The organism is Actinoalloteichus caeruleus DSM 43889 (assembly GCF_000429185.2).
GTDB classification, from domain to species: domain Bacteria; phylum Actinomycetota; class Actinomycetes; order Mycobacteriales; family Pseudonocardiaceae; genus Actinoalloteichus_B; species Actinoalloteichus_B caeruleus.
The window spans coordinates 4,202,801-4,260,471 of the sequence record NZ_AUBJ02000001.1 but is presented as its reverse complement, the minus strand read 5'-3'; the positions used below and the strand labels follow the sequence as shown (position 1 = coordinate 4,260,471).

General features: G+C 72.2%; 51 protein-coding genes and 1 pseudogene (1 of these 52 cut by a window edge). 31 read left to right on the top strand and 21 right to left on the bottom strand.

Annotated features, from left to right (window positions below):
* The 5 genes from G443_RS16865 to G443_RS25885 all read left to right on the top strand — a co-directional run.
* Positions 1-318, top strand: partial view of a TetR/AcrR family transcriptional regulator gene (locus G443_RS16865; protein ID WP_026066119.1) — the 3' portion only. The gene continues 276 nt to the left of window position 1, outside the view; 318 of the gene's 594 nt are visible here — the last part of the coding sequence; its start codon lies off the left edge, out of view; its stop codon occupies positions 316-318.
* A gap of 326 nt (positions 319-644) precedes the next feature.
* A complete protein-coding gene (locus tag G443_RS16860; protein ID WP_026419217.1) occupies positions 645-3,092 on the top strand; it encodes an AAA family ATPase in 2,448 nt (815 codons plus the stop codon).
* Positions 3,089-3,694 carry a hypothetical protein gene (locus G443_RS16855; RefSeq protein ID WP_253860231.1) on the top strand — a complete coding sequence of 202 codons (606 nt, stop codon included), beginning with the start codon at positions 3,089-3,091 and terminating at the stop codon, positions 3,692-3,694. The genes G443_RS16860 and G443_RS16855 overlap by 4 nt, the downstream gene beginning before the upstream one ends.
* A gap of 602 nt (positions 3,695-4,296) precedes the next feature.
* Positions 4,297-6,498 (top strand): RNA polymerase recycling motor ATPase HelR, encoded by a 2,202-nt coding sequence (gene helR / locus G443_RS16850; RefSeq protein ID WP_211237549.1) that lies wholly within the window; start codon positions 4,297-4,299, stop codon positions 6,496-6,498.
* A gap of 235 nt (positions 6,499-6,733) precedes the next feature.
* A complete protein-coding gene (locus tag G443_RS25885) occupies positions 6,734-6,886 on the top strand; it encodes a lasso RiPP family leader peptide-containing protein (protein ID WP_155886172.1) in 153 nt (50 codons plus the stop codon).
* An 86-nt stretch (positions 6,887-6,972) separates the two neighbouring features.
* Here the strand turns inward: G443_RS25885 and G443_RS16845 are convergent, their stop codons facing one another.
* Positions 6,973-7,305, bottom strand: a complete 333-nt coding sequence (locus G443_RS16845; protein ID WP_245533633.1) for a hypothetical protein — start codon at positions 7,303-7,305, stop codon at positions 6,973-6,975.
* Here G443_RS16845 and G443_RS16840 point away from each other — a divergent pair.
* The 4 genes from G443_RS16840 to G443_RS16835 are packed head-to-tail and all read left to right on the top strand — an operon-like array spanning position 7,225 to position 10,551.
* The gene (locus tag G443_RS16840) at positions 7,225-8,742 is read left to right on the top strand and encodes an asparagine synthase-related protein (RefSeq protein ID WP_308208891.1); all 1,518 of its coding nucleotides are present in this window, start codon (positions 7,225-7,227) and stop codon (positions 8,740-8,742) included. The two genes, G443_RS16845 and G443_RS16840, sit on opposite strands and share 81 nt — an antisense overlap.
* Positions 8,729-9,001, top strand: coding sequence for a PqqD family peptide modification chaperone (locus G443_RS25880; RefSeq protein WP_081715507.1), 273 nt, complete (start codon positions 8,729-8,731; stop codon positions 8,999-9,001). Before G443_RS16840 ends, G443_RS25880 begins: the two co-directional genes overlap by 14 nt.
* Positions 8,998-9,417 (top strand): lasso peptide biosynthesis B2 protein, encoded by a 420-nt coding sequence (locus G443_RS25875; RefSeq protein ID WP_372492984.1) that lies wholly within the window; start codon positions 8,998-9,000, stop codon positions 9,415-9,417. Before G443_RS25880 ends, G443_RS25875 begins: the two co-directional genes overlap by 4 nt.
* A gap of 15 nt (positions 9,418-9,432) precedes the next feature.
* On the top strand, positions 9,433-10,551 hold the full coding sequence (locus G443_RS16835; RefSeq protein WP_162147316.1) for a protein-L-isoaspartate O-methyltransferase family protein: 1,119 nt from the start codon (positions 9,433-9,435) through the stop codon (positions 10,549-10,551).
* A 63-nt stretch (positions 10,552-10,614) separates the two neighbouring features.
* Here G443_RS16835 and G443_RS16830 read toward each other — a convergent pair whose 3' ends face one another.
* Both G443_RS16830 and G443_RS16825 read right to left on the bottom strand, forming a co-directional pair.
* A complete protein-coding gene (locus G443_RS16830) occupies positions 10,615-11,193 on the bottom strand; it encodes a hypothetical protein (protein WP_253860230.1) in 579 nt (192 codons plus the stop codon).
* A 5-nt stretch (positions 11,194-11,198) separates the two neighbouring features.
* Positions 11,199-11,390 carry a hypothetical protein gene (locus G443_RS16825; RefSeq protein WP_035292350.1) on the bottom strand — a complete coding sequence of 64 codons (192 nt, stop codon included), beginning with the start codon at positions 11,388-11,390 and terminating at the stop codon, positions 11,199-11,201.
* Positions 11,391-11,465: 75 nt separating this feature from the next.
* Here G443_RS16825 and G443_RS16820 point away from each other — a divergent pair, with 75 nt between their 5' ends.
* The 6 genes from G443_RS16820 to G443_RS16795 all read left to right on the top strand — a co-directional run bounded on the left by G443_RS16820 (position 11,466) and on the right by G443_RS16795 (position 15,357).
* Entirely contained in the window at positions 11,466-11,711 is a 246-nt protein-coding gene (locus G443_RS16820; protein ID WP_245588719.1) for a Scr1 family TA system antitoxin-like transcriptional regulator, read from the top strand.
* Between the two features lie 3 nt (positions 11,712-11,714).
* On the top strand, positions 11,715-11,924 hold the full coding sequence (locus tag G443_RS16815) for a DUF397 domain-containing protein (RefSeq protein ID WP_016701422.1): 210 nt from the start codon (positions 11,715-11,717) through the stop codon (positions 11,922-11,924).
* Positions 11,925-12,095: 171 nt separating this feature from the next.
* Positions 12,096-12,635: a cysteine hydrolase family protein gene (locus G443_RS16810; RefSeq protein WP_026417927.1), complete on the top strand. Its 540-nt coding sequence runs from the start codon at positions 12,096-12,098 to the stop codon at positions 12,633-12,635.
* A 448-nt stretch (positions 12,636-13,083) separates the two neighbouring features.
* The gene (locus G443_RS16805) at positions 13,084-13,281 is read left to right on the top strand and encodes a DUF397 domain-containing protein (protein WP_016701424.1); all 198 of its coding nucleotides are present in this window, start codon (positions 13,084-13,086) and stop codon (positions 13,279-13,281) included.
* Between the two features lie 247 nt (positions 13,282-13,528).
* Positions 13,529-14,227, top strand: a complete 699-nt coding sequence (locus G443_RS16800) for a MerR family transcriptional regulator (protein WP_026417926.1) — start codon at positions 13,529-13,531, stop codon at positions 14,225-14,227.
* A 545-nt stretch (positions 14,228-14,772) separates the two neighbouring features.
* The gene (locus G443_RS16795; protein WP_016700002.1) at positions 14,773-15,357 is read left to right on the top strand and encodes a putative immunity protein; all 585 of its coding nucleotides are present in this window, start codon (positions 14,773-14,775) and stop codon (positions 15,355-15,357) included.
* A gap of 493 nt (positions 15,358-15,850) precedes the next feature.
* On the opposite strand, the gene G443_RS16790 is transcribed toward G443_RS16795, so the two are convergent.
* Positions 15,851-16,261, bottom strand: a complete 411-nt coding sequence (locus tag G443_RS16790; RefSeq protein ID WP_016700003.1) for a RidA family protein — start codon at positions 16,259-16,261, stop codon at positions 15,851-15,853.
* 94 nt (positions 16,262-16,355) lie between these two features.
* Here G443_RS16790 and G443_RS16785 point away from each other — a divergent pair, with 94 nt between their 5' ends.
* The 3 genes from G443_RS16785 to G443_RS16775 all read left to right on the top strand — a co-directional run bounded on the left by G443_RS16785 (position 16,356) and on the right by G443_RS16775 (position 19,802).
* The gene (locus G443_RS16785) at positions 16,356-16,745 is read left to right on the top strand and encodes a winged helix-turn-helix transcriptional regulator (RefSeq protein ID WP_016700004.1); all 390 of its coding nucleotides are present in this window, start codon (positions 16,356-16,358) and stop codon (positions 16,743-16,745) included.
* A 441-nt stretch (positions 16,746-17,186) separates the two neighbouring features.
* Positions 17,187-18,005: an LLM class F420-dependent oxidoreductase gene (locus G443_RS16780; RefSeq protein WP_026417925.1), complete on the top strand. Its 819-nt coding sequence runs from the start codon at positions 17,187-17,189 to the stop codon at positions 18,003-18,005.
* An 834-nt stretch (positions 18,006-18,839) separates the two neighbouring features.
* Positions 18,840-19,802, top strand: a complete 963-nt coding sequence (locus G443_RS16775) for a TetR/AcrR family transcriptional regulator (protein ID WP_051313592.1) — start codon at positions 18,840-18,842, stop codon at positions 19,800-19,802.
* A 125-nt stretch (positions 19,803-19,927) separates the two neighbouring features.
* Here G443_RS16775 and G443_RS16770 read toward each other — a convergent pair whose 3' ends face one another.
* Together G443_RS16770 and G443_RS16765 are read right to left on the bottom strand one after the other, a co-directional pair.
* Positions 19,928-20,509, bottom strand: coding sequence for a TetR/AcrR family transcriptional regulator (locus G443_RS16770; RefSeq protein ID WP_016700007.1), 582 nt, complete (start codon positions 20,507-20,509; stop codon positions 19,928-19,930).
* Positions 20,506-20,910: a DMT family transporter gene (locus G443_RS16765; protein ID WP_026417924.1), complete on the bottom strand. Its 405-nt coding sequence runs from the start codon at positions 20,908-20,910 to the stop codon at positions 20,506-20,508. The genes G443_RS16770 and G443_RS16765 overlap by 4 nt, the downstream gene beginning before the upstream one ends.
* Before the next feature lie 157 nt (positions 20,911-21,067).
* Here G443_RS16765 and G443_RS16760 point away from each other — a divergent pair, with 157 nt between their 5' ends.
* The gene (locus tag G443_RS16760) at positions 21,068-23,380 is read left to right on the top strand and encodes a (Fe-S)-binding protein (RefSeq protein ID WP_026417923.1); all 2,313 of its coding nucleotides are present in this window, start codon (positions 21,068-21,070) and stop codon (positions 23,378-23,380) included.
* 76 nt (positions 23,381-23,456) lie between these two features.
* Here G443_RS16760 and G443_RS16755 read toward each other — a convergent pair whose 3' ends face one another.
* The 3 genes from G443_RS16755 to G443_RS25540 form a co-directional block, all read right to left on the bottom strand.
* On the bottom strand, positions 23,457-26,195 hold the full coding sequence (locus tag G443_RS16755; RefSeq protein ID WP_051313590.1) for a MinD/ParA family ATP-binding protein: 2,739 nt from the start codon (positions 26,193-26,195) through the stop codon (positions 23,457-23,459).
* 543 nt (positions 26,196-26,738) lie between these two features.
* Entirely contained in the window at positions 26,739-27,392 is a 654-nt protein-coding gene (locus tag G443_RS16750; RefSeq protein WP_016700599.1) for a response regulator, read from the bottom strand.
* A gap of 65 nt (positions 27,393-27,457) precedes the next feature.
* Positions 27,458-28,699: a sensor histidine kinase gene (locus G443_RS25540; RefSeq protein WP_051313587.1), complete on the bottom strand. Its 1,242-nt coding sequence runs from the start codon at positions 28,697-28,699 to the stop codon at positions 27,458-27,460.
* Positions 28,700-28,892: 193 nt separating this feature from the next.
* Here G443_RS25540 and G443_RS16740 point away from each other — a divergent pair, with 193 nt between their 5' ends.
* Positions 28,893-29,609, top strand: coding sequence for an ABC transporter ATP-binding protein (locus G443_RS16740; RefSeq protein ID WP_051313585.1), 717 nt, complete (start codon positions 28,893-28,895; stop codon positions 29,607-29,609).
* On the top strand, positions 29,600-31,858 hold the full coding sequence (locus G443_RS25125) for an FtsX-like permease family protein (RefSeq protein ID WP_051313583.1): 2,259 nt from the start codon (positions 29,600-29,602) through the stop codon (positions 31,856-31,858). The genes G443_RS16740 and G443_RS25125 overlap by 10 nt, the downstream gene beginning before the upstream one ends.
* A gap of 78 nt (positions 31,859-31,936) precedes the next feature.
* Here the strand turns inward: G443_RS25125 and G443_RS16730 are convergent, their stop codons facing one another.
* A complete protein-coding gene (locus tag G443_RS16730; protein ID WP_035275363.1) occupies positions 31,937-32,131 on the bottom strand; it encodes a hypothetical protein in 195 nt (64 codons plus the stop codon).
* 558 nt (positions 32,132-32,689) lie between these two features.
* On the opposite strand from G443_RS16730, the gene G443_RS16725 reads away from it, so the two are divergent.
* Positions 32,690-32,911 (top strand): hypothetical protein, encoded by a 222-nt coding sequence (locus tag G443_RS16725; protein WP_026417920.1) that lies wholly within the window; start codon positions 32,690-32,692, stop codon positions 32,909-32,911.
* Positions 32,912-32,975: 64 nt separating this feature from the next.
* On the opposite strand, the gene G443_RS16720 is transcribed toward G443_RS16725, so the two are convergent.
* From G443_RS16720 to G443_RS16685, 9 genes and pseudogenes are all read right to left on the bottom strand, one after another.
* Complete coding sequence (locus G443_RS16720; protein ID WP_308208859.1) at positions 32,976-33,863, bottom strand: nitric oxide synthase oxygenase; 888 nt, start codon at positions 33,861-33,863, stop codon at positions 32,976-32,978.
* 20 nt (positions 33,864-33,883) lie between these two features.
* Positions 33,884-34,051, bottom strand: a pseudogene (locus G443_RS25870) (nitric oxide synthase oxygenase); the annotation flags it as partial.
* Positions 34,052-34,437: 386 nt separating this feature from the next.
* Positions 34,438-35,148: a tRNA (guanosine(46)-N7)-methyltransferase TrmB gene (gene trmB / locus G443_RS16715; protein WP_030106427.1), complete on the bottom strand. Its 711-nt coding sequence runs from the start codon at positions 35,146-35,148 to the stop codon at positions 34,438-34,440.
* Positions 35,149-35,220: 72 nt separating this feature from the next.
* Positions 35,221-37,374, bottom strand: a complete 2,154-nt coding sequence (locus tag G443_RS16710) for an Hsp70 family protein (RefSeq protein WP_051313579.1) — start codon at positions 37,372-37,374, stop codon at positions 35,221-35,223.
* 1,613 nt (positions 37,375-38,987) lie between these two features.
* Positions 38,988-39,665 (bottom strand): hypothetical protein, encoded by a 678-nt coding sequence (locus tag G443_RS16705; protein WP_245588718.1) that lies wholly within the window; start codon positions 39,663-39,665, stop codon positions 38,988-38,990.
* 367 nt (positions 39,666-40,032) lie between these two features.
* Positions 40,033-40,794, bottom strand: a complete 762-nt coding sequence (locus G443_RS16700; protein ID WP_026417917.1) for an ABC transporter permease — start codon at positions 40,792-40,794, stop codon at positions 40,033-40,035.
* Positions 40,791-41,738: an ABC transporter ATP-binding protein gene (locus G443_RS16695; RefSeq protein ID WP_026417916.1), complete on the bottom strand. Its 948-nt coding sequence runs from the start codon at positions 41,736-41,738 to the stop codon at positions 40,791-40,793. Before G443_RS16695 ends, G443_RS16700 begins: the two co-directional genes overlap by 4 nt.
* A 238-nt stretch (positions 41,739-41,976) precedes the next feature.
* Positions 41,977-42,711 carry an ABC transporter permease gene (locus tag G443_RS16690; RefSeq protein WP_026417915.1) on the bottom strand — a complete coding sequence of 245 codons (735 nt, stop codon included), beginning with the start codon at positions 42,709-42,711 and terminating at the stop codon, positions 41,977-41,979.
* A 5-nt stretch (positions 42,712-42,716) separates the two neighbouring features.
* Positions 42,717-43,658, bottom strand: coding sequence for an ABC transporter ATP-binding protein (locus G443_RS16685; protein ID WP_026417914.1), 942 nt, complete (start codon positions 43,656-43,658; stop codon positions 42,717-42,719).
* 219 nt (positions 43,659-43,877) lie between these two features.
* Here G443_RS16685 and G443_RS16680 point away from each other — a divergent pair, with 219 nt between their 5' ends.
* Positions 43,878-44,471: a TetR/AcrR family transcriptional regulator gene (locus G443_RS16680; RefSeq protein WP_026417913.1), complete on the top strand. Its 594-nt coding sequence runs from the start codon at positions 43,878-43,880 to the stop codon at positions 44,469-44,471.
* Positions 44,472-44,523: 52 nt separating this feature from the next.
* On the top strand, positions 44,524-45,444 hold the full coding sequence (locus tag G443_RS16675) for an SDR family oxidoreductase (RefSeq protein WP_026417912.1): 921 nt from the start codon (positions 44,524-44,526) through the stop codon (positions 45,442-45,444).
* A gap of 98 nt (positions 45,445-45,542) precedes the next feature.
* Here the strand turns inward: G443_RS16675 and G443_RS16670 are convergent, their stop codons facing one another.
* Entirely contained in the window at positions 45,543-47,327 is a 1,785-nt protein-coding gene (locus G443_RS16670) for an MFS transporter (RefSeq protein WP_245588717.1), read from the bottom strand.
* 141 nt (positions 47,328-47,468) lie between these two features.
* Here G443_RS16670 and G443_RS16665 point away from each other — a divergent pair, with 141 nt between their 5' ends.
* From G443_RS16665 to G443_RS16635, 7 genes are all read left to right on the top strand, one after another.
* Positions 47,469-48,122 (top strand): TetR family transcriptional regulator, encoded by a 654-nt coding sequence (locus G443_RS16665; RefSeq protein WP_035275360.1) that lies wholly within the window; start codon positions 47,469-47,471, stop codon positions 48,120-48,122.
* 143 nt (positions 48,123-48,265) lie between these two features.
* Entirely contained in the window at positions 48,266-49,807 is a 1,542-nt protein-coding gene (locus G443_RS16660) for a dynamin family protein (RefSeq protein WP_026417911.1), read from the top strand.
* Between the two features lie 215 nt (positions 49,808-50,022).
* Positions 50,023-50,526, top strand: coding sequence for a nucleotide exchange factor GrpE (locus G443_RS16655; protein WP_372493018.1), 504 nt, complete (start codon positions 50,023-50,025; stop codon positions 50,524-50,526).
* Positions 50,523-52,466 carry a dynamin family protein gene (locus G443_RS16650; protein WP_245588716.1) on the top strand — a complete coding sequence of 648 codons (1,944 nt, stop codon included), beginning with the start codon at positions 50,523-50,525 and terminating at the stop codon, positions 52,464-52,466. Before G443_RS16655 ends, G443_RS16650 begins: the two co-directional genes overlap by 4 nt.
* Positions 52,467-52,555: 89 nt before the next feature.
* Positions 52,556-53,380, top strand: a complete 825-nt coding sequence (locus G443_RS16645; RefSeq protein ID WP_051313577.1) for a DUF6802 family protein — start codon at positions 52,556-52,558, stop codon at positions 53,378-53,380.
* 825 nt (positions 53,381-54,205) lie between these two features.
* Positions 54,206-56,026: a phosphoenolpyruvate carboxykinase (GTP) gene (locus G443_RS16640; protein ID WP_026417910.1), complete on the top strand. Its 1,821-nt coding sequence runs from the start codon at positions 54,206-54,208 to the stop codon at positions 56,024-56,026.
* 75 nt (positions 56,027-56,101) lie between these two features.
* Complete coding sequence (locus G443_RS16635; protein WP_026417909.1) at positions 56,102-56,479, top strand: DoxX family protein; 378 nt, start codon at positions 56,102-56,104, stop codon at positions 56,477-56,479.
* 208 nt (positions 56,480-56,687) lie between these two features.
* Here G443_RS16635 and G443_RS16630 read toward each other — a convergent pair whose 3' ends face one another.
* On the bottom strand, positions 56,688-57,605 hold the full coding sequence (locus G443_RS16630; RefSeq protein ID WP_162183679.1) for a septum formation family protein: 918 nt from the start codon (positions 57,603-57,605) through the stop codon (positions 56,688-56,690).
* Positions 57,606-57,671: the final 66 nt, after the last annotated feature.

Sequence of the window (57,671 nt, the reverse complement as noted above, 5' to 3'; positions counted from 1 at the left end):
GTGGAGCTGCTGCTGGACCTGCTGCTCGGCACCCCGGCCGGCGACCGCGAACTGGAGTCGATCCTGGTCCGGTACGAACGGTTCGTCACCACCCCCCGCCGGCCCTACCTCGCCCCCCTGATGCGGGCCATGAGCGCCGAGCTGGAGGACCTGATCGCCGAGACCCTGCGACTGGCCGGCGCCCCCTCGGACCGGGACCGGGTCCGGCACCTGATCGCCCTGGTGGACGGTCGGGTCGTCAACGCCCTGATCGAGAGCGAGCCGGACCCACGCGCACAGGCGAGGCAGCCGCTCCGCGAGCTGCTGCGGGACGGCTGACGGAGGCGCGAGCGCCAACCGCCACGATTCCTCGCGTCGGCCGCCTCGATCGACGCGCCGGCCGTCGCCCCACGGCTTCGGCGGATCATCTCCGTGCCGCCGGCAGACCATTCCGACGGCCGAGGCGCGAATTCCGCGACGGTGTTTCTCGCCGGGACCGGCCGGTGCTCCGTTCGGGTTGACCCCGATCACGAGCCTGTTTCACCTGGTGGCCGAGCTTTCCTCACTTTCGGGTGGAACGCGGGTGAAATCCTCGTGTTCTCCCCGGCTCCACACTCCAATAGGGCACCGCCGACCCGATCACCCGGTGGAAAGGTACGTGCCCGATGGTTGACTCCTCCCTCGTCACTCAGCTGGCCGCCCGCGCCACCGAGGACGACTCGTTGGGAGACCGCGCGAAGGAACTGGTCCTGGCGGCCTTGGAGAGCCCCGACGAGCTGGCCGACCTGCTCTCCACCATCGGTGGAGAGCGGGGCAGCGCGGGCGAGGACACGGTGCGGCCGGTGACGGCCTACCTCCGGGAAATCCGGGTCGAGGGGTTCCGGGGCATCGGATCGGCCACCACGCTCAGCCTGCACCCCGGGCCAGGGCTGACCATCGTGACCGGGCGCAACGGCTCCGGGAAGTCCAGCTTCGCCGAGGGCCTGGAGACCGCGCTCACCGGCGGCACCTTCCGCTGGGGCGGCGAGCCGGAGCGCTCCAAGCAGTCGCCCTGGGCCACCCAGTGGCGGAACCTGCACCACCGGGGCCGCTGTTCGGTGGCCGTCGAGCTGGCCGTCGACGGCGCGGCGGAGAACGTCCTGGTCGGGATCGACTGGGACCGCGACGCCGACTACACCGACCAGCAGCCCTGGACCCAGCCGCGCACCGGGACAGTGCTGGGGAGACGGGTCCCCGGCCGGGACCCGCTCGGGTGGGCGGAGGCCCTGCGCAACTACCGGCCGATCATGTCCTACCAGGAGATGAACGCCCTGCTCCACGCCACCTCGATGAAGCTCCACGAGGCGATCGCCCGGATCCTCGGCCTCGACCGGCTCACCTCGGCCATCAACCACCTCAAGGAAAGCCGCAAGGCGCCGAAGGACGAGGTGGAGCACGCCGACAAGCTGTCTCGGGAGCTGAGGAAGACGCTGGCGGACGTCCCGGACGACCGCGCCCAGCGCGCACGCACCGCGCTGGGGAGGAAACGTGACCTCGAACTGCTCACCTCGCTCGCCACCGGCACCGACGCACGCCAGCAGGAGACCACCCGGTCGCTGCGCATCCTCTCCACCCTCACCGCCCCCGCCGAGGACGAGGTGCGGGACGCGGCCGACACCCTCCGGGCGGCGCACACGGCCGAACAGGAACTCACGGCCCACCGGGCCCGGACCGAGGCCCGGCGTCTCGACCTGCTGCGACAGGCCCTGGAACTGCACGCCGAGCAGGGGGAACGGGACTGCCCGGTGTGCGGGACGGGCCGCCTCGACGGGGAGTGGCGGCGCAAGGCCGAGGACACCCTCCAGGAACACCACCTCGACGCGGAACGGCAGCGGCGGGTCGCGGAGCGGACCGCCGAGGCCCGCCGGCAGGCGCGGGCGCTGCTGGAATCGGTGCCCACGCCCCCGGCGACCGAGGAGCCCCTCGCCCTCCCGGCCCTGCCCGCCCTCACCGCCGCGACGAACCGCTGGTTCGACGCCCCGACCGAGCTGCCCGCGCTGGCCGACCATCTCCTCGCCCGCCGGCCCGAGCTGGCCGCCGCGATGGCCGAAGTCCGCGAGCAGGCCGCCGCCCACCTCGACGAACGCGAGGAACGCTGGGCACCCGTCGCCCTCGAACTGTCCCGCTGGCTGGACGCCAACAAACGCGCGGAACCCCACAGGGAGGTGGTGCGCGCCGCCGACCAGGCCGTGAAGTGGCTGGAGAGGAACGAGACCACGATCCGGGACGAGCGGGTCGCCGAGCTGTCGGGCGAGATCCAGGAGGTCTGGGCGAGCCTCCGGCAGGAGAGCAACGTCAGCCTGGGCAACCTGACCCTGGAGGGCCGGCACACCCGCCGCACCGTTCGGTTCACCGCAGGCGTGGACGGTGAGGAGGGCTCCGCGCTCGGCCTGACGAGCCAGGGCGAGTCCCACGCCCTCAGCCTCTCGCTGTTCCTCCCCCGCGCCACCGCGCCGTCCAGCCCGTTCCGGTTCGTCGTGCTCGACGACCCGATCCAGGCCTTCGACCTGTCCAAGATCGACGGGTTCGTGCGGGTGCTGGAGCGGATCGCCCAGGACCGCCAGGTGGTGGTCTTCACCCACGACGACCGCCTCCCCCAGGCCGTGCGGACCCTGGGAGTGAAGGCCCGCGTCATCGAGGTCACCCGGGGCATGAACTCGGCGGTCAAGGTGCGGCCTTGCCCGAGCCCGGCGTTCCGGCACGTCGAGGACGCCCGGGCGTTGGTGAAGGACCCGGCCCTGCCCGTCGAGGCGCTCCACCTCGCACTACCGGGGATCTGCCGGTTGGCGGTGGAGTCGGCCGCCAAGGACCTCCACGACCGCCACCAGTCCAGGCAGGGCATGTCCCGCGAGGAGCGGGAACGGCGTTGGGAGGAAGCCAGGTTGACCCGGGAGCGGGTGACGCTGGCTCTCGGCGGGCAGGACGAACTCAACGACTGGTGCGGTCGTTCCCCCTCGCGGAACCAGACACTGGCCCTCTGCAACGGACAGGTGCACAAGGGCCTCTCCCTCGGCCCGGAGGCCGCGGTCAAGGGTCTGGAGGAGTTCGTGGCGGCCCTGGGGAAGCTGGCGTGAGCGACACGGAGGACGTGCCCGCCGGGAGGGCACTCGGGCTGGCGCGGGCTCTCGCGGCGGGTCGGTTCGGACTCGGGCCGGGCGTCGCGCTGCGGGGCTCCGCGTTCCTCGGCCGCTACGCGCTGGAACAGGTCCTGAACCAGCTCTGGGTGCGGGCCGACCTGCCCCTGCGCACTGACGGGAGACCCACGACGCGGTCGAGGCTCCTCGTGCTCGGCGAGCTCCACCCCGAGATCGCCACGCCGATGAACCGGGCGTGGCAGGGGCTCTCCCGCGCCTGCCACCTGCACGCCTACGAGCTGACGCCGACCGTCGGGGAGATCCGGTACCTGCTCGGCCTCGTCGAGGAGGTGCTGGTCTCCACGCGGATGCCCTCGGCTCACGACAAGCCCGGTCGCGAGGTGCCCGGAACCGGGGAGGCCGTCCCGCGCGTGGCCGTGGCCGCGCGGCGGGGGAGCGGACCGCCTGAGGCCGAGCCGCGCCGGCACCGGCGGTCCGAGGACCCGACGTCCGGCCCGCGATCTCGGCACGCTCGCCCACACCTCGACGTCGGTCAGATTCGTTGGTGCGCGTTCCCCCGTCGTCGCCACGCACGCCGCTGACCTGCTGCCGAGCCAGACACGTGCGCCGGGGGCCGCTCAGCCGCCGCGCGGTGCGCGCGCACGGGCGGCGCGAGCGACAGCGCGGATGTGGGCGGGGCAGCACGACCTCAGGGCGCCCGAACGGTCGTGCCAGGCGGACCAGGGAGAACGAGCGCGAACGCGACGAAGCGGCGGGCGGAGTCACCACGAGGAATGGACGCGGGCGGCGCGAACACACCAGCTGCACACCGGGAACACGGCTCCGCTCCCCGCCAAGTTCAACATATAGCGCACCCGGGGTCTTGCGGCAAGACCCCGGTGATGCTCCAGAATCGCCCGGCCGAAGCCAGCAGCCGTGGACACTGGCGGGGAGGCGTGGCCGTGCCGCCGTCGACGGACGGACGCACGGCGACGCCGAACCCCGAGTGCCACCCACCGGGAGCGGACGGCACGACGAGGCGGATCCGTGGCCGCGACCAGACGCGTCACCTCGGGAAACGCCTCCTCGTGCCCCTGCGGGTGGGATCGGCGCGGGGCGAACGGGCAGGGGGAACCGGCGGCTCCTCCGGGCACGCGAGGAAACCGCCGAGGCTCACACCATCTCCAGGCACTGTGAGGGGAACGTGTCAGTTCAGGGGTACGAGGACGAACTGCGATCAGAGCGGGCGTACGTGGCGGGGCTGTACGCGCGGCTCGACGAGGAACGGGAACGGGCGACCGCCGAACACCAGGCGGCGTTGGCCGGCGACGGGGGATCGCCGATGGAGCGTGACGTGCGGGTGCGCGCCGCCGGCCGGGAGATCCGGCGGTTGGCGGTGGCCGACGGCGGGCTGTGCTTCGGCCGGTTGGACGCCGTGACCGGCGAGCGCACCTACATCGGGCGCATCGGGATCCTCGACAGGGACGACGACTACACGCCGCTGCTGCTGGACTGGCGGGCACCCGCGTCCCGCGCGTTCTACGTGGCCACCGCCGCGAACCCGGAGAACATGCGCCGGCGCCGGCAGTTCCACTCGCGCGGACGCCACCTGGTCGGCTTCACCGACGAGGTGCTCGGCCGACCGGGTGGGGACGAACGGGGGGACGCGGCACTGCTCGCCGCCGTGAACGCCCCGCGCGGCGAGGGCATGCGCGACATCGTGGCGACCATCCAGGCCGAGCAGGACGAGATCATCCGGCTGGACCACCCCGGGGTCCTGGTGATCGAGGGCGGCCCGGGAACCGGGAAGACCGTGGTGGCCCTGCACCGCGTCGCGTACCTCCTCTACACGCGACGGGACCGGATGGAACGCCACGGCGTGCTCGTCGTGGGCCCCAACCCGGCGTTCCTGAACCACATCAGCCGGGTGCTGCCGTCGCTGGGCGAGTCGAACGTGGTGTTCACGACTCCCGGCGGCCTCGTGCCCGGTCTCCGGGTGGCCGCCGAGGACACTCCTGAGGTCGCGCGGCTGAAGGGTTCACTCCGGATCCTGGACGTGTTGGCGGCCGCGGTCGCCGATCGGCAACGGCTTCCCGAGCGGCCGCTGCCGATCGAGCTGGAGGACGTCACGGTGCGGATCGACGCCGAGACGGCGGAGTGGGCCCGCCAGGAGGCGCGGGCCAGCGGCCTCCCGCACAACGAGGCCCGCGCGGTGTTCGTGGAGATCGTCACCTACGTGCTCACCGAACGGGCGATCGCCCGGATCGGGAAGGGCTGGCTGACCAGGGACGACAAGGAGGCGTGGGAGGACATGCGGGCGGACCTGCTCACCGAACTCGCCGAGCACGCGGGTTTCACCGCCGCCGTCGACGAACTGTGGCCGGTGTTGACCCCGGAGACCCTGCTCACGCCGCTGTACACGTCGCCGGAACGGCTGCGGGCGGCCGGCGCGGACCCGGCGCTGCTGCGCTCCGACGGGGAGGCGTGGACGGTGTCGGACGTGCCGCTCCTCGACGAACTGGTCGACCTGCTGGGCCGGGACCCGGCGGCGGCGCGGGCCGAGCGGGCGGCGGACCGGGAGCAGCGGGCGGAGGCCGAGTACGCGGCCGGCGTGTTGGAGATCCTCCAGACCGAACGCCACGACCTGATGGACGACGAGGACCACCTGCTCGCCCAGGACCTCCTGTACGCGGAGGACCTGGCGGACCGCTTCGTCGAGGGCGACACCCGGGATGTCGCCGAGCGGGCGGCGGCCGACCGGAACTGGACCTACCGGCACGTCGTGGTCGACGAGGCCCAGGAACTGTCCGAGATGGACTGGCGGGTGTTGATGCGGCGCTGCCCCAGCAGGTCGTTCACCGTGGTCGGTGACCTGGCGCAACGCCGGTCGGCGGCCGGGGCGACCTCGTGGGAGGCGGTGTTGGAGCCGTACGTGCCGGGCCGGTGGGCGTACCGGCCGCTGGCGGTGAACTACCGGACCCCGGCCGAGATCATGTCCGTCGCGGCGGCGCTGCTCGCCGAGTTCGCCCCCGGGGTCCAGCCACCGGAGTCGGTGCGCGCCTGCGGTGTCCGCCCCTGGTCCAGGCGGATCTCCGAGGCCGAACTGCCGGCAGCGGTCGAGGAGTTCGTCCGGGACGAGGCGGCCCGGGAGGGCACGAGTGTGGTGATCGGGCCGCCGGGCGTTCCCGGCGCGGTGCCCGCGTCGGAGACGAAGGGGCTGGAGTTCGACGCCGTCCTGATCGTGGAGCCGGGGCGGATCCTCGCCGACGGCCCGCGTGGAGCGGCGGAACTGTACGTCGCGCTCACCCGCGCCACCCAGCGCCTCGGCGTGCTGCACCAGGGCCCGCTGCCCACCGTGCTCGGTGACCTCGTGGAGGTCGAGGCCCAGACCCCGGCCAGGGGGTGAGCCCACGCGCCACCGGGGTGGGTCGGCGCGTTGGGCTCCTGGGCGCCAGATGCTCCAGACCGGATGCCACTGGGCGTACCAGCTACACGGACCGGCGGAGGAGGAACCAGAGGCAGGGGCGATCCCTCAAAGAACCAGGCAGACTACTGTCACAGTACGCGTATAGTAGGTTACTATGAGTATTGCGCAGGGTCGCGCCACGTCGGGACATGTTCGATCGTGACAGGGGCTGCTGATGACCAACGATGAATCGTCCGATACCGCTGGTCTGGAGCCGTACGAGCCACCAGAGTTGACGGTGGTTGGTGATTTCGGGTGTGTAACAAGGGGTAACTACAGCAGGCCACACTCAGACGACGGTGATGCTGGTGGCTACTGGTCGCCATGACCGCGACGAGGGAACGAGGTAGTGCAGGTCGGGTTCGTTGGTGGTGCGCGTTGCCCGACTTGGATCACTGCGAACCAGTCGCACGATCACTGTTGGCCGAAGCCGGCCCTGCGGCGGCACACGCTTCTGGTCGACCGTGGTTGATGGTGAACCACAGGAATGGAGACGATCTCCGCACGGTTTTCTTCGGCGCGATACGTGTGGCGGTAATCGGCAGCTGCCTGGTTGATTCGGCGTAGCTGCGAAAGAATGTTGAACGTTCGGCCCGACGGGGTGACTTCGATGCGTTGACATCCATGCGTGGCAGCTACCACCTCGTCATCAGCGGTCCCGACGGGATGGTGGTATTTGGTGACGTGACGGGTTTCCGAAGGGTTTACACCTGCCACATCAACAAGGCCACCGTGGTTTCCAACCACGCGGACGTGCTACGCCGCCTGATCGATGCGCCAGTGTCACGGACCTGGCTTGCCGCGCGGTTAACCTCCCCAGATATGCCCAGCCCGATACGAGAGTCAATGACCCCGTTCAACGGAGTTCATGCGCTGGCACCGGGACACAGACTCTCGCTCGGCCGGAACGTCGCCCGCACTGGCCGGTACTGGGTACCGCCCGCGACGACCAATCCCTGCGCTCAAGGCGCTCCGATCCTGGCAGAAGAACTTCGTACCGCGGTCGCCGGCCGCATGCGCGCCTCAGCCAGCCCGACAAGTGTCCAACTGTCTGGGGGCATGGACTCCACCACACTCAGCTGCCTGGCAGGAGAAGCCCTTAGCGATCGATCGAGGCTGCTGCTGGTGACGTCAGCGTCGTCGTCACCAGCGAACGACGACTTGATGTGGGCACTTCGCGTTGGCAAGCACCTCGCCCCAGCCAAGCACGTGGTACTGGATGCCCAGCGAACTCCACTGTTCTTCGACGACCTACCGACAGCGATAGGCGGAATGGACGAACCACCACCGTTCGCAGCCGCATCGGCGCGGGTCCGCCACCTCGCCGAGCTGCTCGCCGATCGAGGCGTGCGCTTACATCTCAACGGGCAGGGCGGTGACGAAGTCCTACTTCCGCCGTTAGCGTACCTCCGACACACACTGCGCAGGCGCCCTCGGCTCGGGTGGCGGCATTTGCGTGGCCATGCGGCGCTCCGGGACTTCTCCCTAACCCAACTGTTGCGGGCAGTAGTGTCCCTCCCCTCCTACCCACGCTGGTTGTGGCGGGCAGCCCGCTCCCTCAGGACCGAGGCTGGTGCGGAATACGACGCGGTCGGATGGGAGGCACAACCTCTGCTACCTCAGTGGGCGAGCGGTGACGCCGAACGACTCGTCCGTTCCGCCATACTCGATATCGCACCAGCTCCGCTCGCAGAGCACAGCACTCATGCCACCCTGGTACGGATACGGTCCACTGCCTACCGCTCCTCCTTGTACCGGGACGCGCTAATGGCGCATGGTGTGCCCGCTGAGTTCCCGTACTTTGACCGATCGGTGGTGGAAGCGGCTCTGTCGGTCGTCCCATGGGATCGCGTCGATCCCTGGCAACCCAAGCCCTTGCTACGAACTGCGGTCGCCGACACCGTGCCAGCGCCACTGCTCGCACGACGCACCAAGGCACACTACAACGACGACATCTACCGTGGTTGGTCCACCAATCAGCATCGTGCGATCGAGCTGTTCGACCAGTCGCTGCTGGCTGAGTTGGGCCTGGTCAACGAGGACGTTCTACGCGGCTGCCTGCGATCCTTCAGACCGTCAGGTCTGGCGCCTGGGTTCCTGTCCGACACCATCGCCTGCGAGGTCTGGCTCCGCAGCCTGGCTCCACCGTTCGCTCGACAGGAGGTCAACCATGAGCACATCTAAAACTAAGGTGCGTTTGGCTCGACGCGTCACGAGCACGCCCGTCGGCGACGGGCTGACATTGTTGGATGAACGACGCGGTGTGGTTTACCACTTGAACGAGACTGGAGCGATAGCCCTGTCAGCGCTCCTGAGGGATGGGCACGAGTCGGCTGTGACCGCGCTCTGCACACGTTATGCCACTACGGCCGCAGTAGTTCAGCATGACGTCACTCGGCTTCTTGACACGCTTCTCGCACGTCGTCTGGTGGTTAATCTGTGAGTGCCCCAGTCGCGTTGTACCCACCGCACCGACTATCGGTGGGTGAACGCTGGTGCGGGCGGGTGGCTGTCGTGGCAGCCGCCCTGCTGCTGACAGCCACGCAGGCCCGCCCACACCGCATCCGTCGTGTTCTCGGCGTGCTCCGCCGCAGCACGCGCGAAGCAGATCTCTCCCATGCCCAACGGGCCTTTGAGATCGTTACGACGGTCAGCCCACGTTGCGCCGGTGGGCACCACTGTCTGCACCGCTCCCTGGCCGTCCTCCTGGCGTGCCGACTACGTGGCCTGCGGGTCACCTGGCGAGTCGGGTTCCGCTCCCCACCACCACAAGCTCACGCATGGGTCGAAGTGAACGGCGAGCCCCTGTGTGAGCCGGTGGACCCACGCAGGATCTACACGCCGTCGATCACCGTCTGAGAGGACACCGTGTCCGTGCCCAAGACACTCCAGACCAGGCTTGTCGAGTTCGCCGCTTCGCTGCGTAACGCCGGTGCCATCCGATCAGCCGACGTCGAGCACGCGTTCTCCACCGTGGCGAGGCATCGCTGCGTCCGCGAGTTCCGCCATGGACCGACGCGAATCCGCGTGTCCCAGCACGAACTCCCCAGCGACGAGGTTCTTGACCTCATCTACTCGCACAGGTCGCTGTTGACCAGTACCGGGCAGGATGGTGACCCGCCGTCGTCGTCCTCGGCACCGACCCTGATGGCTCGGATGCTCGACGCTCTCGACCTCCGTCCGGGCATGCGCGTGCTGGAGATTGGGGCAGGCACCGGCTACAACGCCGCGTTGATCAGCGCCATAACGGGTGGTCCCGTGGTCACTGTCGAGGCAGGGGAGGCGACAGCCCAGAGTGCTGCCGAGTCGATCCGCCGACTCGATCTCGAGCACCGGGTCAGAGTCGTTCACGGTGACGGCTACCTCGGCGCACCATCCGAGCCGCCGTTCGACCGTGTCGTCGTCACCTGCGGGGTGGCTGGGGTCTCTCCGCACTGGCTGGACCAGCTCGTACCTGGTGGCCTGATCCTCGCACCGGTCGCGCACGGCGGCGTGCACCCAGTCCTGGCGGTCCGCAGCGGCGGCGACGTGGTGAGCGCCAAGGTACTCCTGTGGGCAGACTTCATGCCGGCTGCCGGCCCCCTGCGACCGGTCGACTTGGTCAGCCACGACCCAGCCGACTACCTCCCGTCCGCCCCGGCCACCCGGATTGCTGATGCCAGCCCCGCCCGGGGGAACGCCGACTACCACGACCTGTGGGTCTTCCTCGCGGCTCACGATCCGAGGATCACCCGCGCGTACATGGCCGACGACTCCGTCAACACCGCCGCAGGTGCCTGCGCACTGCGCACACCCCGTGGGACCGCCTGGGTACAGGACGACGGCAGCATCACGTTCACGGGTGAGTCGCGGGTTCCGGAGGAACTGCGTTCCCTCGTTCGAGCCTGGGTGAGCTCGGGCCGGCCAGCGCTCACACGGTTCACCGCCACCTTGTCGCTCACCATGAGCAAGCAACCCCTCTGGGTGCCATGCAAGTGGATGGTGTCCTCGTGACGTTCCACGAGCGGGCCTCAAGCTGATCATGTCGAGCCACGGGCGCTGGGGCGGGACAGCCCGTCACTGGCTGGATGGGACGGCGGAGGCGGTGTCCGGGCCGAGGACGCTGGACGGATGTGGGCCGATGCGGGCCCAGTCGGCGTGCTTGAAGCTGACCCGACCCACATAGCTGACGTCCAGCTCGACCTCGGGTTCCCAGGACCACAACCGCACCCGCGCCCACGCCGGGACGCGTCGGCGGCGGCGTTTCAGCGTGGTCGGCGGAGGAACGAAGTCCCGCACCCGCCACCGCCGGGCCAGGTCCCGCATCTCGGCGATCGTGTGAGTGGTGAGGTCGTCGAACTCGGCGTAGTGCCGCACCACGGCGCCGCAGAGCACGGTTCGTCGGTGGTCGAAGGTACCCACCAGGTAGCGCAGGCCGGGGGCGACGAGGGGTCCGTGGCCGGTGTCGAGGTCGACGTGACCGTAGAGGCGGCCCACGATCGGGGACCGCACCGCGCACCGGGTGATCCACGCCCCGGTGATCCCATCACGGGCGGCCGCGTCCTTGTCCGCTGCGGTTGGGTGGGCGTGAACCGTGCTGGTGGGCCTGGCTCCCGACGAGGCCAGCAGACGGCCGGGATCAGACGTGTCGTTCACGATGGTCACGTCCCGCTGAGCACGGGGTCGGGCAGCAACTGGGACGTGAGGAGGAACCCCTCACCGGCCTGGGCCTCGGCGGTGTGCCGACACCGCAGCGGCCCCCGTGCCAGCTCGGGAACACCGGTGGGACCAGGACTGGGGTCACGGGGCAGCAGGTAGTACAGGCGGCCGGCCGTGCTGACCTCCGAACGCATCGCGGCGGTGCCCAGGGCGGCCAGGACGACCTGGCCCCGGAACCCCCAGGCCCGCAGGGCCTGGGGGCCGAACGCGTGCGGCTCCAGATCCTATCGCGAGCAGCAGGTGCTTACACCCCGCTTGGCACGTCCTTCATGCTGCTGGACGTGGGGGAACCTGTGACCACTTTTGCCTACACCGAGACGTTCGTCAGTGGCCAGTGGTACGACGGGCCGCCCTACTTGGAGAAGTTCGCGGCAGCGTTCGAGCGGGTCGTCGCCCAATCGTTGGCCGAGGACGAAAGCCGTGCCCTACTTCAGGCAAGCTACGAAGAGATCTAGGAGATGAGCTCGATGGAACGTTCCTTGCAGGACATCACCAACTGGCGGAAGTCGAGTCGGAGCAGCAACGGCGCCAACGACTGCGTTGAAGTTGGGGCCACGTCTGCCGTGGTGGCTGTGCGGGACACCAAGAACCGCGCCGGGGGCACCCTCGTCGTCAGCCGCGAGGCCTTCAGCAGCTTCCTCATGTCGATCAAAGCAGAGCGCCTCTGACACCCACCGGCCCGCCGGCCAACCACCCACCGGGCCGGCGGGCACCCCGCCCAGCCGTCAACGCGAGCCTTACCCGAGACGGCCACGGACGAGCTTGGTCACCGTGCTAGGCCAAACAGGGGCGCCGGCGTACCACGTCGATTCATAGCCGCCCCTCGGGGAGGAGCTGCCATGACTGACGTACTTCTTGTCATCGACATGCAGAACGGGTTCATCAGTCCGAAGTCCGAGCCGGTGATCGACCGCGTAGTACGCCTAGTGCGGCGGTGGGACGCCGCACGTCGGCCCATTGTGTTCACGCGTTTCCGCAACGTTCCGGGCAGCCAGTACGAGCGCCTCATCGGCTGGACCCGACTTCAAGGCAGTCCCGAAACCGATATCGTTCCGGAACTGGTCCCCTACGCCGCCCGACACCACGTCATCGACAAGACCTACTACTCGACCTTCACCGAGGAGTTCACGGCGCTCGCATCCGCGCGGGGCTGGACGCGCTTCACCATTGCCGGTATCGCCACCGAGAGCTGTGTGATGAAGACCGCCGCCGACGCCTGGGAGCTGGGGCACACCCCGGTGGTCGTCCACGACGCCTGCTACTCCCATGCCGGTGAGGAGGCGCACCAGGCAGGGCTGCTGGTGCTCCGGCGCTTCGTCGGCCGCCGGCAGATCAGGAGCATCGACGAGGTCTGCGCGGCACTTCCCACTCCCGCGTGACACTCGCCCACGGTCTCCGCGCGTGACCGGTACGTCCGGACCTTCAGCGGCCACTCCCGGCCCAGCGACGCCGCGAGCGAAGCGGGACCTTCGACTCACTAGAGGATGACCTCACTCGGCGCACTCGGCGCCGCTTGTCGCCGGACAGGGGCGGCACCAGCGTTCGACCGCAGGTGCGGGTCCTTCCTGGCCCCACCCGGCCAACCACCCACCGGGCCGGCGGGCGCCCCGCCGGGCTCTCAACGCGAGCCTTACCCGAGACGGCTACGGAGGAGCTTGGTCACCGTGCTAGGCCATACAGGGGCGGCGGCGTACCGAGTCGACTGATAGCCAACCCTCCGACGGACAGGCAAGCTGGGTACCTGTCCCTACTTGCCGAACCGGGAGCCCACGCGGGTCGCACCACACCTCCCGGCCGACATGGTTCCCCTCTCCGAGGACGTGGCACATGAACGCTGACATGACCCTGACCAACTGGCGGAAGTCGAGTCGGAGCAGCAACGGTTCCGACGACTGTGTCGAGGTGGGTTCCACGTCGACCGTGGTGGCTGTGCGGGACACGAAGAACCGTGCTGGCGGGACGCTGCTCTTTGACCGCGAGGTGTTCGCCGCCTTCGTCGGCTCCCTGAATCGGGACGGCGTCTGAGCTGGCTGCCCGCTCGGCCCGCCGCCCCGGTCCACGTTGTGCGCGTGGATCCGTTCGACGAGTTCCCTATACCCGGTACGGAACCCACGCCGTGGCTGATGTTGACCGAGAGCACCGGGTGGGGGCGGTGGACACGTTCGCTCCTCGCGGTGCGGGCAGCCCCCGACGGTAACCTTGGGAATTCCATTGATATCCGGGCGAGGAACTACCCCGTTCGCGGAAGTCGAAGTCTCACGAGGAGGACCTTGTGCGTCCTGTCGACCTCGCTCGGGAGCACGGGCTGTCCACCCAGGCGATCCGCAACTACGAGGACGCCGGTGTCCTCCCGCCGGCCGAACGCAGCGGGAGCGGCTACCGCCGCTACACCCGGCTGCACGCGCAGGCCCTCCGGGCGTTCCTCGCGTTGCGCGGCGGGCACGGCCACCAGGCCGCGGTGGAGATCATGCGGGCCACCCATCGCGGCGACAGCGACTCCGCCTACCGGCTCCTCGACGCGGCACACGTCGCGCTGTTCACCGAACGCGACACCCGCCTCGAGGTCGCCGCCGCCCTCGAGGCCCTGTCCACCGGTGCCCCGACCCCGATCCGGGGGCGTGCGCTGACCGTGGGGGAACTCGCGCGCCGGCTCGACCTGCACCCGGCGACGCTGCGCACCTGGGAGACGGCCGGCATCCTGCGTCCCACCCGCGACCGGGCCACGGGGCACCGGGAGTACGGGCCGGACGCCGTGCGCGACGCCGAGATCGCACGGCAGCTGCGCCGGGGCGGCTACCTGCTGCACCAGGTCGCCCGGTTCCTCGAATCCCTGCGTGAGGCGGGCGACCCGGACGCGTTGGCCGACTTCCTCGACTCCTGGCAGGGCCGGCTGACCGCCCGGAGCCGCCACCTCCTCGCCGGGGCAGCCCAACTCGACGCCTACCTCTCCCTGGTCGAGAGGACGAGCTGAGGTTCCCGGAAATCGCCCGTCGATGTTCGGCGAGCGGAGGCGCCTTCTTCAGCGTGTACTGGAACATGAACGGCGTCGGGCTCGTCACGCAGGCGCTGAACGGCAGGATCACCGCTTGGTTCGATCACCGCTACCCTCGTGCGCCTGATCCACACCAGCACGAGATCCGCCCGGAGTGGGCGCTCGGCCCTGACGTGGACCTCGACCTCGCCCGCCCGACCTGCCTCGCGCAGCTCGAGCGCCAGACCGGCGTCCCCGTCGATCCGCGCTGGCTCCAGCGGTGGCTGCCCACGTACTCGATCCCCGATCCGCACCTGCTCTACCGGGATGTGCCGCACGCGGATCGGCCGTGGTGGACGGCGGTGGCGCCGGCCGCACGCTCCGCTGGGGGCCGGATCGGCGGCGGGGTGAACCGCCAGCGGGCACGCGCCCGAACGACGATCCACCCGCCCCTGCGGTGCCTCCCTGTTCGACACTCCGCCCACGCCGTGCTGGCACTCCCGTCGCCAAGGCTCAACCGGTACTCCAACGATACGGTCGCAGGAGTGGATGACGGCGGTACCGACGAGAGCCTGACGGTCGACCTGAGCACGGCGGACCTGCGCGCGGTCGCGGGTTTCGCGGTGGCCTGCGCCCTTCCGGCGTTGGCGATATTCGAACGGCACCGTCCCGACGACCCGCGTCCGCGTGCCGCGATCGACGCCGCACGGGAGTTCGCCGGCGGGGCCAGGCGGACGAAGGTGATCCGGGACGGCGCCTGGGCGGCGCTCCGCGCGTACCAGGAGGCCCGCGACGCCGGGCAACCGTCGGCGGGGGAGGCAGCGCGTGCCGCGGTCGCCTCGGCCAGCGCGGCGTTCCTGCACCCCCTGGCGAAGGCGACCCAGGTCAAGCACATCCTCGGTTCGGCAGCCCACGCGGCGCGGGCGTTCGAGCTCGACGCCGGTGGCGACCCAGGGGTCGCCGCCGACCACCTCGTCCGGGCCCGGGGACTGGCCGGCCCCCTCGTGGTGGACGTCCTGACCCGCTACCCGGCGGCCCCGGGAGGCGGGGGCCGGGTGGGTGAGCTCCTACGCGCGCTGGACACGTCGTTGCGGGAGCTGGCGGCGGGCAGCGACGCGGTCCGGTCCTGATCGGACTGGCGCAGGGCCCGCCCCTGCCGTCACTCGGGGGCCGGCGACACCGGCCGGGAGGAAGCTCTTGGAGGATCTTCTCGGCGTGGAACGCGCGGAGCTGCCGGGCCCGGTGCCACCGCCAGGGCGCGCTCGCCCCACACCGCTGACCTGCCGCACGACCGGCAGCTGCCACCTGATCGGTCTGGACACGCTGGGCTCCTGGCGCCGTCCTGCCCCCGTCGTGCCCTGTCCGTGGCCTCCGCCCAGCTCGCTCCCTTCCAGCGATGGGCGCCGCGTGGGCAGAGTTGGCGGAGCGGGGACGTCCACCGCTCGGGCACTGGCCGAAATCGGCTCGGACCCTGGCCGTCCCCGGCGATGACCTCCGGCCGGACCTGCCACCGCGTGGCCTCCCGCCCGGGCGGGATCCGGCCAACCGGACCTCAGCCGACCGCCACCGAGCCGGGTCCAGCGTTCGTTCGGGGGAACGCGGGACCCGGCCCTCCGGACGGCGTCAGTCGAGCACGGCGTCGGCCTCGACCTCGACGAGGACGTCCGGTTCGAAGAGGTAGTCGACGCCGATCAGCGAGGCCGGGGGCAGCGGGCTCGGAAGCCCGATCTCGTCCGCGACCTGCTGGATCCCGGCCACGAAGGCATCCATCTTGTCCGGCGCCCAGGCGACGGCGTAGAAGCGCAGCCGCACGACGTCGGCGAAGGTCGCGCCGGCGCCGGCGAGGCCCCGCGCGGTGTTGCGCAGGGCATGGGCGACCTGCCCGGCCAGGTCGCCGGTGGCGAGGGGGTTGCCCTCGGCGTCACGGGCGATCTGACCCGCCACGTGGATCTGCCGGGATCCCGTGCCCACCGAGACGTGGTGGTACGGGACCGGCTGGAACATTCCCTCGGGTGTCAACAGCCGCACGGCCATGGTTCGCCCTTTCGATCGAGGAACACGAGCAGGAACCAGCTGGTATCGAATGTGTACCTGGTATCCGAAGGGCACTTCAACGAGACTAGGTGTCGTGCAGGAAACCACCCCCTCCGCCCCGGAGCACCCGAAGGTCACCACCGAACACCGCGAACTGCTGGACCAGGTGCTCGACAAGTGGTCGCTGCTGGTGCTGGACACGCTGTGCGAGCGCCCGCGCCGCTTCAACGAGCTCCGCCGAGCCATCCCCCTGGTCACACAGAAGTCGCTGACCACCACCCTGCGCCGGCTGGAACGCAACGGCATGGTCGAACGGATCGTCACGGCCACCCGTCCCGTGGCGGTCGAGTACCACATCGCGCCGCTCGGGAAGACACTCCAGGACCTGATCGACGCCCTCCTGGGCTGGAGCTCGACGAACCTGCCGGCCGTCCGCCGGGCTCGGGCCCGGTTCGACGACGAGGCCGACCCAGCGAGCGGGTAGCACCAGCGGCTGGCCGTCCCCGGGTGGCGCAGCACCTCGACGTCGTGCTGGTGGGACTCGCCCCAGCCTCGCCTGCCACCCGGGCCCCCACGCGACCACCGGGGTCCGGGCGACCGGTGGTCCCAGGACGCGCATCGCCCGACCGCTTCGGCGAGAACCGGCGAGGGCGCCGACAGCAGCAGCGCCGGGCCAGGTGTCGGTGTCGGTGTCGGTGTCGGGCGACCGTCGGGCATGCCGGCGTTCGACTCGCGAGCACCAGGACGGGCGTCGGGCTGCCCGTCCGCCTCGGGCCGCCCCTCACCGCCAGCGCGCGCCCGTCCGGCCCTGGTCGCGACGTCCGGGCGGCGAGCTGACACCCGCGGACCGCCGCCGGTGCTGGCACGGATCAGCTCGTCCTCGTGGACATCGGCGCCGCCGGGCGGATCGTGTTTCCCTCGAAGGATGAAGTTCGGAGTCTCCACCTTCGTCACGGACGAGAGCATCCGCCCCGTCGACCTGGCCACCGCCCTGGAGGAGCGCGGCTTCGACGCGTTGTTCCTGGCCGAGCACTCCCACATCCCGGCAAGCCGGGAGAGCCCCTACCCGGAGGGCGGTGAGCTCCCACGCAAGTACTACCGCACCCTCGACCCCTTCGTGGTGCTCAGCGCGGCCGCCGCCGTCACCCGGCGGCTCGTGCTCGCCACCGGGATCGCGCTGATCCCGCAACGGGACCCGATCCACACCGCCAAGGAGGTCAGCAGCCTGGACCTCATCTCCGACGGCAGGGCGATCCTGGGCGTCGGCGGCGGCTGGAACAAGGAGGAGATGCGCAACCACGGCACCGACCCGGCCGCCAGGGGCGCCCTCCTCGACGAGCGGGTGCTGGCCATCCGGCGCATCTGGACCGAGGAACTGGCCGAGTTCCACGGCGAGCACGTCGACCTCGACCCGATCTACCAGTGGCCCAAGCCGGTCCAGACACCGCATCCGCCGATCTACGTGGGCGGCGAGAGCCGGGCGGCGCTCCGCCGGTTGGCCGAGTACGGGGACGGATGGCTGCCCCGGGCCAACACGCCACGACTGGCGGCCCGCGTCACCGAGGTCCGGGCGAAGGCCGGGAGGGACCTGCCGGTGACCGTCTTCGGCACTCCCGACGACCCCGCGACGATCTCCGAGCTGGCCGAGGCCGGCGTGGGCCGGTGCCTGTTCGACCTGGAGACGGCGGGGCGTGACGAGACCCTGCGCAGGCTGGACGCCCTGGCCTCGCTCGCCTCCACCTGAACACCGGCGTCCCGTTCGGAGCCGCCGGGAGGAACGACCAGGTCACGGGGCTGTGCCCGCCCGCTGTCGCCAGTCTCGGCGCTCCGACGCCGCGCCAGGACGCCACGGCGCTCCCCGGCGGCGTGAGGGAACCCCGCGTCCGGTTCCGTCACGCGCCGATCGCCCGGAGAAAGCAGCGAGCTGAGCCTGTTCCCATTCCACCGAGGCCCGCCCCTTGATCCGGCGAATTCTCCTTCCCTTTCCGCCGTCGGCCGACTCCGCATTCGCCCCACGAGGAATGGTGAGCCCACTCCGGAGCGATGCCACTCCTCGGGCCTTCTCGCTTCCTCGCCGGCACGGGAAGCGGGCGGGACACCCTTCCCGCCCGTGGGCATTCGAAGCCGAGTGGCGGGATGCCGCCCCTCGGCGGCGCGTGGCCTGGCTCCCTCCGACGAGCTAGACGCCATCCTTCCACCGGCTGACCAGGCCCGGTTCGCGCGGTGGCGGCCGGCGCGCCGCCGTGGTAGCGCCCGTGCGGACGACGGCGGGATCGGGTTTCCGACGACCATCCACGCATCGCGCGTGCGCTGGCGTCCGCCGGGTGAGGGAAAACCAACCCGCGCCGCCTCGACGTTCGGGGAAATCGCCTCCCCGCTCCGGTTCACCCCGCTCGCCAGGAATCGGGAACGCCGTCGCGCCCGCGTTCCCCGGCCGAATCCGCACCGCCCCCGCCTCAGCGGCGCAAGTCGACGCCGAAGCCGACGGGACGCGCCGAGGGCGGAGGTGTGCGCCGTACACCACGGGTGTGGGCTGTATACATACTCCGGGTAATCGTCGAGGACCGGTGGACGTGGGATGGCGGCGAAGAGCACGAACCAGGAGACGTTCGCGCACGGCATGGCGCTGTTGTGGGGGACCACCGGCGACTCCGACCGTGGCCGTCGACCTCGGTTGACGCGGGAACGGATCGCGGAGACCGCGATCGGCATGGCCGACGCGGGTGGGCTGGCGGCGGTGTCGATGCGCGCCGTCGCGACCAGGCTCGGTTTCACGGCGATGTCGCTGTACCGCCACGTCCCCAGCAGGGACGACCTGGTGGACGTGATGGTGGACCGCGCGTACGGGGAGCTCTCGCTCTTCTACGACCTGGCCGGTGGCTGGCGGGCGAGGCTGGAGGCCCGTGCCCGCCAGGACTGGGACTTCTACCACCGCCACCCCTGGGTCCTGGAGATCTCCACGCACCGGGCGGTTCCCGGGCCCAACATGCTCGCGGCCCACGAGGCCGCGTTGGACGTCCTGCTGGCGACGGGGCTACCGGAGGACGAGCTGGTCAACCTGGCCCAGGCCGTGGACGGCTACGTCCGGGGTTCCGCCAGGCTGTCGGTCGAGGGTGCGGGCACCTGGGAGAACGGCTGGCGGTCAGCGGGTTCGCCGTTCTGGCGGCGTTTCGACCTGACCAACCACCCGAGCCTGGCCAAGGTGGCGGCGGCCGGAGCGTCCCCCGAGCCCCGGTCGGCGTTCGAACTCGGTCTGGCAAGGCTGCTGGACGGCGTCGAGTCCCTGGTCGCCGCCCAGGAGTCCCAGTCGCGGGAGGCGCTGTCGCGGGAGGCGCTGGAACCTGGCTCCGCGACGGGGACGGTCGTCCCCCGGAACCACTCGCGGTGCCTCAGCTGCGGAGCCGAACTGGTCCTCGCGCCGACCGGCCGGCGCCGCAGCTACTGCTCGCGTGCCTGCCAGCAGCGTGCCTACCGGGCGCGCCGGGCGGGCGGCGGCGACCGCCCCCGGCCCCACGGCCGCACCGGGTCGACCGCGCCCTGACCCCTCGCCCCCGCCCCGGCGGAGGGCCCCCGCCCTGGCCGGCAGCTCCCGGCCGGCCCACCAGGCTCGGGGGAACCGATATCGGCCCGGTCAACCGTCCGACTCGGTCAACGGTGAGGGGGCGGTCAACCGTGGGGCGCGGCCGGTCCGGTGTCGGAGCCGCTGACCCGCACGACGTGCCCGAGCAGCGCGCGCATCTCCGCCTCACTCGGCGGCTCGTCCGACAGCAGGGACTGCAACAGCAGGCCGTCCACGGTCGCCACCAGGGCGCGCCGGGCCGTCTCGTCCGGTACCACCGGTCGGAGCACCTCGGAGAGGGCGTCCAACCACTGTCTGGCGATCGGGCGGAGCGCGGGCCGGCGGGCCGCCTGGAGGTACAGCTCGTACTCGGCGATGGCCCGCCCCCGGTGGACGGTGACGTAGTCGGCCAGGGCACGGACCGGATCGGTCGCGGTCCGCCGCACCTGGTCGAGCAGACCGCCCGCGCTGTCCTCCACCGATGCCCGGAGCGCGCCGACCATGAGGTCGTCCACGGTCGCGAAGTGGTAGGCCGTCGAGGTCGGCGACACGCCGGCCTCCGCGGCCACCGCGCGGTGGGTCAGCCCGGCCACGCCCTCCCGTTCGACCACCCGGACGGCGGCGGCGACGATCAGCGCACGGCGCCGGTCACCCCTGGCCACCCGTCCGTCCCGCGACTCCGCCGTCACCCCTGCGCTCCCGCCCTTCCGTTCCCGCCCGTGTCCAGGTCCGCCTCGGTGGCGACCGAGGACGACGCCCCGGGGTCGCCGTGCCCGCCCCCGAGTTCGAGGAGCACGACACCTCCCACCACGAGGACCAGGCCGGCGATCTTGACCAGCGTCAGCTGTTCACCGAGGAACAGCGCCCCGATCACGGCGACGGCGGCCACCCCGATCCCGGCCCACATCGCGTAGGCGGTGCCGATCGGCATCCCCCGCTTCAGCACCTCGGCCAGCGTACGGAAGGCGATCACATAGCCCACCACCACGATGATCGAGGGGATCAGGCGGGAGAAGCCCTCGGAGAAGCGGAGGGCGACCGTCGCGGTCACCTCGGCGGCGATCGCGACGGCGAGCAGCAGGTAGACCATGCGAACCCCCTAACAATCAGAACATTTGTTCCATATTATGCACGGCCGCACGGTCGGAGGCCGCGAAAACTGGGCACACCGACAGCGCCGGGAGTTATTACCGGCCGGTAACCTGGTCTAGGCTGCGGGGAACAGTCCCGATCAGGAGGCCGGAAGCATGGGCGCTCTCCAGCTCACCCTCGTGGCGATCTGCCTCGCCGCCACGGCGTACGCCGTCACCCTGTTCGTGCGCGCCATCACCCGCATGGTCAAGACGATCCGCCTCGGGCAACCGGACCCGACGAGGAACGGACCGTGGGGGTCCCGGCTGCGCACCATGCTGACCGAGGCACTCGGCCACACCCGGATGCTGAAGTGGGGCGTCGTCGGTGCCGCGCACTGGTTCGTCGCGGCCGGCTTCGTCCTCCTCGTCCCCACCCTCGCCACCGGGTACGGCCAGCTCTTCGACCCCACCTTCGCGTTGCCGCTGATCGGGCACTGGATCGTCTTCGAGGTCGTGATCGAGTTCTTCGCCGCGGCCACCCTGATCGGCATCCTCACGCTGATCGTGATCCGGCAGCTCAACCACCCGCGCCGCCCCGACCGCGTGTCCCGCTTCGCCGGGTCCAACTTCCGGCAGGCCTACTTCGTCGAAGCGGTGATCCTCGTGATCCCGCTGTGCGTGCTGCTGCTCCGGGGCCTCGAAGGCGCGCTGCTCGGCGCCGACTCCTACTCCGCGAGCTTCCTGGCCAGCTACCCCCTGGTCCTGGCCTTCTCCGGCGCCTCGACCGGCGCCCTCGAAACCGGGGTCCTGCTCGTCGCCACGGCGAAGGTCCTCGTCTCGATGCTCTGGTTCGTCGTCGTCGCCAGGAACATCACGATGGGCGTCGCCTGGCACCGGTTCGCGGCCTTCGTCAACATCTACTTCAAGCGGGAACCCGAAGGCGGCCAGGCCCTCGGCGCGCTGCGACCGATGATGAGCGACGGCAAGCCCCTCGACCTGGAGGAGGCCGACCCGGACACCGACACCTTCGGGGCCGGCAAGGTCGAGGACTTCACCTGGAAGGGCTGGCTGGACTTCACCACCTGCACCGAGTGCGGGCGCTGCCAGTCCCAGTGCCCCGCCTGGAACACCGGCAAGCCCCTCTCCCCCAAGCTCGTCATCACCGCCCTCCGCGACCACGCCTACGCCAAGGCCCCCTACCTGATGGCCGGCGGCCGGAAGGACATGGCCGGCGACGAGGTCGGCATCACCGGCGACGGCGCCGAGGCCCGCCTCGCCGGCATCGACGCCCTCGCCCTCGCCGAGGCCGACCGGCCCCTCATCGGGGAACCGGGCGAGAACGGCGAACTCGGCGGAGTCATCGACCCCGAGGTGCTGTGGTCCTGCACCACCTGCGGGGCCTGCGTCGAGCAGTGCCCGGTGGACATCGAGCACGTCGACCACATCGTCGACATGCGCCGCTACCAGGTGCTCATCGAGTCGAACTTCCCCACCGAGCTCGGCGGCATGTTCAAGAACCTGGAGAACAAGGGCAACCCCTGGGGCCAGAACGCCAAGGACCGCCTCGCCTGGACCGAGGACCTCGACTTCGAGGTCCCCGTGTTCGACGGCGAGCTCGCCGACGACGTGGAGTACCTGTACTGGGTCGGCTGCGCCGGGGCCTTCGAGGACCGCGCCAAGAAGACCACCAGGGCGGTCGCGGAACTCCTGCACACCGCCGGCGTGAAGTACGTGGTGCTCGGACCGGAGGAGAGCTGCACCGGCGACCCGGCGCGACGGGCCGGCAACGAGTTCCTGTTCCAGATGCTCGCCCAGCAGAACGTCGAGGTGCTCAACGGCGTCTTCGAGGGCCGCCCGGCCGGCCGGCGCAAGATCGTCGCCACCTGCGCGCACTGCTTCAACAGCCTCGCCAACGAGTACTCGGAACTCGGTGGGAACTACGAGGTCGTCCACCACACCCAGTTGCTGAACCGGCTCGTCCGCGAACGACGGCTCACCCCGGTGGCCCCCATCGCCGAGGACGTCACCTACCACGACCCCTGCTACCTGGGCCGCCACAACCAGGTGTACTCGCCGCCCCGCGAGCTGGTCGGCGCCTCCGGCGCCTCCCTGCGGGAGATGCCCCGGCACGCCGACCGGTCGATGTGCTGCGGGGCCGGCGGCGCCCGGATGTGGATGGAGGAGCGCATCGGCAAGCGGATCAACGTGGACCGGGTCGACGAGGCGCTGGGCACCGCCCCCTCCAAGATCGCCACCGGCTGCCCGTTCTGCCGGGTGATGCTCACCGACGGCGTCACCCAGCGGCAGAACGAGGGCACCGCCGGCGAGAACGTCGAGGTGGTCGACGTGGCGCAGCTGCTGCTCTCCGCCGTCCGCCGGGGGCAGGGGAGCGACGGGGCCGGCACGACGCCGGACGGACGGGCCGATGTGCCCACCGACGAGACGTCGACCGGCACGCCACTGCCCGACCAGGACGCCAGGAGCTGAGACTGGGAGGGGCGTCCCGCGCGGCGCCCCTCCCACCCGCTCCCGTCAGCGCCGTCCCGCGCCCCCGGGGGACGAATTACTCACCAGATCGCCGTGACCAGGGCAGGCGAGTCGCCTTGAAGTTCAGCCCGTGCCGGTAGATCTCGGGCATCGAGTACTCGTTCTCCACGAGGAACACCACGCCGTTCGACTCCAGCAGGGCGATGTCCTCTAGGCTCAGCCCGACGTCCTCCCGCCGGAACGGCACCTTCCGCATCTCGTGGTCGAGGGTCCGCATCCGCGTGAAGATGCACTCGATGGCGGAGAGCTCCTGCTCGGTCGCCTCGATCTTCTGCCGGCTGCACGCCGGCAACGCCCGACGCATGGACATCGGCGTCAACAACCGGTCGGTCCACCTCGTCGATTCGGGGTCGTCGGCGGACTCCTCCGCCGCCTCCTTGAGGAAGGAGACGATGTCCCGGGCCTGGATCTGCTGGTTGGAGTCGGACAACGCGGCGAGGAACCAGGCCTGCGACCCCACCTCCCTGCTCCGCGCGGAACCCAGCCGCTCCCCCCACAGCGAGAGGAGGTGCTCGGAGAGGACGTCGTGGCCCGCCGACTGCACGAGGTCCTCGCTCGCCCTCGGCAACGCGCGGGAGTGATGGCAGACCCAGGCCACCAGGCGCAGCACCTCCACGTGGTCCCAGCGCAGCTCGAAATGCTGGTACCGCACGAGGAACTGCGCCGTGTTCTGGGTGATGGCGTCCCACACGAGATCCCGCCGGACGAAGATGACCAGCCCGAGCGGCCGGCCCCGGAGCTTGCGCATCCACTCCATGCAGGTGGTCAGCAACACCCGGAGCGCCTGCTGTTGGCGGGGCTCCCGGCTGAGCCCCTGGAAGAGGTCCTCCAAGCCGTCGACCACGAAGATGGCGCTACGCCTTCGGGCCAGCTCCACCAGGTAGTCCTCGGCGGTGTCGGGCTCCGCCGGGATGCCCACCGAGCGGGCGAGGACGGTGAGCCAGATCCGCCGCCAGTCGTCGTCGGTCCGGTCCTCCTGCAACTTCTCGTCGATGAACTCCTTGGGGTCGCGCGCGGGAACCTCGACCTCGGCCCCCTCCACGCCGGCCAGCCGGTTCGCCGCCGAGCGGCGGATCTCGTCGATGTCCTGCCCGATGCGATCGCTGAGGTTCTGGGAGGACAGGACCGGAACGATGTCCGCGTCCAGCTCGATGTCCCGGACACCCAGGTCTGCGCCGAAGGCGCCCCAGGTCCGCCGCCGGCACAGGGACAGGAAGGTGAAGGTCTTCCCGGACCCCTTCGCCCCCACGACCACCTCGACCGGGGCCTCGGTGCGGTGCGCCGAGGCCAGGTTCACGAGGGAGTTGGTACGGAGGAGACCAGCATCCTCGACATGCTCCATCGCGGATTCGGCGTAGGTCAGCAACCGGGCCCGCTCGGCCAACCAGCGGCGGCGGTCCGGCAGGCTGGGCCGATCCGAGGGCGACACGTCCGCCACCGGCTCCGGGGTGACCCCGGCGCGGAGGTTGTCGGCGAGGCCGGCCACCACGCGCCCCAGGCCAGCCCGGTCGCTGGCGGCGGCAACCCCGTCCCAGGAGGCGGGGAGCGCCAGCAACCCGGCCGAGAACGGACTCCGGAGCGGTGTCGTGACCAGCAGCTCGGTGGTCGGGTCCTCCTCCCCGGCCACCTCCTCCGTCCCCACCCCGCCCTTCATGATCCGGGTGACAGCCTCGGCGAGCCGCGCCGCCGCGTCCTCCACGACGCCGTCGTGCACCGAGTTCTGGTACTGGGTGACGATCACGGTCGGGACCGGGTCGTCCTCCGCGACGCTGGGCGCCCGGCGGCGCACCTCGTCCAGCAGTGCCACCGTTCCCCGGACGGACTGGTCGCTGGCCGTGGTGACGAAGACGCGGTGCACGCGGGGGTCGAGCAATGCCGCCGCGTTCAACTCGCTCGCCCCGGCGCGCAGGTCCACCAGGGCGGTGCCCGCGCCGAGCGCGTGCGCGAGCCTCGCCAGGGATTCGGTGAGGAAGTAGCGGGATCGGCTGGGGGTCAGCAGGTCGCCCGGCACCAGGCGAGGTGGTTCGGTCCGGTTCGGGTCGCGCCGGGCCGGCAGCAGCAGGACCCCGTCGATCTCCTGGTTGGCGAGGTGCCTCCTGGCCACGGCGACGGCGCGGTCCGGTTCGTCGGCCCCGTGCAGCAGGGCGAGGAAGTCCTCGAAGGAGAAGGTGATGCGGTTGCCCTGCGCCTCCAGCATCCAGGTGATCCCCGGTGCCTCCAGGTCGGCGTCCACCAGCAGCACCCGCTGCCCGCTCGCGGCGACGGCCCGCGCGGTCGCCACGCAGTGCGTGGTCCGCCCCACGCCTCCCTTGAAGGAGTGGAAGGCCGACACGTTGACCCCGTGCGGCAGTTCGGCGTTGTTCGGTCGTGGCAGTGCCTCACCGACCTCCCTGGTCACCCGGTTCTCGTTCCACTTCGGCCGGCGATACCGCCTTCCCGAGTCGTGGTCCGGGGCCGCGCGGGTGAGGACGACATCGAGCCCGTTCCCACCGTCGTCGCCGCCATCCTCGAGCAGCAGCCGCTCCGCCTCCCGGTCGACGGTGAGGCGGCCCAGGGTGTCGCCGAGGTAGTCCCAGACCTGTCCGAAGGTGACCTGCTGGTCGAGCGTCAGCTCCAGGGAATCCCAGTAGGCGTCCACCTCCACCAGCCACTCCGGCCACTCCCCCTCGGCCGCCAGGTCCCGGAACCACTGCTCCACGTCGAACCAGGTGAAGAACGTGGGTGGCTCGGAGTGCCAGTGGTCGAACGTGCTCACGAGCCTCCCTCCTTGACGGCCCACTGGACGAGCCGGTCGAGTGCTGCCACGGCCCTCCGTTCCCCCTCCGCGTCCAGCCGCACCCCGTACCGCCACGCCTCGTGCAGCTCGTGGTGCCGGACGGAACCGGACCCGTGTCGCCGGCAGGCGCGCAGTTCCCGGTAGTCGGCATCGGCCAGCCGGAGCTCCTTGGCGAGGGACCGCAGGTCGTGCCCGCTCTCGCCCTTCCTCTGCTGGGGCGGCAGGTCATCGGTGGTCCGGCCGTTCCGCCGGCGGAGCAGCGCGTGTTTCAGCCCGCACTCCGCCGCGTAGTACCGCAGGAGGTGCGCCGGGGGACTCTCCTTGATGGACTCGGTCGCCTCCGGAGCTGCCGGCAGCTCCGGGACAGATCACCGGCCCGAACAGGAATGGACACGGCGTCACGCTACTAGCCCTGGCGAGTCGTGCGAACACCCAGGGTGACGACCTCACGACCATTCCGCCTGCTGTCCATCGCAGACAGGAGTGCGCTGGCGCGGGAGGAGCCTGGGGCTCCTGCCCCCGTCAGTCCTCCATCAGGCCGGAACGCCAGGCCCAGGCGGCCACCTCGACGCGGTTCCGCGCGCCCAACTTCCCCTGCACCGAGGCCAGGTGCGTCTTCACCGTCGACAGCGACATGAACAGCTTCCCGCCGATCTCGGTGTTGGTCAGCCCGTTCGCCACCGCCCGCACCACGTCCAGTTCCCGGTCGGTGAGGGAGACGTCCGGCCGGCGCTGGCTGGTGCGGCGCCCCGACTGGTAGTGCTGGAGCAGGCGCACCGTGATCTGCGGCGACACCAGGGCGTCGCCGCGCACCGCCGCCCGCACCGCCTCCACCAGCAGGGCCGGCCCCGCGTCCTTGAGCAGGAAGCCCGAGGCCCCGTAGGACAGGGCGCTGGAGACGTACTCGTCGAGGTCGAAGGTGGTCACGACCACGACCTTGACCGGGTCGGCGACCTCCGGCCCCGCCAGCTGCCTGGTCGCCTCCAACCCGTCGAGCCGGGGCATCCGGATGTCCATCAGGCACACGTCGGGTCGCAGTGCCCTGGCCTGGTTGACCGCGTCCACACCGTTGGAGACGTCGGCCACCACCTCGATGTCCTGCTGCGCGTCCAGGATCATCCTGAACCCGGCGCGCACCATCTCCTGGTCGTCGGCGATCAGCACCTTGATCGTCACTGGCACCTCGGCTGTCTGTCGGTTCGGAAGACGTCTGCTGCTCACTGCCGGAACGGGAGCCCCCACTAGCCGTCGGAGTCGTTCTCCGCCCGGATCGGCAGCCACGCCCAGACGCGCCAGCCGCCGTAGTCGCCGGGCCCCGACTCGAACTGCCCCCCGAGCAGTTCCACCCGCTCCCGCATGCCCACCAGACCGTAGCCCCCGGAACCCCCCACCGGTTTCTCGGCCTTGCCCCGGCCGTCGTCGGTGACCCGCACCTCCAGGCCGCCGTCCCGTTCGACCACCCGGACCACCACCGAGGTCAGCGCGGCGGCGTGCTTGCCCGAGTTGGTCATCGCCTCCTGCACCAGCCGCAGCACCGACCGGCCGAGCTCCGGGGGAACCGGCTGGAGCTGGTCCATCTCCAGGATGACCGGGATGCCGTTGCGGGCCGCGTCCACGGTGAGCCGCCGCAGGTCCGCGTCGAGGTCGGTGGTGGCCTGCTCGGTGGCGTTGGAGGAACCCGCCGCCGGTGCCCCCCGCATCGTGCCCACCAGCCGTCGCATCGCCGCCAGCGACTCCACCCCGCTGCGCTCGATCAGCTCCAACGCCCGCAACGCCACCTCGGGGTTGTCGGAGGCCACCACCCGGGCGGCCTGCGCCTGCACGACGATCCCCGTCACGTGGTGGGCCACCACGTCGTGCAGCTCCCGGGCGAGGGCCATCCGCTCCGCCTGCTGCGCCGCCGACACCTCCTGGCTCACCGAGTGGCGTCGTTCGCTGTCCCGGCTCTTGAAGTAGAGGCCGGTCACCACCGACACGACGAGCAGCAGCGCGCCGATCGGGGAGAACTGGAAGAGCGTGGCCAGCCCCCGTTCCGGTCGCGGGCCGCTGGACACCGTGATCAGCACGGACAGGGCGGCGGTGAGCGCTCCGACGCACCACCAGGCGACCCGCCGACCGCTGAACCGCACCACGTAGGCGGTCAACACCATCGCCGCCGCCAGCTTCACCCCCAGGTTGCCGGCCACCGCGGTCTCCAGCCCGTCCCGGAACGCGTCCTGGGCGACCGGGACGACGGCGACGATCGACAGCGCGCCGAGCAGGGCCGCCTGCACCGGGCGGCGCGGCGCCACCACGGCGAACAGGGCCGTCAGGGCGGCGCTGAGCGCGTCCAGCGTCCCGGCCGGCCCCTGCCGGAGGGAGGCGTAGCCGCTGAGCGTGAGCAGGAACCCGAAGAACAGGACCAGCGGCCACTGCTGGCGCAGCAGGCCACGCAGGTTCCGGTTCGGTGGCGCCGGCTCGGTGAGCGGAGGAGGGAAAGCCACAACACGTCAAGGTACGGAAGTCCGCTGCCCGCGACGTCAGCCGACCGGTGCGGGATGTCGGCCGATCGGCCGAGGGGAGAACCGCGCTTCCCGACCGTGAGGAGGAAGTGGGCGGAAGGCGCGGGACGGCAGGATGCTCCCTGCCCGGCGCCATCGGGGGGCGCCGGGCCTTGGTCATGGGAAGGGGACAACGGTGGTGAACGCCGGCGCCCACCTCGGCGGATCCGGTCGGGGCGACACCGTGCTGCGGGGCAGTGGACTGACGAAACGCTACGGGCGCACCGTCGCGCTGCGGGACGTCGACCTCGGGATCCGGGCCGGGGAGGTCGTGGCGGTCGTCGGCCCCTCCGGCTCGGGCAAGACCAGCCTCCTCCACGTCCTGGCGGGAATCCTGCCGCCCGACCAGGGCACCGTCATCCTGGACGGCCACCGGATCGACTCGCTCAGCGAGCGGAGGCGGAGCGAGCTGCGGCGGCGGGCCTTCGGTTTCGTGTTCCAGGGCGGCATGTTGGTCCCCGAGCTGACGGCGTTGGAGAACGCCGCGTTGCCGCTGCTGCTGGCCGGCGTCTCCCGGGCAAGGGCGACCGAGACCGCCGGCACCTGGCTGAACCGGCTGGGACTCGGCGACCTGACGGGCCACCGGCCCCGCGAGCTGACCGGCGGGCAGGCCCAGCGGGTGGCCGTCGCCCGAGCGCTCGGGCACTCACCCCGGGTGGTCTTCGCCGACGAACCCACCGGCGCCCTGGACAGCGGGACCGGGCGGGACACCGTCGACGCGATGCTGGACGCCGCCCACACGACCGGGGCGGCCGTCGTCCTGGTCACCCACGACTCCTCGGTGGCCGCCCTGGCGAGCCGGCGGCTGGTCCTGCGGGACGGGCGGCTCAGCGCGGAGCGGGCGTGCGCGTGAACGCCGTCCGCCTGGCGCTGCGGGTCCTGGTGGCCGACCGGCGCGCCCTGGTCGCGACCTTGCTCACCGCACTGGGGGTCGCAGCCACGACCGCGCTGATCACCCTGCTGGTCACCCTCCCGTCAGCCGCGTTGGACCGCTCGGCCCGCGCGGCCTGGCAACACCCTGCCGACGACGGCGCCCGGCCGGCTCGCGCGCTCGTGCTCACCACGCCGGACGTCGTCGGCGACCGCGCCATCACCAGGATCGACGTGGCCCCGGCCAGAGGGGACATCTCCCCCGACACGATCCCCGTCCCCCCGGGTGTGCCGCGCTTCCCCGAACCCGGCGAGGTGCTGATGTCCTCGGCGCTGGCGGAGCTCGCGGCCGACCTCCCGTACCAGGACCTGGCCGTGCGGTTCGACGGCGAGGTGGTCGGGACGGTCGAGGAGGCCGCTCTGGCGCACCCCGACCAGCTGCTCGCGCTGGTCGGCCACGAACCGGGGACGCTGCCGGCCTTCTCCGCCGCCGTCCCCGGCCTGGCGGTCCACGGCGGCGAACCCGACCTCCCGCTGCTCGCCGTGGCCGGCCTCGGCGTCGTGGCCCTCGGTGTGCCCTGCCTGGTGCTGATCGCCTCGGCCGCCCGGCTGGCGGCGGCCCGCCGGCCCCGGCGGCTCGCGGCGTTCCGGCTCTCGGGAGCCACTCCCTGGCAGGTCACAGCGATGGCGGCGACCGGAGCCGCGGTGGCGGGCGTCCTCGGCACGGCGGCCGGCCTGGTGGCGGGTGCCCCGCTGCGCGCGCTGGCCGCACTGGTGCCGTGGCGTGACGGCCCTTGGTCGCCGGACGACCTGGCGCCCCCCGGTCCGATGACGCTCCTCGTGGCCGTCCTGGTGCCCCTGGGTGTCGTGACCGCCTCGGTGGTGGGAACGCGCCGGGCGGCGCGGTCGCCGTGGGGCTCGGCCGGCGAGCGGCGGTGGGAACGGCCGTCCCCGTGGCGGTGGGTGGCGCCCGTGCTCGCCCTGGCGGTCCTCCTGTGGGGGGTGAACGCGTCGGGGGAGCACGCGCTCCCGCTGGCGGTGCTGGGGCTGGTGGCCTTCCCCCTGTCGGTGTCCCTCGTCGGCCCCTCACTGGCAGCCGCGCTCGGTGGTGCCTTCGCGCGGCTCTGGCGTGGACCGGCCGCGCTGCTGGCCGGCCGCCGGCTGCTGGCCGACCCCGTGGGCGCGTACCGCGCCGGGGCCGGGCTGGTCCTGACCGTGTTCCTGGCGTCAACCACCCTCACCCTGCTGTCCAACCCACCCGGTCCCACCTCAGGTGAGCGTCCGGTGGCCGACTCCGTCCTCACCGTCGACCTGCCCAGCACCCGGGCCGTGCCCATCGCCGACGCCGTCCGCACCGGTCTCGACGAGCGGGGGATCGAGGCCACCGTCGCCGTCGCGGGACTGGCGACCGTGGCGGGCCACGGGCTCGCGCGGTGGGACGCGCTCGTGCTGCCCTGTGCCGAGGCCGTCCCCTTCGGTCGGGTCAGCTCCGGGGACTGCGCCGGCTCCCCGGCCGTGCTCCTCGCCGGCGGCGGCGCGGCGGACGTCCGCCCCCGGGTGGTGCGGCACTCGGCTGGCGGCGGTCACCTGGCGGGTGACCAGCTGGCCTTGGCGGGCGCTGATCACCTGGTCCGCCGGGTGGAGCGGGACGGAGCACCGCCGGCGGAGGGCTGGGCGCTGGTCGACCCGTCGGCGCTGGCCGACCCCGGCGCGCTCACCGAGGCCGCCGTGCTGGTGACCACGACCTCCGGGACCAGGGAGGCGACCAGGGGGGTCCTGGGAGGGGCCGCGCCCGGCCTCGCCGTCGACAGCGGCGCCCAGCGGAGGGCCGTGGCGGACCAGCTCCACGAGGAGCTGCGCTGGGCCGCGGCGCTCGGTCTGCTGGGGGCCGGGCTGCTCGCGGGGTGCGGGGCCGCGTTGAGCGCCGCCGGGTCGATCACGGACCGGCGGCGGACGATCGGGGCCCTGGTGGCGGCGGGGGCCTCGGTGCGGGCCCTGAGGCGGGCGTCGCGGCTGGAGGCGGCGGTGCCGAGGCTGGTGGCGAGCCTCGTGGCCTCCGGCGCGGGATTCCTCGTGGGAGCGGCGGTGCTGTCGCGGTGGGACCTGGCCCCCTCGCCGAACGGCTGGCTGGTGCTGCCCGTCGCCGTGGGATCGCTGGCCGCGATGGTCGCCGCCGCCACGGCCGGTCCCGCCCTCCGCTCCGCCAGCCGGGAACCGCTGGCCGGCCGGTGACGGGGGCCGTCCGGTGTGACGGCACCGGGGGCGCTGGCGCACCGGGAATGCCCGACAGGGTCCGGTGGCCCGGCCAGCTCAGGTGGGCGGGGTGAGCCCCGGTACCCGACCGGACTCGCCGCACCACCGGCACGGTCGCAGCTGGGGCAGGGACCGCCCCGAGCCGCCGATCACCGCGCACACCGGCTCCAGCAGGTGCCCCTGACCACCGCAGTTGTGGCACATCGTGCTCTGCCGGGCGGTGGGCTCGCTACCCTCTCGGCGCTTCGACATCCGACAACCTCCCGGCTCCGCTCGGTGTGGTGCGCCCGCACCAGGTGACCCGGGTCCAGCGCCGGCCCGTTCCCGGGTGGGCTGCGACCGGTCGGGCCAGTCAGCGTCCCAGGCTACGGACGGGTGCCGTCGATCGCCCCCGCCCCCCGCTCCCGGGCGGCGAACGCGGACCTCCGGTCGGCCGGTGACACCGACCCGTCCGGCCGCCGTCGGCCGGGGGACGCCAGCCGGCCTCTCGCCGACGCTTCGTCGGGGAGGCGGTCGAACGCCGTTGGCGGCCTCCCACGCGCCCACCCGGCCCGGTGCGGACGGGTCGACCGCCGGCTCCCCGCCGGAAGCCGGTTCCGGGCTGCCTCCGCCCCGCTGCCGTTCGCGGCCACGGCCTCCGCCCCGGTTCCCCCGCCGGCCCGCCCCCGGAACGCCTCGGGGTTCGGGGTCAGGGAAGTCCCCCTCGGCCGATCGGTGCGCGGTCCCGGCTCATCGACCGATTCGCCGAGCCGCCGCGGCGACGACAGTGGGACATGACAACGGAACACACCGAACGACGAGGAGACAACGATGCTCACGATGGCCTTCACCTGGACCGCCGTCCTGTTGGCGCTGGGCGTGCTGCTGCTGATGGCGCTGAGCCCCGTGCTGCCGGACGTCGCCGAGCGGCAGGCGCTGCGCGCCGAGGAGAAGGAGGAGCGGGCGGCCCGGCGCGCCACCGCCGAGCGTGCCCGCCGCGCCAGCCGCCGCCCGGAGGCCCTGGTCCTCAACGGTTCCCTCTCCACCCGGTGACCGGCCGGGTCCCCGCACGGGGCTCCCGCGCCCGACGGTTCACCACCCCTCCTGAGCCGGCCGATCAGCCGGGGGCCGGGGCGACGGACACCGTCCCCGGCCCCGGCAGAGCGAACAGCCGGTCCGGCTCCACGACGAAGCACGCCGGGCCCCGCGAGCCGCGCCAGGCCCGGAGCCGCGAACACCGGCGTTCCGCCGGCCCGACCCGGCCCGCCAGGCCCACGCCGGCCGCGGCGAACGAGTGCCCCACCGCCCGTTCCAGCTCCTCCAGTCCCCGCCCGGGTTCGGGGGCCGCATCCACCTCGCGAGCCCACCGGCTCGCCACCTCGGCCTCGGCCCCGAACCCCGCCGCCGCCCCGAGCCTGGCCGCGATCTCCCAGGCCCCGTAAGGGGTGTTGAACGGCGCGGCCGGGTAGACGACGCCTCCGACCCGCAGCGCCAGTCCCGTGACGGCCCGCGTCGCGTGCCAACGGAGCCCGAGTTCCGGGAACCAGTCGCACTCCGGATGTTCGAGCGGCACCTCGTACACCGCGTCCCGGGGGACGTCGAAAAGCATCGGGCTGGCCCCGCCGGACGCGATCGCCAACGGCAGCTGGTCGAACCGCCCCGGCCGCAGCGGACGTCGCCAGCCCAGTCCACCGAGCGACCGGGTGATCCCCACATGCCGGGCGTCCCCGACGACGGCGCCCCCGGACCGCTCGTAACCCGCGTACCCGACCAGCTCCAGGTTGTGCACCCTCGCGGCCGGCTCACCGGGGAGGTCAGGCCCGAACACGGTCACCACCGGCCTGACCTGGCCACCGCTGGGAGGTGGGGCACCGGCCCCGGCCCGGCCCGCCGGGGAAGACGGGGGGACGACCGCCGTCCGCAGGTGGTCCGCGCAGCCCGCGGCGACGCCCGCCGGGTCACGCACCACGCGCAGGTCCCTGACCACCAGGTCCCGCCAGCCCACTCCCGGGGGCAGTGGCCGCTTTCCCGGAGCGCGAGCCAGGCCCCGAACCTCAACTCCTCGCCGGTGTGGGTGTAGGTGCCGGTGCGGGCCACCTCCCGCCTGACCTGGTCCACCCTGCTCGACAGGGCGCTCGGGTCGGTCTGGCCCGCGTGGTGGAGCCGCAGGAACGCGACCGCCTCCGCGACCACCCGCTCGTCACGGGCGGCCTCACCCCGCCGTCGAGGAGGCGCCGGGCCGGCCGGGAAACGCCCCGCCCGACGGGGTCACCTGGCTGGGAGAACCGCGATCGCCGGCCCGGGGGCGGTCCGCCGGGTGGTCCAGGCGGACGACCGCCCCGACCGCCGCCCGCGACGCGGCGACCGACGGGGGGCGGTGGGGCGAGGACACGGAGTTCCGGTGCGAGGCGGACACGGACCGGAACGTAGTTCGGCTCCCCGTTCACGCGTCACTGCCGGACGGGTCATCCTGCTCAGGGCAGCGGGGCCACCCGTTCGAGCGGTGACCTGCGAAGAGTGATCCCTTTCGTCGCCCGGACCCCGACACTTGATGACCGGTTCGAGTGATCCCGACCGGCTCAGACCCGTTCGAAGAACAGGTCCCGCACGACGCGGCCCTCCTCCGTCGCCCGCTGCTCGAACTTCGTCACCGGGCGCCAGTCCGGCCGGGGAGCCCACCCGCCCGGTTCGTCCGCGTACCGGTTCCGCAGCGACGGTTCCGCCGAGCACACCGCCATCATCTGGGCCGCGTAGTGCTCCCAGTCGGTCGCCAGGTGCAGCAACGCGCCCGGCGCGAGGCGAGAGGCCAGCAGCCGCACGAACTCCGGCTGCACGAGCCGCCGCTTGTGGTGCCGCTTCTTCGGCCACGGGTCGGGGAAGAAGATCCGGGCTCCCCCGAGGGAGTCCACCGGGATGTTCGAGGACAGCAGCCGCACCGCGTCACCGCGCACCGCCCGCAGGGTGCCGACCTGGTGTTGTTCGCACCGCAGGAGCAGCTGGGCGAGCCCCGGCTTGTACACCTCGACGGCCAGGTAGTTCAGTTCCGGCTCGGCGGCGGCCAGCTGGGCGGTGGTCTCCCCCATCCCGGAGCCGATCTCCAGCATCAGCGGCGCGGACCGGCCGAACCAGCCCTCGACGTCCAACGGGCCGTCGGGAAGGCCGTCCCCGTCCCTGCCCAGCTCGGCCCAGTACGTGTCCCAGGCACGCTGCTGTCCGGTGGTCATCCGCTCGCCCCGCTGGACGTAGCTGACCACCCTCCTCAGGTGCGGTGCCTGCTCGGTCACCGGCATCGCTGCGACCGCTCCTCTCCCTGCTCGCTTGGTCCTCCGGTCGGGTGCGGGTTCGGCGCCCAACGCCTCCGCTCACCCCACCGGACGCACATTGTCCTCCCAGAAGGTGACCAGCTGTTCGGGAGTGACCGACGTTCCACCGGAGGGCTCCACCGCCCCGCACAGCGGCTCTCCGTCGGCCGTGTAGGTGAGCGCCGCCGACACGGGGGCCCCGGCGGGCAGGCTGCCGAACTGGTAACGACCGGAGTACCCACCACCGGACCAGGTGCCCGCGCCGTGGGACTCCCCGAGCGAGCTCGCGAGCAGCGCGACCTCACAGGCTCCGCTCCCGGAGAGGAAGGTCACCGTCCAACCCACCCCGTCGACGGTGTACTCGCAGGTCACGGCGTCCCCGGACCCCACGACCATGTCGAGTACCGGCATGTCCGCCGGAGCGCACTCCTCGGCACCCGCGGCGGCGGAGCCGGCGAAGTCCCGGAGCGCCTCCTCCCGGAACAGCTCGCCGACCGACGGGTCGACCCGCCCACCGGGGACGGGCTTGGCTGGATCCTCCGCCTCGTGGGTGCGGGTCTCCGCCACCCGGGAGGCGGTGCCGGGTGGGCCCTCGGTCGCCCTGCCGCCGTCCCCGGGGCCGGCCGGGTCCTGGCCGGACACGTCGTCGCCGGACACCGGCCACAGCTGGACCACCGCGATCGCGACGGCGACCACGACGGCCACCAGGGCCACCACCGACCAGACGCGGCGGTGACCGCCTCGCCGGTCGCGCGGGGCGGGTGGGGCTGGTGGGGCGGGCTGCCACGGGGCCTGGTCCACCCGGTAGACGCGACTGGCGTCGACCGGTCGCGTCGCGGGGTAGCCGGTGGGGGCGGCGCCCGGAGCCGGCTGGGCGGGCGCGACGGCGGGGTGCCCACCGACCGGCGTCGCGGTGACCCGACTGGTCGGGCCGTCCTCGGCGCGGATGCTCCGGGTGGGCGCCTCGGCGCCCGGCGGGACGGCCCCACCCGCCGCCGCGCCACGAGGGTCGGCCGACGCCGGCCCGTCCGCCAGCCGACGGGTCGGCTCCTCACCGGTACCGGTAGCCCGGGTCACCGCCGTCACGGCATCGCCGTCCTCGGGCGGACGTTCCTCGCCGAGCGGGGCTCCGGGTTCGGTGAAGTCACTGGCCGCGCGGGTGGTCAACGCGCCGAGCGCGACACTGCTCTCCGGGGACTCCACCGCGACGGGCACCACACCGAGCCGTTCCCCGATCATGGTCGCGACCAGCGGCATCCGGGTCGCCCCACCCACGAGGAAGACCCCGGCCAGGTCAGACCTGGCCGTGCCCACCGTGCCGGCGAGCATCGCGACGGTGCGTTCGAGCCTTGGACGGACGAGGCCCTCCAACTCGGCGCGGGTGACGTGGGCGTCGGGCAGGGGGTCCGGCAGGGGGATGTCGGTCTGCGGATACCGGGACAGGGCTTCCTTGCCGGCGCGGACGTCATCGGCGAGTGCTCGTGCCGCGCGACGGGCGGCGGGACCCGAGGGGCGGACCAACTCGCCCCACTCCGGCCGGTCAGGACCGACCGAGGACCGGATGTGCTCCAGCAGCAGCTGGTCGACGTCCCCGCCGCCCAGATCCGGTGTCCCGGCCTCGGCCAGCACCCGCCACCCGTCATCCCGTCCCCTGTGGACCAGTGCCGTGTCCGTCGTACCCCCGCCCATGTCGAAGACGGCCAGGGCCTGGCCTGGGTGGACGACCCGCTCGTGGCTGGTCACCTCGGCGAAGTGGGCGGCCGCCGCGACCGGTTCCGCGAGGAGGCTGACCGGCCCCGACCAACCGGCGGCCCTCGCCGCCGCCCGCAGGGTGTTCCGGCGGATCCGGTGCCAGTCGGCCGGGTGGGTCAGCACGACCCGGTGCGGTTCGCCGCCGAGCTGGCGCCGAGCCTCACCCGCCACCCTGCGCAGCACCGCCGCGATCAGGTCGACGACGGGCACCACCCGGTCGCCGAGCAGCACCTCGACCTCGTCGACGCGGAGCTTCGGCGTCGGCTCGTAGCGGGTCGGGTCCAGTCGCGCCTGGCGTTGGGCGTCGACCCCCACCACCAGCTCGCCGTCCGGCGCCAGCCACACGGCGGAGGGGAGCACCTGCCAGCCGTCCACCGCCAGCAGCCTGGGCCGCTCGTGGGGAGAAGCGCGTACCGCGGCCACCGTGTTGGACGTGCCGAAGTCGACGGCGAGTTCACGCACCGAATCGAGTCCTCCCTGACGTCGTGCGGTTCACAGGCTACGGGTGGGCATCCGTCGCGCGGGCGCCCACGGCGGGCTGGGCCCGCCGCTCCGCGCCCCGAAAACCCGCGCGCCGTCGCGACGCCGTCCCCGCAGGTCCGCTCCGGGGCTGGAACCGGGTGGACGGGCGGTGCCGTCGGTCTCACGGACCGCCCACCGCGGCCGAACCGGAGGGCACCACCTCGCCGACCACCGGGGCGGCACGGGTTCACCCGGTCCCAGCGCCGGGCCGACCGACCCGGTGCCTGGCGCGGGAATGGTGGTACCACCGGTGGCAGCCCGACGGCGCCACCGCGTCCGGCACCGGCCCCGGGAGCCAGGAGTGGGAAGTGGTGGGTCGCCTCGGGATGTCAGCCGCCGCGCGGCGAGGACCAGGGGCGCCCCCGACCGGAGCGCGCGGTCCACCTCGAGGACATGCGGATCAGCACCGGTGCCACGGCCTCGGGACCCGACCCGCACCGGGGCCGGTCGAGGAGTCGCCACGGCACCCCCGGCCCCTCCTCGCTCGGCCTCGGCCGGGCCCGAAGGCCGAGGGGTCCGTCGGGGGAGCGAGGCCCGTCCGCCAGGCGGCCGGGCTCGCCGTTCCCATCAGGTCGTCCGCCCTCGGGCCAGCCCCACCTCGGCGGTCGGCGAGGGCGCCGGGGGTTGGCCGCCTCCCGTCCGCCTGGCGCCGGTCGCTCGACACACTGTCCTCCTCTACCGGGAGCCACCAGGGCAGGGACGTGCGGCCGCCGGAACCGGCGACGGGTGGTGGCGCACGCGGGTGTTCCCCCGGCGAGCCGTCCGTGCCGGCGCGATCCGCGAAGGGTGCGTGGGGTGGCCGAGCGGGGACACGCACCGGCAGCGGGGGGTGGATCCGGCGAGGCGGCCACGTGACCCCGGCCAGCCGCTCACCTTCCGCCCACCACCGGCGCGGGGCGCGGCCCGAGCAGCGCGCGGGCCACCCGGAGCAGGTAGTCCGGTGTGGACGGAGCGCCGCCGTGGTACCGAAGCGGCGTGGGCGCTGGCGACGGGCTCACCGGCTGGCCACACCCACCACTCCACGGCCCCACCGGCGGGCGGACGGCGTTCGTGGCGCCCGCCTCCGTCAGGAGCGGCCCCGATCGTGCGACACCCCCGCGACCGGGGTGTCTAGTGGCACCTATCGGGTGATCATTTGCGGAAGTTGTAGCGCGGCATACTGTCTTGTGCGATTCATCGCATTGAGGTGAGCGCGCTCGCCCCCCGACGCGCTCGCACTCACATCCCGGATCGGGCAACCCGCCGTGTCGCGCGCGGCCGGAGTCCGAGGTGGGGTGACCGGCAGGCGGGGGCGGCAGGGCACCACCCGTTGCACCCCGCCTGCCAAGGAACAACCGACGCCGGCCCGCCGCACGGGGGCCAACCCGGACGCGGGCCGACGGGTCGGCGCACGGCACTGGGAGTCGGGAAACGACCGACGCTCCTCGTCCACGCCGACGACGGCGCGGAGGGTGAGGCGAAGGGGTGGTGCCTGCCGGCAGCGGCGCTGCTGCGGCATGACCAGGACACGCGGCGATGGGCAGGCGCGTGGAGCGCGCGGACTCCCGGCGGCGTCAGACCCGCCAGGAGCCGATCTCGGTGAGGCGTTCGACCAGACCCGCGACGCCGCCGAGGGGTCGCACCGGCGTCGGGGTGACGCCGTGGGCGGGCAGCACCAGGACGAAGCCGGGGTGCCGTTCGCCGAAGAGGATCGTGGTGGGCTGGATGGCCCGACCGTCATCGGAGGGGGTGTACTCCCAGTAGGGGCTTCTTCCGTTGCCGGCCCAGGGGACGAAGACCCAGCCCGGGCGTTCGGAGAGGACGTCGTGCACCTCGTCCTCCAGTGCGAAACCGTCGGCCCTGGACGCCAGGGTCCCGATGTGCATGGCGCGGATCCACCACGGCGCCGGTGGATCACCGCCGGCGGTCAGAGCCCCTCGGTACAGGTCGAGCACCTCGGCCTCCGATGCCCAGTGCACCCAGGAGTTCCTGGCGTCGGAGGGTTCGGACGCTCCGTCGGCGGCGCTGCCCTCGAGCGCGAGGAACCATTCCAGTTCCGGCATCGGCTCTGGCCACGGAACCGATCGCTCGATGGGGCCGAGGGTGTCCCCGGCGTCGTCGCTCCACGACCGCGGCGGCGTCCGCTGCTGTCGGGGAACCCATCCTGCCCCGGAGACGAGACGCTCGGGGCCGAACGGGGTGGGGTCCTCGTCACGTTCTTGCGGGTCAGGCTTGCGTCGCAACGTTGTCATCGATCCTCCTGCCCCCCAGGTAGGAGTTCAGCTACTGCTTCGAGCCATGTTCGACCGGATACCGACCTCACGTACTTCCGGTGTATATCACCAGTTGATTTCACCTTCGATACTAGCGGCATTCGGGCCTGGTGACGCGATCGCGGAAGCCCGGGAGGGCCCTTCGTTAAGGTTCCGTTTCCATCGGCCGGACAAGGAGAAACCCGGGCTGCCCCATCCAGAGCAGCCCGGGTATCCCGAACGAGGGCGCCGGTCAGCGCGATCGCGTTAACAAGCACTTCATGAAGGGGTTCCCCCGGTCGGGGCGGTTCCCAAACGAATCCGGGGTCGCCCACCCGGCCGTGGAGGACCGCCGGAACCGGCCCGCTCAGGCGTCGCGGCGGCTCGCGGTGATGACCGCGACGACGAACAGGCCCACCGAGATCGCACCGAAGTAGGCGATGCCCGCCCACGGGCCGTAGGGGACATCCGACATGCCCATCATCATCGCGGCCTCCGCGCTGTCGGGCTGCCCGCCGAACAGGAAGTGGTGGGCGGCCACGAAGGGCATCCACGACTGGATGTCCTGGCCGATCCTCGGGATCAGCGAGACGAGACCCTCCACCAGCAGCGGCCACACGAGGACCACCGTCACGGCGGCGGCCGACTGGCGCAGCAGGATTCCCACCGCGACGGAGAGCACGGCGGCGAGGAAGGCGACCAGACCGGTACCGGCCACGTTGCGCCAGGCGTCCGCTCCGGACAGGCTCAGGTCCGAATTGGTGGCCAGCAGGTCGCTGACCCAGAAGGAGAGGAACGCCGCGGCGAGCGCGACGACCCCGGCGAGCACCGCCACCAGCAGTGCCTTCGCGGTCAGGACCGCGGCCCGGTTGGGGGCCGTCTGGAAGGTGGTGCGGATGGTGCCGAACCGGTACTCGGTGGTCACGGCCAGCACCGCCATCACCATCAGCACCATCAGCCCGAACTGGTAACTGAACTGGGTGAACCCGACGGTCACCGTGCCCTGCTCGTTGGCGAAGCCCGACATCAGGGCGGTGAACCCGACGGTGAGACCGACCGCGACCACCACGCACCACCACGGCGAGCGGGTGGAGAAGAGCTTGATCCGTTCGACGGCGAGCAGGGTCATCGGTCGGTCCCCTCGTTCCCGGTGGTGGCGCCGTCATGCGCGTGGTACTCGACGGCCTCGTTCGTGAGCTGGAGGAACGCCTGTTCCAGGGACCCCCGCTGGACCGAGAGCTCGTGCAGCACCACGCCCTGCGCGGCGGCGATCTCCCCCACCCGCTCGCTGCTGGTACCCGCCACGACGAGGGTGGGCAGTTCGTCGACGACCTCGTCCCTGACCTCGATCCCCTCCTGGTGGAGCGCACCCCTCAGGCGCTCCACCTGCGGGGTCCGAACCCGGATCGTGGCCCCGCTCGCCTCGTCGACGAACTGCGCCGTACCGCACTGCCTGATCAGCTTCCCCCGGCCGATCACGACGAGTTCCTCCGCCGTCTGAGCCATCTCGGACAGCAGGTGGCTGGAGACGAGCACGGTCCGCCCCTCCGAGGCCAGCCGCTGCATGATCTGCCTGATCCAGAGGATTCCCTCGGGGTCGAGACCGTTGACCGGCTCGTCGAACATCAGGATCTCGGGGTCCCCCAACAACGCCGCCGCGATCCCCAACCGCTGCGACATCCCCAGCGAGAAACCTCCCGCCCGCCGGTCGGCCACCCCCGACAGGCCGACGGTCTCCAGCACCTCGTCCACCCGCCGGTTCGGCAGCCGGTTGGTCCTGGCCATCCACCGCAGGTGCGCCCGCGCCGAGCGGTTCGGGTGCACCCACTTCGCGTCCAACAGCGCGCCGACCCTGGTCAGCGGACGGTCCAGCTCCCGGTAGGGCTTCCCGTCGATCCGCACGGTTCCGCTGGTGGGGCGGTCCAGGCCCAGGATCATCCGCATCGTCGTGGACTTCCCCGCGCCGTTCGGCCCGAGGAAGCCCGTCACCCGCCCCGGCCGCACGGAGAACGACAGGTCATCCACCGCGACCGTCCGCCCGTACCGCTTCGTGAGGTGCTCTACCTCGATCATCGTCCCTCCTCGTGTGGCCGAACGGGTTACCCCGGTCGACGCACTCGCCGTCACGAATCACTCCTCGTGACTTCTAGCAAGATGATATCACTTTTTCTTGCCAGGTGTTTCACCGACGAGGGAACGGGCTCTGACCAGCGCGGACGGTCACTCCCTCAGGGCCGGGCCGCACGGCCCGGCCCGTCGGAGCAGAGGTACCCCGCCGAGGGGGGTCGGACACCCCCCACCGGGAGCCGGCTCAGGCGTCCCGGCGGCGCGCCACCACCAGCGCGACGGCGAGCAGGCCGACCGACACCGCGGCGAAGTAGGCGAGCGCCATGGCCGGGGAGAGCACCGGGTCGGCGATCATGCTGCGCTCTCCCCGCAGGAAGTGGTCGGCCGCGACGAAGGGCATCCACTGCTGGATGTGCTCACCCACGGTCGGGATGACCGAGACGAGCGGTTCCACCAACATCGGCCAGACCAGGAGCAGGGCCAGCGCTCCCGCGCTCTGCCGGACGAGGAGCCCGACCGCCACCGCGATCACCGCCGAGAACACGAACACCGGGGCGACCCCGAGGACCGCCCTCAGCTCGTCGGCGGTCCCCAACCCGAGATCGGAGACCGGGTGCAGGACCGAGGCCACGCCCAACGACCCGAGCGCGGCGACGAGACCGACCAGTCCGGCGACGCCGGCCACCAGCGCGGTCTTCGCCAACAGCGCGGAGGACCGCCCCGGCACGGCCTGGAAGGTCGTGCGCATCGTGCCGAAGCGGTACTCGGTGGTGACCGCGAGAGCCGCCATGACCAGCACCAGCATCATGCCGAACTGGTAACCCATCTGGACCTCGGTGACCGAGATCGGCACGTCGGTCGGCCAGCTCAGCACGGCCGCGGTGGCGAAGCCCACCGGGAGGACCATCGCGAGGAGGTTGCACCACCAGGGCGACCGGGTGGAGAAGAGCTTGATGCTTTCCGCCGAGATCAGGTTCACGGCACTCACCTTCCGGCGGTCACGAGTTCGGGAGCGGGCAGGGCGGTCGTCTGGTACTCGACCGCGTCGTCGGTCAGGCGCATGAACGCCTGTTCGAGGGAGGCGCGTTCGACCGCGAGTTCGTGCAGCACCACGCCACCCGCGGCCGCCACCTCGCCGACGAGCTGGGTCGTCACACCCGAGACCAGCAGGGCACCGGTCTCGACCTCGACCCTGACCTCGGCGTCGGCCCGTGCCAGCGCCGCCCGCAGTTCCTCCGCCTGGGGAGTCCGCACCCGCACGAGGGACTCGCTGGCGTTGTCGATGAACTCGGCCGTGGTGCACTGGCTGATCAGCTTCCCCCGGCCGATCACCACCAGGTCCTCGGCCGTCTGCGCCATCTCGGAGAGCAGGTGGCTGGAGACGAAGACGGTCCGGCCCTGCGCGGCGAGGTCCCGCATGAAGCCACGGATCCAGCGGATCCCCTCGGGGTCGAGGCCGTTGACCGGCTCGTCGAACATCAGGATCTCGGGGTCCCCCAACAACGCGGTCGCGATCCCCAACCGCTGCGACATCCCCAGCGAGAACCCGCCGGCCGGGCGGTTCGCGACGGCCGCGAGGCCCACGGCCTCCAGCACCTCGTCCACCCGCCGGTCGGGCAGCCGGTTCGTCCTGGCCAGCCAGCGCAGGTGGGCCCGCGCCGACCGGTTCGGGTGCACCCACTTCGCGTCCAGCAGCGCGCCGATGCGGCGGAGTGGCTGGTCCAGCTCGTGGTAGGCCTGCCCGTTCACGCGGACCGTTCCGCTGGTCGGGCGGTCCAGGCCCAGGATCATCCGCATCGTCGTGGACTTCCCCGCGCCGTTCGGCCCGAGGAAGCCGGTCACCCGCCCCGGCCGCACCGAGAACGACAGGTCGTCCACCGCGACCTTGTTGCCGTACCTCCTGGTGAGGCCTCGTGCCTCGATCATGGTCACCAACTCCCCGCCCGCCCCTGTCGGGCGTCGCCTCGTCCGCTGTCGCTTCGGGAGTCAGCCTGTCGGAGACGGACCCCCCGGGGTATCCGTGATCACCCCGAGGTCAACCCCCACTTGCCCCGCAAGGTCCTGGGGGCCGACACCCCGGGGGCGTACCGGCAAGTTCATGAACGACGGTTCACAAACGTTTGTGAACCGTGGTTCAATAACGGGGTGGCCAGACCGAGGAGCACCACGGACGAACAGCTGATCCGAGCGGCGAGCGCGGCGCTCGCGGAGCTGGGACCGCGACGGCTCGCCCTGGCCGAGATCGCCCGCCGCGCCGGGGTGGTGCCCGCCACCCTGGTCCAACGGTTCGGTTCCAAGCACGGCCTGCTCGTCGCGATGAGCCGGGCCAGCGCCGACGAGGTGCGCACCACCATGCGCGACGCCGCGAAGGACGCCGGCGACCCGGTCGAGGCGGTCAGGGCGGCGGCGACCTCGCCCTACCGCGCGCTCGACAACCCCGACACCGCCGCGCACAACCTGGCCGCGCTGGGGACGGACCTCCAGGACCCGGAACTCCGCCAGCTCCTCGGCGAGGTGTACGGCCGGGTCAGCACCGAACTGCGCCGCCTGGTCGGCGCCGCGGTCGACGCAGGGGAACTGCCCGGCGCACCGGCCCCGGAGGTGGCGGGCTCCGTACTGGCGGCCCTGGTCAACGGCTCGGCGTTGCACTGGTCGATGCGCCCCGAGGGGTCCCTGGTCCACCGGCTCCTCGCCGACGTGGACGCGGTGCTCGACGGATGGCGGCGCCCTCCCGGCTGAGCGGCGGCCACGACCAACCCAGCCGGAGATCCATCACGAAAGGAACGAGGACGTGGCGGAGAAGAACGCACCACTGCACGGGCGGGTCGCCGTCGTCACCGGCGGCACCCGGGGATGCGGCCGGGGCATCGCCGTGGAACTCGGCGCCTCGGGGGCCACCGTCTACGTCACCGGCCGCACGAGCGGGCGGACGCGCAGTCCCCTGAACCGCGCGGAGACCATCGAGGAGACCGCCGAGCTGGTGACCTCGGCCGGCGGCACCGGCATCCCGGTCGTCTGCGACCACAACTCCGTCGCCGACGTCACCGCGCTGGCCCAGCGCATCCACTCCGAGCAGGACGGTCGGCTGGACATCCTCGTCGACGACGTCTGGGGCGGTGACCCCCTCGTGGTCCACGGCACCCCGTTCTGGGAGACCAGCCTGGAGGACGCCCTGCGGGTGCTCCGCAACGGCGTCGAGACCCACCTCGTCACCGCGCACACGCTGCTGCCGCTGCTCATCGCCAGGCCGGGCGGCCTGCTCGTCGAGGTCACCGACGGCGACGACGACGAGTACGTGGGGACAGCCGTGCCCTACTTCCTGGTCAAGTCGGCGATGCGCCGGCTCGGCACGGCCTTCCACCACGAGCTGGCGCCCTTCGGGGGAGCGGCGGTCACCGTCAGCCCCGGTTTCCTCCGCTCGGAACGCATGTTGGACCACTTCGGGGTGACCGAGGAGAACTGGCGGGACGGCATCGAGCGGGATCCGCACTTCGCCATTTCGGAGACCCCCCGCTACCTGGGCCGCGCCGTCGCGGCCCTCGCCGCCGACCCGGACGTCTCCCGCTGGGGAGGGCGCGGCGTGTCCAGCGGTGAGCTCGCCGCCGCCTACGGCGTGCGCGACCTGGACGGCTCCCAACCCGACGCGGCCACCTACATCCGCGAGGTCGCCCTCGGCGGTCGTCGGGACCGCACGGCCGACGACTACCGCTGACCCGGGCCGAACGACCGCGTCCGGGGCGGTCCCGAAACGGTCCCGGGGCCACCGGCGGTTCCACCCGCCGGGCCCCGGGCGCCCCGGATCGGGAGCTCCTACTCCCCGCCGTCGGACCTGGCCGGCGAACGGCCGTCCTCCGCTCCCCCCGCGCCGCTCGCCACGGCGGAGGCCTCCTGCTGGGCGCCACCGGTCTCGGCGGGCCCGTCGTCACCGGCGGTCGACGACGACGTCGCGTCCCCGGCCCCCTCCGACCCGGCGGTCCGGTGCATGTCCTCCGCCACCCGGGGCAGCCAGGCCCAGGCCACCACTACCGCGATGAGGATCAGCACGGTCGCCGCGAGGTGGGCCACCCGCACCCCGTCCATCCAGGACTCCATGACCTCGCGCAGCAGTCCGGTGCCCTCCTCACCCAACGACCGGGCCACACCGAGACCGCCGACCAAGGAGTTGGTCGCGGTCTCCCGGACGTCCTCGGGGAAACCCGTCAGCGAGTCCGACAACCGGCTCCCGTAGGTGCTGCCCAGCACCGAACCGAGGACCGCGATCCCCAGCGAGGCACCGATCTCGCGGGTCACGTCGTTGGTGGCCGACCCCATCCCGGCCCGTTCCCGGGGCACCTTCGACATCAGCATGTCGGTGGCGGGCGGCATCGTGAGCGCGATACCCAGCGAGACGGTGGCCAGGCCGAACAACAGGTGCCAGTAGCCCGAGTCGACGCTCAGGGTGCCCAGGATCCCCATGCCGAGCGCGGCGAGACCCATCCCGCTCACCACGGTCGCCCTCGGGCCGAACCGGCCCACGACCCGGGCGACCTGGGGCGAGACCAGCACCATCATCACCGAGACCGGCAGCATGGCCACCGAGGACATCAGCGGCGAGTAGCCGAACACGAGCTGGAGGGTGAGGCTGAGGGAGAAGAACACCCCGATCAGGGCGAAGAACACCAGCGTGAGCGAGAGCGCCGACGCGGAGAACGCCTTGTCCCGGAACAGCGTCATGTCCAGCATCGGGTCCTTCACCCGGCGCTCCCACAGGACGAAGACCGCGACCAGGACGAGGCCGGCCGCGAGCAGTCCCAGCGTCGTCGCCGACGCCCACCCGTTGTGCTCCGCCTGGATCAGGGCGTAGACGACGGTGCCGATACCCAGCGTCGACAGCACCGCCCCACCCGGGTCGATGCCACCGTGCCCGCCCTCGCCGGCGCCGGCCGCCACCAGCCGGTGGCCGGGGACGAACCGGACGCCCAGGGCCACGCCGACGATGACGACGGGGATGTTGATGACGAAGACCGACTGCCAGGAGTAGAACTCCAGCAGGACTCCGGAGACCACCGGCCCGAGGGCCGTACCGGCGCCGGACACGGCGGCCCACACCGCCACCGCCCTGGTCCGCTGGTGGCGGGGGAAGACACTGGTCAGGATCGACAGCGTCACGGGCATCACCATCGCGGCGCCGACGCCCAGCGCGGCACGGGCGGCGATCAGCTCGGTGCTCGAGTCCGTGAACAGCCACACGTAGGCGGAGCCGAGGCCGAACACCACCAGGCCCGCCTGCAACATGGCCTTGCGGCCGTACCGGTCGGCCATCGCGGACGCGGTGAAGAGCAGACCGGCGAACACCAGCGTGAAGGCGTTGTTGAACCACTGCTGCTGGCTGGTGGTGGCACCCAGGTCCACCGAGAGCACGGGGAGCGCGACCCCCAGTGAGGTGTTGGCCAGCATGACCGTCGCCAGCGCCAGGCACAGCACCAGCAGGGTCTTCCACCTGTCGCGGTAGACCGATAACTCGATGCCCTCGGCGACCGCGGCGCGCTCGTCGTCCGTCATCGACGAACGGGGTTGTCCCGGCGGCACCTGGGCCTCGGGCTGGACACGGGACACGTCATCTCCTCGACAAGACGGGGAAGCCGGCCCTCCCTCGACCAGGCCGACCCCTCCACGTTATGTCACACGTGCCAGTTGGCACACGTGACTTATGGCATGGTTGACACTGGCCGGACATCCCGTGAACCCTTGGGAGCCATGACCGAGGCCCCGGACCCCCATCACGCCGCACCGCCGGACCGCCGGCGGCGCAGGGCGCAGCGGACCCGCGCCGGCATCGAGGCGGCCGCGCTCCGCCTGTTCCGGGAACACGGTTTCGAGGCCACCACGATCGCCCAGATCGCCGACGCCGCCGACATCGCGCCACGCACCTTCTTCCGCTACTTCCCGAGCAAGGAGGCGGTCCTCTTCGGCGACCCGGCCTGGCCCGCCCAGATGCTGCGGGAGAGCATCAGCCGGCGGCCCGCCGACGAGCACCCGATGCGCTCCCTGGCCTGGGCGCTGGGCGAGCTCGACGACGTGATGCAGGAGGAGCGGGCGCAGCACCTGCTGCGGTGCGAACTCCTCGCCGAGGTCGACGAGGTGCGGTACGCGCAGCACATCGTCTCCTCGAACTGGATGCGGGAACTGACCGCCCTGATCGCCGAACGGCTCGGCGCCGACCCCCACACCGACCCCCGCCCCCAGGCGTGGGCGATGGCGCTCGCCGGGACCGTCTCGGTCTCCCTCCAGGCCTGGCTGGCGCGTCCCGAGGGGCCGCTGCCCTCCGCCCTGCTCGCCGAGGTGCTGCACACCACCATCGACGGCCTCTCCGAGACGGCACGGGGGCTGCCGGCCCCCGCCCCCGCCTGACGGACACGCGGCGCTCCGCGGGCGACCGGACCGGGTTCGACGGCCGAGGCGCTGGGTCCCGGGCCTCCGGACGGAACGCCGGCGGTGGTGGACGTGGCACGATCTGTGTCGAGAATGCCCGCGTCGAGCCCGAGGAGTGACGGTTGGTCCACGGACCACCCCAGCGGCACTGGCCCGGCCCGCTCTCGGCGGCGGTGGCCACCCTGTGCGACCGGCTCCAGCCCCAGGTCGGCCCGGCCACGGCGGCCGGTTTCCGGCAGGTGCTCCACCGGCTCTCCGCCCCGCTCCAGGTCGCCGTCGCGGGACGGATCAAGTCCGGCAAGTCCACGCTGGTGAACGCGTTGATCGGCCGCCGGGTGGCGCCGACGGACGTGGGCGAGTGCACCCGGCTGGTGACCCGCTTCCAGTACGGCACCGTCGACCGGGTCGAGGTGATCTTCCGGGACGGCCGCAAGCAGGTCCTCCCCTTCGACCAGCAGGGCATGATCCCCGCCGACCTGGGCGTCGACATCGCGTCGGTCTCCCACCTCGAGGCCTACCTGACCAACGCCGTCCTGCGTGACCTGACCGTCATCGACACCCCCGGCCTCGGATCGCTCGACTCGGCGTCGGTCCGCCGCACCCGGGAACTGCTGGGCGCGGGCGACGAGCCACCGGGTGAGCTGGACCCGGTGTCCCGCGACGCGGTCGCCGGAGCGGAGGCCGTGCTCTACGTCCTCACCCAGACCGTCAAGGCGGACGACGAGCACGCGCTGACCGCCTTCACCGCGGCCACCGCCCGCCGGGAGGCCGGCCCGGTCAACGCCGTCGCCGTCCTCAACAAGGCGGACACGGTGGAACCGGACTCGGTCCCCGGCTCGGACGGCTCCACCTGGCGGGCGGCTGGCCTGGTCGCCGCCAGCCAGGCGGCCGCGCTCCGCCCCAGGGTCGCCGACGTGCTGCCCGTCATCGGCCTGCTCGCCGAGACCTCGGAGACCGGCGGCTTCACCTCGGCCGACGCGCGGTGCCTGAAGGACCTGGCCGCGCTCGACGAGGAGACCAGGGAGACGATGCTGCTCTCCGCCGACCTGTTCGTCGACTGGGAGTGCGCGGTGCCGCCGGCCGACCGCCGCCGGCTCCTGGAACGACTCGACCTGTACGGCGTCCGCAGCGGCGTCCTGGCCGTCACCGAGGACCCCGAGATCACCGCCGGCGCCCTCCGCCGCCGGCTCCTGGACGCCTCCGGGCTCGCCGCCGTGCGCGCTCGGCTGCGCACCCTCTTCCAGGCGAGGGCGGACGGGATCAAGGCGGCGGCGGCGATGGCCTCCGTCACGGCGCTCGCCCACGCCTCCGGCGACCCCGGCGAACGGCAACGCGTCCACGACGCCATCGAGGTGCTGCTGGCGCGGCCCGAAGCGCACCAGTTGCGCCTGCTGGAGGCGCTGACCCTGGTCGCGGGCGGAACCGTCGCGATGCCCGACGACCTCGCCGAGGAGATCCTCCGGGTCGGGAGCACCTCGGACCCCGGGGAACGGTTGGGCCTCGCCGGACGTCCCAGGACGGAACTCGCCGCCCACGCGCTCGAACGTGCCGGCTGGTGGCGGTCGTTCGCCTCGTTCGGGGCCACTCCGGCGCAGAGCAGGGTGGCCCACGTGGTCCACCGCGCCTACTTCCTACTCTGGCAACAGCTCAGGGAGGCGACATGACCCCCTGGTTCCGGCGGCGGCGACGCGAGGAGCCGCGCCCGACACCACGACCCGGGACCGGCCCGGGGCGGGCCGCCCGAGGCCACGACGAGCACACCGACCCGGTGCTCGTACCACCGGAGCCGCCCCTCACCCCGCCCGTTCCCAGCGCCCCTCCCGAGGCCGTCCCCTCGGTCCACCCCGACGACGCCACCCCGCACGGCGCCGCGCCCGAAGTGCCGGAGGCACCCGACGTGCCGGACGCACCCGTGCCAGCGGAGAACCGACCCCCGGCCTCGACGGCCACACCGGTGCCCCCGTCCGGTGCCGGGACGGCCGGAACCGCCCGCGCCGGCGACACGTCCTACCGCGACGTGGGCCTTCATTCGCTCGACACGGCCGCGCGCGCGGCGACCGCCGAGGACACCACCGACCACGAACGCGTCCTGCGTGAGCGCCAGGACCTGATCAGGCTCTGCCTGTACGCCCTGGACCGGGCGCGCAGCGCGGGTGTGGCCGAACGCATCGAGGAGGGCCTGGCGGCCGTCGGCGTCACCTCGCTGCGGCCGGACGGGGACCGGTTCGACCCGGCCCGCCACGAGGCCGGTGGCGTGACGGACACCGACGACCCGGCGCTGGCCGGGACGGTCGCCGAGACGGAGGTGGTGGGTTTCGCCGACCGCGGTCGCACGCTGCGGGTACCCGTCGTCACCGTCTACACGCGGAAAGGGCCGGGATGACCGGCGAGCGGGCCCCGTCCGGCTCCGGCGTCGCCCTGCCCAAGCTGGTCAGGCAGACGCGGGAACGACTGGTGGAACTGCTGCGTTCGGCCGACGTCGACGCCGCCGAGTGGGTCGAGCGGGTACGCGGGGCCAAGCAGCCCCGGCCCACCGTGGTGGTCGTCGGCGAGACCAACCGGGGCAAGAGCTCCCTGGTGAACGCGCTGCTCGACCAGCACGACCTGTCCCCGGTCGACGCCGACGTCGCCACGGCCACCTACCTCCGGTTCACCGGCGGCCCCTCGTGGAGCGCCTCGGCCCGCTACGGAGACGACGCGGCGGTGGACATCCCCCTGGGCGAACTGCGGAACTGGGTGTGCGTCGACGGCACGCTCCCGCCCGGCGCGTTGCCGCCCCGCGACATCGCGGTCACCGGGCCGGCACCGCTGCTCACCGACCTCGACCTGGTCGACACGCCGGGTGTGGGCGGTCTGGACGCGATCCACGGTGAGCGCGCGGCGGACGCGGCGGCGAAGGCGACGGCCCTGCTGTTCGTCCTGGACGCCTCCAGCCCGCTGACCCACGGCGAGCTGTCCTTCCTCCGCTCCATCTCCGACCGGGTGGAGACGGTGGTGTTCGCCCTGACCAAGACGGACCAGTACCGGGGGTGGCGGGAGGTGCTCGCCGCCGACAGGGCGCTGCTCGCCGAGCACGCGCCGCGCTTCGCGGACGCCGACATCCACCCGGTGTCCGCGCGGTTGTCGCAGCTCGCCGCCTCCGCCCCGCACGCGGGGCCCGCCGACATGCTGCGGGCGCGGTCGGGGATCGCGGAACTCGCCACCTCGCTCGTCAGCACCGTGGCCGGACGCGGCAACATGCTCGGCGAGGCGAACACGATGCGGGCGCTCGCCAGTTCCCTCGCCGCCCTCACCGCCCGTCTCGAGGCCGAGGAACGGGCCCTGACCACCGGGGAGGACGAGGCCCGCGCCCTCAGGCGACGCCGGGACGAGCTGTCGGCGGAACGCCGCTCCGCCAGCAGGGGATGGCAGCTGCGCCTGCGAGGCGAGCTGAACCGGGCACGGGTCGAGTGCGGTCACGAGGTCGCCCGCCAGGTCCGCGACGTGCAGTACTGGTTCCGCCGGCAGATCGACGGCGCGGACCGCGCCGGGCTCGAGCGGTTGCCCCGGCACGTGGACGCCGCGCTGCGACTCCTCTCGGCCCGCACCAGCGCGATGCTCGAACAACGGCTGGCCAGGGTGACCGAACTGACGCTCGCCGAACTGTTCTCGCCCGCCGAACTCGCCATGATCCGCGACCAGGTGGCCAGGTCCACCCAGCCCTTCGTCGTGATGCGCCCGGCGGACCGGCGCCAGCAGACGGCGGAGGACCGCCTGCTGGTCTTCATGGGCGGGTCGATGGGCATCTCGGCGGGGCTGGGGGCGAGCAAGCTGGCGATGCTGCCCTTCGGGGCCGCGGCCGGGCTGGCAGCCCTGCCGCTCGTCGTTCCCGTGGTGGCGCTGGGCCTCGGCGCCGGCTGGTGGATCGGCCGGGTCCGCCGCCACGGCGCGGACAAGCAGCACCTGCGGCAGTGGCTGTCCGATGCCCTCGCCGACGCCCGGTCCACCCTGGACCAGGTGGTGTCCGAGCAGCTGATCGAGGCGGAGATCCAGCTCTCGACCGCGCTCGACGAGGTGCTCGGCCGGCGCGTCAACGGCATCGAGGAGGAGCTCCGGGAGGTCGACAGGGCGCTGCGGATGGGTTCCGCCGACCGCGCGAGGGAGACGCAACGGGTGCGCCGAACCCTGGCGGAGGTGCGGGCCGGGGCCGAACAGGTCGACCAGCTGCTCGCCAGGATGCGCGAGCTCGGGCCTGGTCGCGGCCACGCCGCCCAGCCCGGCACCTCCCCGGGCCGGCCGGGCCCGGGGCCCCGGTTGGGCGGGAACCAGAACTGCCTACCGTGAGTCCAACGTGACGTCCGACCGGACCGCCCGGGGGCCGAGCAGCACCGTCGGCCGGTCGAGATCCGAAACGACCCGGTGAGGGGGATGCGGTGTACATCGAGGGTGAGGCCGGTGACACCACCGGCGACAGCACGGACCTGCGGGTGGTCGTCGACGGCCAGGAGTACACCGGGGAGACCAACCACGACTTCTCCGGCGACGGGACACCGGACAGCGTGTTGTTGGAGACCGACGACGGGTACCTGGTCTTCACGGACTCGGACGGCGACGGTGAGGCGGACCTGCTGGTCGAGTACGACGAACACGGCAACGTCACCGGGACCGCCGGCTACGACCAGGCGTCCGGTGGTTGGGTGGCGTCCGACCCCGAACGGACCCTCGAGGGGAACCCCCGCCTCGACATCGGGGAGTTGCCCGCCGGCGAACCCTTCGACGACGCCAGCTACTCGGGGGACTCCATCCTCGTGCGCACACCGGGCGGCCCGATGGACGTCGGCGCGCCGACGGAGGACATGAACGGTGACGGAGTCGCCGACACCTCCGTGGTGGTCACCGAGGATGACGTCGTGCTGGTCGTCAGCGACGTCGACGGCGACGGCGACGCCGACCTGATCGCCGAGTTCCACGCCGACGGCACGGTGGTCCTCGCCGAGCACACCGGCGGCGGGGAGTGGGTCGTCGTCGAACAGGGCGGGTTGGACGCCCAGGGGCAGTACGTCCCCGACACCGGCCACCACGGGGCGGTGCCCAGCGGCTCCGACGAGGAGTGGGGCGACGAGGCGACCGACGCACGAGCGCGCTACGACGTCACCGCGTCCGTCGGCGGGTCCGCCGTCCCCGTGGCCGGTGCCTCCGCTCCGAGCGGGGACGCCAGCGGGGAGTCGCCCGAGGTCGCGCAGGCGCACTGGGCTTGATCGACGGGCGAGCCCGTGGAGGGCTCGCCGCGCCGACGGCACTCGGCGTGGTCGTGGCCGTCGTGGTCGGCGGGTCCGCTCCTGGCGCCCGCCGACCGCCCCCACGGGCGGCGGCGCGCTCCGAACCGCGCCCGATCCGGTGAGCGGCGCGGTCGGAACACCGCCGGGCCCGCTACCGGAGGAAAGGGAACGGGGTCGACCGGCGGACTTTCCCCCAATTCCAGCGGAAGTTCGCGGCACTGGCCCTGGCATCCGAATATCCCCCTATTCGACGCCCATTCGGCCGCCAACCGGATAAACCACCACGGCCCGCGACCTCCCCTTCGCCTGGCCGCGCGGAATGGAATCGCCACCGGTATTTCCCGGCGCCTGCGGACCGGACCACGGACCGGAGGCGTCCGGCCCAGCCCACCGAAACTGGTCAACCGGTTGCGCGCATTCTCGCGTTCGCCCGGCTCCCCGGGCGTCGAACGCCGTCGAACGGGCTCCGCCGCGCCGCCGGTACGCCTGACCGGGGACGGCGAGCGCACCCCGCCCACTCACCCGAACCGGACCGAATTCGTTGCGGACAAACGAGAACAGAGCCCAACTTCCAGGTGCTGAATCGATACCCTTATCGGTCCTGTGAGAGAGCCGACAACTTTCCGTTGAGTACCGAGGGCCTACTGCCGCTAACCTTCGGGAACCCCCAATTTCGTGGTCCGCCCGCCGCCACCGGGCGGCGCGAAGCATTTCCGCGTTCGTGGGGGTCTTCGTGTTCCACCGAGCCGTGGACAGCGCACAACCACCGCCGGCAGCACCTGGCAGTCAGGAGACGTGAGGACCATGACCGCACTCGCCGTACCCGGTCTCGACCAGCCGCCCACCACCCACGAAGGTCTCCTCGCCTGGGTCCGCGAGGTCGCGGACCTGACCACCCCGGACACCGTCGTCTGGTGCGACGGCTCCGAGGCGGAGTGGAGGCGGCTGACCGACGCCCTGGTCGCGGCGGGCACCTTCGTACCCCTCCGGGCCAAGCCCAACTCGTTCTGGTGCGCCTCGGACCCCAGCGACGTGGCCAGGGTCGAGGAGCGCACGTTCATCTGCTCCCGGGACGAGGCCGACGCCGGGGCCACCAACAACTGGATGCCGCCGGCGGAGATGAAACGGGTGATGACGGAGCTGTACCGGGGGTGCATGCGCGGCAGGACGATGTACGTCATCCCGTTCTGCATGGGACCGCTGGACGCCGAGCGACCCATGTTCGGCGTCGAGATCACCGACTCCGAGTACGTCGTGGTGTCGATGCACATCATGACCCGAATGGGGGGTGAGGTGTTGTCCCGCCTCGGGAGCGACGGCGAGTTCGTCCCCTGCCTGCACTCGGTGGGCAGGCCGCTCGCCGACGGCGAGGCGGACGTGCCCTGGCCCTGCAACGACACCAAGTACATCTCGCACTTCCCCGAGGAGCGCACGATCTGGAGTTTCGGCTCCGGCTACGGGGGCAACGCGCTGTTGGGCAAGAAGTGCTACTCGTTGCGGATCGCCTCGGCGATGGCCCGGGACGAGGGGTGGCTCGCCGAGCACATGCTCATCCTCAAACTGATCTCCCCCACCGACGAGGTGCGCTACGTCGCGGCCGCCTTCCCGTCCGCCTGCGGCAAGACCAACCTGGCCATGCTGGAACCCACCATCCCCGGTTGGCGGGTCGAGACCCTCGGCGACGACATCGCGTGGATGCGGTTCGGCGAGGACGGCAGGCTCTACGCGGTCAACCCGGAGGCCGGGTTCTTCGGCGTCGCGCCTGGCACGAACTGGAAGACCAACCCCAACGCGATGCGCACGCTGGAGCGCGGGAACTCCATCTTCACCAACGTCGCGATGACCGAGGACGGCGACATCTGGTGGGAGGGGATGGACGGTGCCCCCGACCACCTCACCTCCTGGCGGCACGAGGACTGGACGCCCGAGGACGGGGAGCGGGGCGAGCTGTCCTCCCACCCGAACTCGCGGTACTGCACGCCGATGGGACAGTGCCCCGTGCTGGCGCCCGAGTGGGACGATCCGCGAGGAGTGCCCATCTCCGCGATCCTCTTCGGCGGACGACGCGCGACGACGATCCCGCTGGTCACCGAGGCCCGGGACTGGCAGCACGGTGTCTTCATGGGCGCCACCCTCTCCAGCGAGAAGACGGCGGCGGCGACCGGACGGGTCGGGCAGGTCCGGCGGGACCCGATGGCCATGCTGCCCTTCATCGGCTACAACGCGGGTGACTACTTCCAGCACTGGATCAACCTCGGCAAGGAGGCCGACGCCTCCCGGCTGCCGAGGATCTTCTACGTCAACTGGTTCCGCCGGGGCGAGGACGGCCGGTTCCTGTGGCCGGGCTTCGGTGAGAACTCGCGCGTGCTGAAGTGGATCGTGGACCGCCTGGACGGGGTCGCGGCGGCCGTCGACACCCCGATCGGGCGGGTACCGACCGCCAGCGGGCTCGACCTGTCCGGGTTGGCGGGTACCGAGGCGGACGTCGAGGCCGCGCTGCGCGTGGACCGGGAGGAGTGGCGTGCCGAGCTGCCCCTGATCGAGGAGTGGTTCGACACGATCGGCGATGCCCTGCCCGGCACGCTGCGGGACGAGCTGGCCGCGCTGCGGGAACGCCTGGGCTGACCACGCTGCGGCGACGGCGGGGGCGTCCGACACTGAGGACGACGGGCCGGGGCCGGCGACCAGCGGGGAGGTGTGATGAGCTTCGTCATCTGGCTGCTCCAGATCGTGCTGGCGGCCACCTTCATCCCATCGGGGATCTCGAAGCTGCTGCTCACACCGACCCAGCTGGTCGATCGCGGCCTCGACTACGCCGAGGACTACTCCTACCGGTCACTCAAGACGATCGGCGTCCTGGAGGTCCTCGGCGGAGCGGCGCTCGTGCTCCCCACCCTGTTCGGCGTCCTCCCCACCCTGGTCCCGCTCGCCGCCACCGGGCTGGCGGCGTTGATGGTCGGCGCCGGGATCACCCATCACCGCCGGGGGGAGCATCGCGTCATCGCGGTCAACGCGGTCCTGTTCACGCTGGCCCTCATCGTGGCGGTGACCCGGTTCGGCCCCTACTCCCTGGGGTGAACTGGTTTCACGTGAAACCGGGCCCCGCACCGCGTCCGCACGAACCCCGCACCGCCACCACGACGGCCGGGTAGGACAGACCGGCCGGCGGGGTCCCTCGGCCTCGCCGGGACGGGGACCACCACGGAGGTGGGCGAGGGTCGACACCACGTGTCCACACCACCCGGCCGGTGACCGCCCTCCCCCGGGCCCACCCGCCAGGCACACCTCAGACGGGCAGCGGCCGGTCCCCGATCCCCAGCAGGGTCCCCGTCACCGGCTGCTCGGTCTCCACATAGCAGACAGCCGAGTTGTGACCGGCCTGCCAACCCTGTTCGGTGGGGATGCGCCGCACCGTGCGGACATCCGCCCGCTCGCTGATACCGAGGTAGTTCTCCACGGCCACCGCGCAGTGGGGGCTGGCCACCTCGTCGATGTCCGACGAGTCCGGCAACTGGTCCATCGGCGAACCGAGCGGGACCGTGCCCGGCACGGCCTCACCCCGGTGCGGTTGGTCGCACGGAACGATCCGGATGGACTCCTCGCTGGGCGGTCCCTCGGTGCAGATCTGGAACTCGTAGAAGGGTTCGCCGACGAGCGCTCCCCGCAGCGAACCGGTCCGCTCCACCGGCTCGGCACCGTCCAGTTCGGTGACGCCGCAGACCAGCCACCGCTCTCCCCGGGCCCAACCCGTCTTCGACGGCCAGACCGTCCACGGCGCGAGTCGGGTGGCGTCCATGTCCGTGCTGCCCAGGTACTCGGCGGCCGGCTCACCGCACTGGGTGAGGGACAGGCTCAGCAGCTGCTGGTCGTCGGGACGTTGCCTCGGCAGGTCGTCCGGGAGTTCCAGGACCTGAGCCACCTCCAAGGTGTGGGGTCGCGAGCAGCCGACCGAGTCGAAGCTGCTCTGGTCGACGACCACACAGGCCCCGGGTTCCGGCAGGTCCTCGGCGCCACGCACGTCCGGTGGCAGGACGGCGGGTTCGGTGGCATCGTCGGCGACCCCGGACCCACCGGTCGCCGCCGCCGTCTGGCGGGTCTCCCCCGCCGCGTCGGGGGGCGCGGACTCCGGACCACTGCAGGAGGAGAACGCCACGCCCAGAACCGGGAGCAGCCACAACCGTCGCAGCACCGAGTGCCCAGCCACGCACATCACCCATTCCCTGTCCGTTGACCGAACGGTATCGCCCGCCCCCCGGCACGTCTCCCGACG

Excerpts from the sequence above, each read along its gene's own strand:
- G443_RS16650 (WP_245588716.1), top strand. The coding sequence starts at position 50,523 with ATGACCGGCGAGCGGGCCCCGTCCGGCTCCGGCGTCGCCCTGCCCAAG.
- G443_RS16815 (WP_016701422.1), top strand. The coding sequence starts at position 11,715 with ATGAGCTCGATGGAACGTTCCTTGCAGGACATCACCAACTGGCGGAAG.
- G443_RS16665 (WP_035275360.1), top strand. The coding sequence starts at position 47,469 with ATGACCGAGGCCCCGGACCCCCATCACGCCGCACCGCCGGACCGCCGG.
- G443_RS16825 (WP_035292350.1), bottom strand. The coding sequence starts at position 11,390 with ATGCGTTCGGAGGTCAGCACGGCCGGCCGCCTGTACTACCTGCTGCCC.
- G443_RS16725 (WP_026417920.1), top strand. The coding sequence starts at position 32,690 with ATGCTCACGATGGCCTTCACCTGGACCGCCGTCCTGTTGGCGCTGGGC.
- G443_RS16765 (WP_026417924.1), bottom strand. The coding sequence starts at position 20,910 with ATGGTCTACCTGCTGCTCGCCGTCGCGATCGCCGCCGAGGTGACCGCG.
- G443_RS16805 (WP_016701424.1), top strand. The coding sequence starts at position 13,084 with ATGAACGCTGACATGACCCTGACCAACTGGCGGAAGTCGAGTCGGAGC.
- G443_RS16790 (WP_016700003.1), bottom strand. The coding sequence starts at position 16,261 with ATGGCCGTGCGGCTGTTGACACCCGAGGGAATGTTCCAGCCGGTCCCG.
- G443_RS16780 (WP_026417925.1), top strand. The coding sequence starts at position 17,187 with ATGAAGTTCGGAGTCTCCACCTTCGTCACGGACGAGAGCATCCGCCCC.
- G443_RS16635 (WP_026417909.1), top strand. The coding sequence starts at position 56,102 with ATGAGCTTCGTCATCTGGCTGCTCCAGATCGTGCTGGCGGCCACCTTC.
- G443_RS16860 (WP_026419217.1), top strand. The coding sequence starts at position 645 with ATGGTTGACTCCTCCCTCGTCACTCAGCTGGCCGCCCGCGCCACCGAG.
- G443_RS16760 (WP_026417923.1), top strand. The coding sequence starts at position 21,068 with ATGGGCGCTCTCCAGCTCACCCTCGTGGCGATCTGCCTCGCCGCCACG.
- trmB (WP_030106427.1), bottom strand. The coding sequence starts at position 35,148 with ATGCCGGTGACCGAGCAGGCACCGCACCTGAGGAGGGTGGTCAGCTAC.
- G443_RS16705 (WP_245588718.1), bottom strand. The coding sequence starts at position 39,665 with ATGACAACGTTGCGACGCAAGCCTGACCCGCAAGAACGTGACGAGGAC.
- G443_RS16730 (WP_035275363.1), bottom strand. The coding sequence starts at position 32,131 with ATGTCGAAGCGCCGAGAGGGTAGCGAGCCCACCGCCCGGCAGAGCACG.
- G443_RS16700 (WP_026417917.1), bottom strand. The coding sequence starts at position 40,794 with ATGACCCTGCTCGCCGTCGAACGGATCAAGCTCTTCTCCACCCGCTCG.
- G443_RS16840 (WP_308208891.1), top strand. The coding sequence starts at position 7,225 with ATGGTGGTATTTGGTGACGTGACGGGTTTCCGAAGGGTTTACACCTGC.
- G443_RS16810 (WP_026417927.1), top strand. The coding sequence starts at position 12,096 with ATGACTGACGTACTTCTTGTCATCGACATGCAGAACGGGTTCATCAGT.
- G443_RS16640 (WP_026417910.1), top strand. The coding sequence starts at position 54,206 with ATGACCGCACTCGCCGTACCCGGTCTCGACCAGCCGCCCACCACCCAC.
- G443_RS25885 (WP_155886172.1), top strand. The coding sequence starts at position 6,734 with ATGACCAACGATGAATCGTCCGATACCGCTGGTCTGGAGCCGTACGAG.
- G443_RS16685 (WP_026417914.1), bottom strand. The coding sequence starts at position 43,658 with ATGATCGAGGCACGAGGCCTCACCAGGAGGTACGGCAACAAGGTCGCG.
- G443_RS16775 (WP_051313592.1), top strand. The coding sequence starts at position 18,840 with ATGGCGGCGAAGAGCACGAACCAGGAGACGTTCGCGCACGGCATGGCG.
- G443_RS25880 (WP_081715507.1), top strand. The coding sequence starts at position 8,729 with ATGAGCACATCTAAAACTAAGGTGCGTTTGGCTCGACGCGTCACGAGC.
- G443_RS16695 (WP_026417916.1), bottom strand. The coding sequence starts at position 41,738 with ATGATCGAGGTAGAGCACCTCACGAAGCGGTACGGGCGGACGGTCGCG.